The organism is Veillonella sp. 6_1_27 (assembly GCF_000163735.1).
Classification (GTDB): domain Bacteria; phylum Bacillota; class Negativicutes; order Veillonellales; family Veillonellaceae; genus Veillonella; species Veillonella parvula_A.
Genome location: NZ_GG770215.1, coordinates 1 through 57,671, shown reverse-complemented (window position 1 = coordinate 57,671; position 57,671 = coordinate 1). Strand labels below are relative to the sequence as shown.

Genomic DNA, 57,671 nt, shown 5'->3' with positions numbered 1-57,671 from the left:
CCTTAGAGAAAGATATAGCACCATCTGTTCCCTGTTGGTTTATAGTAGAACGAATGTTAAATTGTTTTGGCACTGGTCGTAAATCGACCATTAAGAAGCCAGTCGTATCCATAATACCAATTGTGGTGGTTTTAGCTACTTTCGATACAATTTCACATACGGTTCTATCACTACCTGAGGAATCATAATGCATATGTTTAATAACGCTATGTCCTGGCAGGTTCAAATCATTATTACATAATGCTTTAAATAATGTTCTCATATAATCACAGTCCTTTTATTTATTCAATATCTTGATTATAATCAACATTATTTCATTCGTCAACAAAATGCATTGTTCATATGTTAACAAATAAATATCAAATGAGTTTGAAACTATAAATAAAAAGAGCCTATGACATATATCATAGGCCCCTCACATGGAAGTCTCATAGATTATCTATTTTAGATCTAATTCCTTTAGGTAAGCTTTAAAGCTTTCACCCAATTCTTCGTTGCGCAATGCATACTCAACAGTGGCTTTTAAATAGCCCAATTTATCCCCTGTATCGTAGCGAATACCTTCATATGCTAATGCATACGTATCCGTTTTAGAGGCTGCCAATGCATCAGTTAATTGGACTTCATTACCTACACCAGGCTTAGTAGCTTCTAAGATATTGAAAATATCTGGTGTTAAAATATAACGACCTAATACAGCGAGTCGAGATGGAGCATCCTCTTTCTTAGGTTTTTCCACCAAGTTATCAACGCGATATAAATTATCAGCCAATGCTTCACCAGATACAATACCATAAGAACTAACTTTATCTTCCGGTACAAATTGAGCGCCTAAAATAATACCAGGATGCTCATTATAGCAATCAATCAACTGTTTTAAGCATGGATTTTCTGGATTGTAAACAATATCATCACCAAGTAATACTGCAAATGGCTCATCACCAATAAATGCTTTTGCACACAATACAGCATCACCAAGTCCACGAGGTGCTTTTTGACGAATAAAGTGAACTTTAATGTCCGCCAAATCCTTAATCATAGCCAATGGTTTATTTTTACCTTGACTTTGTAATAACAATTCTAATTCAACACTACTATCAAAATGGTCCTCAATAGCACGTTTATTACGACCTGTAATAATTAGAATTTCTTCAATCCCAGAATCTAAAGCTTCTTTTACAATGTATTGGATAGCAGGTGTATCGACAATAGGAAGCATTTCTTTTGGTTGTGCCTTGGTAGCTGGTAAGAAACGTGTACCAAAACCAGCTGCTGGAATTACAGCTTTTCTAATGCGTTGCATAGTATTCTCCTAACTAAAAGTCTTTACCTACAAATTTAATTTTCCATTGATCATTTTTATTTTTATGTCCATCTTTATATGTTAAGTACATATCGAAGGAGTGTAAATCACGATGCCATGTATAATAGACCGAATCAATATCCCCACTCATCATGTTATTCTTAACACTTACAGAAATATCATCAAGGCGAGTCAATTTATAGGTACCACCATAAATAAGCTCTTTTGGAAGCTCTGTCGTATCAAAACGATAAGGTGAATTATTGTAGGTAATATTTCGTTGATTATAGCTAACCCATACATTAGCACGATTACCAACTTTAGATTGGAATCTAGCCCCCCAATAAGGCATGCTACGGATACTACCATCATAGCCATAGTAGTCACGTTGGTAACCACCTAAGAAGCGCAAATCAGCATTTTTGCCAAGCTTAATAGGATCATGAGAAACTTCTGCATAATATTCTTTATGAGAACCTTTTACAGAACCCTCTTTCCAATAACCAGCATTAATACCACCACGTACAGTAATTGGAGAATTCCCTACATGATATGTATGAGTATCCAAACGAGCTTCACCTATTTTTTCTACCCATACTGTTTCATCATTATATTCATTAGACTCCTTGCTATACCCAACAGAAGCAGTCCCCCAAGGTAAATAATGACGATATCCCACCTGAGGTTTAAAACCAGATTTAGAATACCAACGATAGTCAATATAAGCTTCACCGTTTTTACCGATAGGATATTCTGTACTACCATGTAAGCCAATACCATCATCGTTACTATACGTAGGTTTTGGTATTAAGGAAAAAATACTAAATTTGCCTTCTTTGTCATGACGCAATGAAGTCGTATAAGATGGCAAGGATAATACTTTAAAGTTTTTAATATAAAAGGATGGTTTTTTAATAACGACTTTATCACCAGGATATACCTGAATATCTTGACCCTCCACACGATAATCTGGAGTATGAACAAAAGCCATTGCATGTTTTGTAGTTACCATGCCCTTTTCCATATGGCCTATTTGTCCATCAAAAGTAGCGTTATTGCCTTTTACATAATAGGGATCGCTCCATCCCATGGCTTGGTCCGCCTCAAAGTGACGATCGCTAGTGCGATACGTCATATTTTGACCTGTAATATCTTTTGTTTTACCGCCATCTTCCAAATAGCGATAGCCCCCAACAGTACGATACTCTGTAGTTTTAGTATTACCTTCAATACGTGGAGCCATCAAAGTTTGATTACCTTGAGACACCACAACATCGCCTTGAGCATATACATCACCTGTAGAGCCAGTATAAGACATTTTGTTAGCATCGATACGTGTAGGCAACTGTTCAGCAGGAGTAGCAGATTTCGCTTTTTCACCACGACGTACAACACGGATATTACTATATTCAGGTGTAGATGCTTTAGAAATTTCTCCTGCATAGGATTGACCTACGCTATCCAATGTATCTTGATATACAATAGTTGACTCAGTAGCGGCCCATACAGGTTGTGCTAAACAAACAACACATGCCGCTGCCAGCCATTGTACTTTACGTTTCCTCATGGTTACTAGAACTCCTATTACTTTAAGAATTTGTTAATTATTGATTACGCTTTACAACAACGATAGGTTGAGAAACATTTTCTACAGGTTCTTCTGGCTCCTCAACTGCTGTAGCATCTTCAGCTACAGCTGCATTTTCATCAGTATCATTATTTTCTACATATTCTTCAGATTCACCTGTTGTATTAGGTACAGTTACAGCATCAGCTAATTCATCATCACTATGAGCTAAACCATCACCACCAATAACAAGACCTTGAATTGTTACGGAATCTTGAGGTTGTACATATACAGTAGCACCAGCTGGGTACTCAATATTTTTACCTTTGATGAAAGCGCCCCCTACAAGCCCAACAGGACCGAGTAGAACTGCGCCCGCCACAGATGCACCTGCTGCTTTAACTTCACTACGAGTTTTATCCTTAGCCTCTTTACCTTGTACAGCAGTAAATTCTGTACCATCAATAGCTGGGATTGTATCAAATGTAATATCTAACGCACCATTACGACCAAAGGAACGAGCCTTTTTCAAAGAAGTAATTGTTCCGGAACCTACAGTGCCCGCAGGTACTAATAAGACATTGCCATCCATTACATTTTCTGCAACAGTAAAGGATACAGTATCACCTTCACGACTAGTTTTAGAAGAAACCGCTTCATTTAAAGTCACTTTGAACACTTGGTTACCAGACAATGTGCCTACTTGGTTAGTAAGAGACACATTGCTACCATATACCTTTGTCTTCAAAGAAATAATACGTTTTTGTAAGGAACCACTACCAATGCGACCATTAACGCTACGTTCCATCTTTTCTACACGGTCTACAAGAGATCCTGCGTTAATGCTATTTTGATATGTATATTCCAATGCATCCATTTCTTCGCGCAAAGAAATATTAGTACCACTGCCTTCTACAGAATTGTAGAGGGAGTCAACACGTTTGCTCAATGTTGCGGAATTACCATTGAAACCAGTACCATACACGGTTTCATCAAGTTGATTAATGCGGTCCACAACAGCACCATCTTGTACAGTTCCATATACAGTAGTTTCTAAAACATTTGTTTTTTCAGTTACTGTACCAGGAGCGGCAAATGCAGTGCCTGAAATTAGGGATGCCATTAAAAGTGTAAGTACTTGTTTCTTCATAAATTCCTCCACAATGTATCTAATGTATAACTGTTATACAACAGAATAAGCACGGGCCTAAGACCGTGCTTATTCCCTGAGTCTATCAATTTATATGCTCAGTGGCCATTAAATTTTCAAATCAATAATCGCAGATACACCTACGCCTTGAACACGAGATGCACCAACTGGGTTTGTGCTATCAACAGGAACTAAGCCTTTTACACGAACCATACCATTAAAGCTACCTTCTACTTGAGCAACAGCTTTAACTTCTTCAATGCTAGAAGCAGGCCCAGTAACTTGAGCAGCACCGATATAACCTTTTGTACCAATACTGATAATAGGAACTACTTTAGTTGTATATTCAGTACTCAAGTTATTTTGTTTCAATAATTTATTTAGGAAAGAGTCAATTTGTGGACCAAATTTGTTAACAACAATGCCGATACCACCAATTTTAGCTGCACCACCAAGAATGCTGCTAAGTCCACCAGCTTGAGTTGTCAAGATGCCACCAAATGCAGTTGTAGTTAAACAAATCCCTAGAACAGCTGTAATAATCTTCTTTTTCATAATAAGCCTCCTATAGATACTTATATTTTAACAAATTCTATACATAGATTCTAGTGAAAGTATAAGAACTTACACATAAAGATACTAACATAATATAGATTTTCGATGAATTCTTAATGAATTTTACGCAACTTAATTTAATGCTATCATCAACGATAAATCGTGTCAATATCTAATACGAGCTACATCTAGAAAGCTCAAAAATTGAAATAAAAAGATTAACAAAATGATATAGTTTAATTACTTTTATTAATTATAAATTTAACAAATTCGTGGAACCTGATCTTCGCCTAATAAATCAATCAAACGAACACCTCCAATAGCCGTTTGTAGACCAACCTTACCAATATTTTTATCTATAGTCTTACCAATTAAAACAGCTTCACTGCCCTCTTCAAAGCTATGAAGAATCTTAAGGACTTCGTTCGTAATAGATGGCTCTACAATAAGAACCACTTTCCCTTCATTCGCTAAATATAAAGGGTCATACCCTAATATATTACATACTGACTGTACCTCTTCATGAATTGGTATAGCCGTTTCTTCAACCTTAATGCCTACTTGACTCTGATCAGCGATCTCTTTTAAAACGGTACCTAGGCCACCACGAGTGGGATCTCTCAACAAAGCAACTTGAGTTCCTACTTTATCTAATACTGCTTGAACCATCTTATTTAGTGGTGCACAGTCAGTTGTTAAGGAGTCAGATAAATCTAACCCAAACCGTTGCCCCATAACGGCAATGGAGTGATCTCCAATAGCACCTGACAAAATGATATCTAGCCCTGCTTTCACACGATGTGGACCAATATCTATTCCATCTGGAATCATGCCAATACCAGCAGTATTAATGTAGATTTTATCTACTTCGCCCTTTTTAACGACCTTTGTATCACCTGTAACAATTTGAACATTTGCGGCTTTTGCCATTTCTGACATAGTGCGAAGAATTTCATCTAGCTCTTCAAAGGCCAAACCTTCTTCTAAAATAAGACCACAACTTAAATATTGAGGTATCGCGCCATTCATGGCTAAATCATTCACAGTTCCACAAACAGCCAACTTGCCAATATTACCACCAGGAAAGAACGCAGGTTGCACCACATAAGAATCTGTAGAGAAGGCCATGCGCCCGGCTGTAACAGGAAACTGGGCACCATCGTGTAGGGGCGCCAATAAATCATTTGTAAAATATTTCAAAATAAAACGGTCCGTCAACTCATGACTAAATCGTCCACCATTACCATGGACTAAGCGAACTCGTTCCATATTAATCCTCCCACGTCGATCCACCACTAGAATAACCATATTTATACCATGCAGCACAGCTACCCTCTACAGATACCATACAGGCACCCACCGGATGATCTGCGGTACAGCTTTTACCAAATAACGGACATTCACTCGGTTTAATAAGGCCTTGCAAAACACGTCCACATTGACAGCCTTTAGGATCAAGAGATGGTTTATCCAAGTTAATAGGAAGGACAAGCTCTACATCATAAGCTGCATACTCACCCTTTAATGCTAAACCAGAGTTAGGAATCACACCAATACCACGCCATACATCATCGCATACTTCATATACTTCCTCGATCATAGCTTGGGCTACAGAGTTTCCCTTCTGCATAACTACAGAATGATACGTATTGCCCACCACAATATTACCAGACTCACGTTGCTCTAAAATATTAGCTATGGCAGACAATATTTCTAAGCCATCAAAGCCAGCGATACAAGATGGAATACCGTATTCTTTGGGCAAAAATCGGTATGGTTCTTCACCAATAATAACACTCACATGGCCAGGTAAAATAAATCCATCGATATGACCTTCTTGTTTATCTAATAGTGCACGCAATGCTGGAGGCACTAATTTATGAGATACTAAAAAGAATACATTCTTAAGTCCTGCTGCGTGAACGGCTTTCACAGTAGCACATATAATCGCAATAGTCGTTTCAAAGCCAATAGCTAAGAATACTATTTTCTTTTCTGAATATTTTTTGCTAAGTTCTATTACCTCTAAAGGCGTATAAATAACATGGATATGAGCTCCTTTTGTTTGAGCTTCATTGAGACTACTATAGCTACCTGGAACCTTTAACATATCCCCAAAGGTAGCAATAATAACATCCTCACGTTCTGCATAGGCTAAAGCCTTATCCATATAGGTTTGATCAGTTACACATACTGGACATCCTGGTCCACTAACAAGTTCTATGCCACTTGGCAATAATTGACGAAGACCTTCTCGGAAAATCGATACTGTATGCGTACCACAAACCTCCATAAGCCGCACAGTTTCACCGGGCTTATGAAGCGCATTGATGCGCCTTAACAAAGCATCAGCTGTGTGCTGCTTTTCCTGCAAAGTAAGCTTCTTCAAGTTCTTCTAACTCCTTAAAGGCCTCTAATGTTTTTTGAGCCTCTTCTTCATCAACAATTTGTACAGCAAAACCTGCATGAACTAACAACCAGTCCCCGACCTTTGCATCTGGTACGAGGAGCAAGCTGCAGTCACGGGTAGCACCTGTCAATTCAACGGTACCAATAGCATCATTCACAGCAATCAATTGCGCTGGTACAGCTAAGCACATATTATCTCCTTATCTATATCATTTATAACAAGTTTTATATACATTTACTTCAATAAAACAGCTCCGAAATATATGAATAAAATTAATATTATTGTATCACAGTTACACTCATTATTTAGTGATAGTGTGCACAAACAACTAGAACTTAAACTAGCTATGGCACTCACATAGATTAAACAATATTCAGGACATTACTAAATAAATTTATCTAAGAATAAGAGCTATATGACAATTTATAATTGATTTCCTAACCACAGTTGTCCTAAAGCAAGTCCACCATCATTAGAGGGAACCGCTTCATTCATATATAAATTACCTATATGCCACGTCTTATATATAAATTCTAATAGTTTACGATTTTGAAATACACCACCAGACATAGCCACATCACTAATATTATATCGCTCCATCAAGTCTGCAGCCGTTTCGCATAGTGCTATTGCCATTGTTTTATGAAATGAAGCGGCTAAATGAGCTCGACATTCACCACGAACAACGCCATCCATAATAGATTGAACTGTAGGTGTAAAATCAAGAATATGTCCGTCATAATTGTAAGCAAGTAGTGATCCTTTTTCATCACCACATAGAGTTTCTAAGGAAATGGCAATTTGTGCATCATAACTATGCACCATACCAAGACCTAATAAAGCACCTACAGTATCAAATAATCGCCCACAGCTTGTAGCTTGAATCATGGGCATCGTAGATTGTAATGCTTTATCTAAAATTTCCCATCCCTTTGGAAGTTCTTTCATCCATTCTTGATATACAAAAGGGATATCATCGCCATAATAATTACGAATATACCATAAGGCTTGTCGCCAGGGTTCAGAAACAGCCTTTTCTCCACCAGGCAATGGAGCCGCATGAATATGTGCCAATCTCTGATATTGATTGCCTTTACAAAGGAGAAATTCTCCCCCCCATATAGTCCCATCTGGTCCATAGCCAGTACCATCCATAGCAATTCCTAGTACCAGCCCCCTTAAATTGTGTTCTGCCATAACAGACGCTATATGAGCATGATGATGCTGAACAGGTATTACAGAAAGATGGAAACTTTCACCTATTCTTTCACCTAACCGAGAAGAGAAAAACTGGGGATGACTATCTATAATAATCTTTTCTGGTTGTATAGAAAATAAATTTTTATATCGTTCAATGGTCCATTCTAAGGTTTTATGAGTAGATGCATTCTCTAAATCTCCAATATGGGGTCCTACAAGAACTTCACTACCTTTATTCACAGCAAACGCATTTTTCAAATCACTGCCCATAGCTAATATCGAAGTTTGTTCTAAACCGTCACAATGAATTGGCTCAGGTACATAGCCACGACTGCGACGAATAAATCGAGGTTTATTATTGATGACCACCACCACAGAATCATCAAGAGGAGCATAGATTTCACGATTATGAACGAGGAAATAGTCTGCTACCTCACCTAGTTCATTAAACGCTTGGTCGTCGTTATATAATACGGAATCACCACTTCTGTTACCACTGGTCATAACCCAAGCTGCATCAGAGGGCAATAACACCTCATGCATCGGTGAATAAGGCAACATCACACCCAACATATGATTGTCAGGTGCAACGTGAGGACTTAACCGAACAGAACTATTATGATTTCTTTCTAATAACACAATAGGACGTTCCATCCCCGTTAATACATCTAGTTCTACATCGTTAATATGTACTAACTCAATCGCCATATCTAGAGATCCCACCATTATTGCTAATGGTTTATGCGGTCTATTCTTCCGCTTACGTAATCGTTGTACAGCAGCATCATTTCTAGCATCGCAAACAAGATGATACCCTCCTACACCTTTTATGGCGATAATATTACCTTCATTGATCAATTCCCGCGTAGTATTCCATACATTTACCATATCTACAGCCATGCGATTTGGCTTGTATAAAGTATAACGAGGTCCACAATAAGAGCATGCATTTGGTTCAGCTCTATAACGACGCCCCTCTATATCTTCATATTCAGCCTTACAATCTTTACACATGGGGAACTCATTCATCGTCGTCCGTTCCCGATCATAAGGCAAAGATTTGATTATCGTATACCTTGGTCCGCAATTTGTACAATTGATGAAAGGATATTCCTTTCTACGTTTATCTTGTTGTAACTCTTTAAGGCAATCATTACAAGGCGCAGTATCAGCACTAATAAAGGTACTCACGGATTCACCTAAAGGGGATGCCTGCACAACAAAATCACTTTCATGCATATTAAGTGTAAGATGCTGTACAGTTTGACTAGTAATACGACATAAACGAGGTTGCTCCTCTTGAACAGCATCTAAAAATAACTGCAATTCACCTAAAAAACCTTGAACTTCAACATACACGCCTTGACTATCATTATATACAAAACCTGTTAATCCTAGAGAATGGGCCAACATAGAAACAAGGGGTCGGAATCCGACCCCTTGAACTATACCGGTATAGCGAATTCCCCAGCGTTCTGTAGTTTGATTACTATTTTGTTTCATATAAACTCCTACTATACTCGGAGAATCAAATGTAATTAACCTAATGCAACAGGAATACTGCCATCAATACCAGCTTGTTCTAATTCGGCTTGAATCATGATAGCACATTCAATACGTTTCTTCTGTAAACGACAACCAAATTCATAAGGTGTCTCTAGATCGCCACCTAATGTAATGTTGTTAGCATGACAGCCACCGGAACAGAAGAATTTCGCCCAACATTCAGCACAAATTGGCTTAGAGAATACATGTGTATTGCGGAAATCTTTAGGAATCTCTGTATTTTGTAAACCATCATACACATTACCAAGCACGTATCCATCTTTGCCTACAAATTGATGGCATGGATAAATATCACCATTTGGTACAATCGCCATATATTCATGACCTGCCCCACAACCGCGAAGGCGTTTCGCCATACATGGCCCACGATATAAATCCATGCGGAAGTGGAAGAAGTTAAACTTCTCACCCCAGCCTTCTAACTGGCGTTGTAAATAAATATCTGCTAGTTTTTCATATTCTTTCTCTAAAGCTGGCCAATCTTCTTCACGAAGTACATAGTCCCCTTCTTCACCGACAACAGGCTCCATGGACAAATGCTCAAAGCCAAGATCAGACATTGCCATAACGTCTTTAGTAAAGTCTAAGTTTTTATGTGTATACGTACCACGTACATAGTATTCAAGACCGTGACGCTGTTTTACAGCATTGACAAGATTCTTTGCAATATATTTATAGGATTCAGCACCACTACCCGCTACAGGTCGCATCGCATTATGAACGGATTCACGACCATCCAAAGATAATACAAGACTCATCTTATGCTCATTCACATAATCAATTTTATCTTGTGTTAAAAGCATACCATTCGTGGTCAATGTAAGTTTGAAGATTTTGTTGTGCTTTTCTTGAATAGATTCAATGTATTCAACCGTTTGTTTAACTACATCCCAGTTCAATAATGGCTCGCCACCAAAGAAATCAATCTCACAATGTTGACGAGATCCACTCATTTTAATAAGAAAATCCACAGCCCGTTTTGCTACATCAAAGCTCATTAATTCTCGTTTAACACCGCCGTAATCACCTTGACTAGCAAAGCAATATTTGCATGCTAAGTTACAATCATGAGCAATATTTAAGCATAATGCCTTAACAATAGGTTTCTCACCTACTACAAGTTTAAACTCTTTACTCATCGGCGCAAATAATTGCTCCGCTTTGATGAGCTCATCTAACTCGTCCATAATCTCATCTAGTTCTACTGCATCTTCTTTAGCATCTAACGCAGCATGTACAGCATCGCGATTAGTGCCATCATATATGTCAAGAACTCTATCGATGAGTTCGTCGATAACATGGATAATACCGCTATTCACGTCTAAGCAGTAATAGTTATCCTTCATCCGAAACTTATGGATCATTGGTTTTAATTCTAACATGGTACCTCCAATTAATTTGTATGGTAAAAGCCCTAGTATATAGAACTTTCTAGATAATTGTACCACATTTCCACACTAAACGTTATAAAAAGAGTCATAAAGATATACCATACAATGTATGTCTTTAAAACATAAATAAAAAAGGCCCGCTAAGCGAGCCTCTTCATTATTTTTGTTTGCAAACTTGGTTACCAACTGTGCAGCTTGTTTTACAAGCGGATTGGCAAGATGTTTGACATTCCCCACAACCGCCAGTTTTAGCAGTTTTTTGTAAGGATTCAGTGTTGATAGTACGAATACGTTTAGCCATGATTATCCTCCTCAATACTTATCGAATGATATTTATTTTATCATATTTATAAAAAGCCTGTAAAATACTATTTCGTTATATTTTCGTCTACAACTTCAACTTATTTAGTTTCTACCGCTTCAGTTTCTGTTAATTGAGGATCTGCAACTTTTACTTCTGTTATAGCTTCACCTTTAGTTTTCTTAGGAGCATCTTTGCGCAAGACTTTACGTAATGCCATTGCTACAGGTGTTACAATTACAGCAGCAAAAACGGCTTCTGGAATACCATGTGTAACAGACAAGAATACGACAGAGCCTAATACTTGATCTGGACTAAGATTCATTTTAAGAGCAAACATATCTGCATAGAGTAAGAAGATTAATCCCATAACCATGATTGTATGGAATACGGTCCCCATAAAAGCAGAAACAATAATACGTGGACCTTGCGGTGCTTTCCACAATAATAGATATACCAAATATGCTAATACTGGGAAAAGTATACGTGGTAATACGGAAATAATTGGATTAATAAATAGTGGGGATAAAATATTAGGAGCTGTAATATTTTGCCACAAACTATAGCAACCAAAGATAAAGCCTACAAAGGCTCCCACTTTTGGTCCTTCTACAATAGCACCAATTAGAGTTGGTACGTGTAAAGTTGTTACATTTAGCGGACCTAATGGAATAATACCATATCCAGAAAGGCCTAATGCAATAGTGATACCGGCTAGTAAACCAATAATCGTCAATTCTCGAATCGTAATGCCACTTTTCTTCTCTTTTTTGGCTTCTTTACGTTCAACTTGCTTCAGTTTTTCATTGTCGTGGATTGATACAGTTGAGTTATCATCCAATGGACGTTCAATGTTGTTCATAGATCCTCCTTCGCTCTCATTCCTTACGGATATAAGTCGAAACTAGAAATTAAATACGTTCACGGCATCGTGAAATAATACCACGCTCTACCAATGCACCTATAATCACTGCTACACCTGTCACACCAGCTTCTAATAAAGCTGGAGTTACAAACACTAGTGGATTACCTTGGTACGTTGGAAAAACGGTGGGAACTAAAGATAAAATAAATTCTGGAATATAACCACCATACAAAATATGAGCGTTCATAGCAAGCCATATACCTGCAGTAATAATGATACGCAACAAACGTACACCCTTATATGCTAAATCTCTTGGATACAAATAGAATACAAAGACCAATAAAGAAACTAGTAATAATACAAGTTCAGCAAATAATATATTTACATTCATAGATGATGCATACATAAAATATACCATCGGATCCTGTAAATCTATATATAGGATTGAGCCAATATACAAGAATGGAATCGGTATAGTATAGACAATTATATCTAATGCTTCATCAATCATACCCCATCGATGAGTACGATTGAAAAACTTTGTAGCTAATAAGCCACATAGCTCAATAAGAACTTGAACGATAAAATATACTACAAATAAAAGTAGTACTTTTGCTAATCCATTATCTACATTAAAGCTAAATGGTGTATGAAGAAACGAAAATACCGTCCACCAAGCCCAACTATAAGCATGATAGCCCATGCTTAGCGGTAAATCATCGTTAAACTTAGCATTCTTTAGTCGTCGCACCATAATTGGTATGACTAGCGACAAAACGGGGAACACTAAAATGGGTATTGATAGTGCCCCACTTAATGAAAGTACTGTCGTAATAGCACTTACAAAAAGTGAACAAATTAACGTAAATAACCAAAAACTTTTATTCATTACGGTCTCCCACCAATCGAGTTAAGCCATAAGCTATAATCAAGCTAAATGTGACACTAAAATACATAGCTAATAAAAAGGCTATATCACGACCTACTGTTGGCCATCCCCACAACATGGATAAATCAATACCTAAGAAAATTCCTTTATAGCTGATACCGTGAACGACAACCCAGCTCACTACATAAGCGATACGACTTATAGATTTACCCTCACCAAAGGTACTGCTTTTAAATGATAAATAGGCCCAAGGCATACACAAGGATAACAACAAATACCATACTAGTGCTACTGTCGCACTCGATCCATTATGAATCATATATGCAATAATGGGAATTACCACAATAAATAGATTCAAATAGAAGGAGCGTCTGCAAATATCTATCAAAATGTTCATATAAATCTCCTACGATATGTAATCTCCTTGTATTTTACAATAATCATAGATAAATGTCATCAAAAAAGAAAAACCTCCATATAGGTAAATCAATACCTATATGGAGGTTCCTTTGATTAAGCTACTACAGAATCAGCTGTTACATCAATTGTAGGAACAGTTTCCTTTGGTTCTTCTTTTTTCAACAATGGTGTCATGCTTTCAAGCCCGATCCCCAATGTGAATAGATTATGCAACCAAGCAGTTTGACTTGGTGGCATAAAGCCAAGTACACCGCCACCAACAAGAGCACCATTGAAACCAACGATACCATTGTAATTTGCTTTGATACGTTTCATCAATGCAATAGAAATGCGGCGCAAATCTACAAGAGCTTGTAGATTATCGGAAGAAATAGTAACATTCGCAATCTTTTGAGCAATTGGAGCGCCTTCATTCATAGCGATACCAACATGAGCCTCAGAAATTGCTGGGGAGTCATTGATACCGTCCCCTACCATCATAACAGTATAGCCTTCAGCTTTGGCTTGTTTTACATAACTTGCCTTATCTTCTGGCAATACTTCTGCATGCACTTCATCAATACCAAGTTCATCAGCTACGCGTTGTGCATTACGCTTAGAGTCACCAGTCATCATGACAACCTTTTTAATGCCTAATGCATGCAAATCAGCTATAACTTGTTTTGCCTCTTCACGTACAGGGTCTTTAATGCAAATAACCGCTGCTAATGTACCACCAATAGCGAGGTAAATATGTGAAGATGTATTTGGTAAATTATTGAATTTTTCTTGTTCATCAGCAGGAATCTTTGTTTTTTCATCATCAAAGATATAATGAGCACTACCAATGCGTACACGATAGCGACCAACCTTAGATGCAATACCATGAGCCACAACGTATTCTACGTCAGAGTGCATTTCCTTATGAGGTAATGCATGATCCTTAGCAGCACGTACAATTGCTTTTGCCATGGAATGAGGGAAATGCTCCTCAATACATGCAGCTAATTTCAACATTTCATCTGCATCATGACCGTTAAATGGAATAATTTGTTCAAACTCAGGTTCAGCTTTAGTAAGAGTGCCTGTTTTATCGAACACAATCATATCTGCTTGTGCAATTTGTTCTAGGAACTTACCACCTTTAACAGTGATACCGCGTTTAGATGCTTCTTGCATAGCGGAAAGTACTGCTAATGGAATGGATAATTTAAGAGCACAAGAGAAGTCAACCATTACGAAAGACAATGCTTTCATCACATTACGAGTCAACAAGTATGTTAAACCAGCACCAATAAAGCTTATTGGAACTAATTTATCAGCCATGCGGTATGCTTGTTGTTCCATACCGGATTTCATTTGTTCAGACTCTTCAATGAGGTTAACGATTTTTTCGTAACGAGATGTTTTGGATGTGCTACGTACTTCTACAATAGCTTTACCGTCTTCAACAACAGTACCTGCATATACAGAACTGTCTTGATCGCGACGAACCGCTTCTGGTTCCCCTGTCATGGAGCTTTCATTAACAAGAACAACCCCGTCGATAACGACACCATCCAATGGAATCACTTCGCCTTGACGAATGATAATTTGATCACCAGCTACAACCTCATTAACAGGTTTGCTTACTTCAATATCATCCACCAATACCCATACTTTATCTACGTTCAAGGACATGCTTTGAGCGAGATTCAATACGGATTTACGGTGAGTCCATTCTTCTAAGATATCACCAATACCCAATAGGTACATAACGGCTCCAGCTGTAGGATAATCTTTTTGAAGTAATGCAGCACCAATAGCTACACCATCAAGTACTTCTACAGTTAACTTACGTTGCCACAATGTTTTAATCGCTTTACCGATAAATTTAATCCCATCAAACCATGCCCATGCAGCCGCAATTGGTGCAGGTAACACTGCTTTTTTACCTAAGTAAACTGCTGTGCGGTTAATCATCATTTCACGGTATTTTTTATTTACCAAGCGTGGAGAGTATTCGTTCAAAGCTGGTGCTTCGGACAAATCTAAATCGCGTAGACCAAGTACTGCATCACGCACAGCATCAGAATCACCATTATGTTTAATGGCGATTTGACTGCTACGAGTGTAGAAGGTTACATCTACAATTGCATCATTAAGGAGCAATGTATCCTCTACATAAGCAGCTTCTGCTTCTGTAAAGCGATGCCCAGACACCTTAACGTGTAAGCGATTTCTGAGTTTTCGTACAACAGAAAATTGTAACATAGTTAAATCCTCAATTATTTGTTTTCTTCAAAGATTTCTTCGTTGCGTGCTTCGTTGATTTCTTGAGCTTCTGCCAATACATCAGATGCGGATGCTTGTACTTTTTCAGCTGTTTCTAATACAGTTTCTTTAGCGCGAAGACCAGCTGCTACGATACCAGCATATACTTTTTTAGCGTCTTTAGAAGTTAACACTTTAAGACCTACAGTACCCAATGCAAGACCTGCTGCGAATAAGTTAGCGTTTTTAAGATTTTTTTGATCGATGTTGAACATGATAATATTCCTTTCTACTAAATATGATAAAAAATTTAATTACTATATTTGAAAAGAGGAGCCATTATAGAGACCCCTCATTCAAATTCAGAATTCGTATTAGCTTACTTAGCAGTACGTTTAATGCCTAGTGCTTTATTGGAACCATCACAGCTGCAGTTACCACCGCAACCAGAAGATTTTTTAGAGCCAGACTTGGAGCTACCGCCACCACAGCCACAGCCACCTTTACCAGACATTTGTTTGTAAAATTTATTACCGATATAAGCTAATGCTAATACAACTATGAGTCCTATAACAAGATTATCCATTATTATGCCTCTTTCTCAATATCTACTAAATTATAATATGTGTATTAGTGATAAACAAGATAAAAGCAATATCTAAAGGATATTTCCCTTTTCTCATTATCATTTAACCACGAATATTGATAATTATCAAGTATTATTTTTAAATTACTTATAACAAAATCGCAATTTTTAAATTCATTTTTGTTTAAAGAATCTAAAGGTGGCTAAACTCTCCTATTTAGCGACTCTAGATTAGAAACCTAATGCGCGACCAATGTTATAGAAGATGAAACATGCAATCCATGCAAATGTATTTTCATAGCAGAACATGAATGCAACCCATTTCCAAGAACCTGTTTCACGTTTGATAACAGCTAATGTTGCCAAACAAGGTGGGTAAATTAATACGAACAACATCATTGTTAATGCAATCAATGGTGAGAAGTTTGGATCATTTTGTAAGTAATCAGTCAATGGAGCTGGATTTTTATCATCACCACCTACTGCATATACTGTACCCAATGTAGAAATTACTACCTCTTTAGCCGCTAAACCAGCTACGAGAGATAAGCCCATTTTCCAGTCGAAGCCCAATGGTTCAAGTACTGGGTTGATTGCTTTACCAAAGGATGCTGCATAGGATTGTTCAATTTTTTCAGCAGCTTGTTCTTTATCAAGTTTGTCATTTTCAGCATCTAAGTTAGCACTGTTTTTATACATTGCCCATGCTGCTGGGAACAAGTCTTTATTTTCATCTTTAATATCATTGAATAATTCAGGTGCTTCAGAATCATCCTCTACTGCTACTTCAGGTTCATCTTCTCCTGCTTGCTTAGCAGCATCAGTAGCATCTTGTACAGTAGATTTCATATCTTCAACAATTTTATCAACTGCATCTTTTTGGTCATCTGTAGCAATACCGAATTGAGATAATGTAGCTGCATCTTTTACTTCATACTCTTGAGCAACTTGTTCTTTCACTGCATCATAATCTTTGGAGTATTCTACATCCATTGGATATGCAGTGATGAACCAAATCAAGATGGAAGCAGCCATAATGAAAGTACCGGCTTTAATGATGTACAATTTAGCACGTTCATACATGTGCATCCATGTAGCTTTCAATGTAGGCAAATGATATGGAGGTAATTCCATTACAAATGGTTCTGCTTCACCAGCAAATAAGAACTTACGGAAAATTTTTGCAAAGATAATACCGAAGATGATACCCAAGAAGTATACAGAGAATACAACTAAAGTACTATCCCAACCATTTGGGAAGAACGCATTTGCAAATAAGATATACACTGGCAAACGTGCAGAACAACTCATGAATGGTGTAATCAAAATCGTAACCATTCGATCCTTGTAGTTGTCGAGGATACGGGCACCCATTACGGATGGTACGGAACAACCGAAACCCAATAATAAAGGAATAAAGGATTTACCATGTAAGCCACATGCGCGCATTACACGGTCAATAACGAAGGCTGCACGAGCCATATAACCTGTATCTTCCAAGAAAGAAATGCCAAGGAAGAGTAATAAAATTAATGGTAAGAATGAAAGTACCGCACCTACGCCGGCAATAATACCATCAGATACGAGTGACTGTAATTGGCCCTCTGGAATAGTCTGAACCGCATAAGCTTGTAATGCAGCGAAACCATCCTCGATCCAACCTTGAGGAATACCACCAACGAAGTTAACGAACGCAAACAATAAGTACATAACAACCATGAAGATTGGTAAGCCCCAAATTCGATGCGTTAAGATTTTGTCATAACGGTCAGAGCGTGTTTCCAATTGAGTTGGCGCTTGTGTTAAACATGCATTGTATACTTCTACAGCAAAGCGGTGACGATATTCTTGGAATACAATATCAAGATCAACTTGATCCTTAATTTCTTCACGAATAGCTTCAGCCTTTTGAATAACAGCTTCCGTATTATCAAAGCGCATAACTTTGCCAATAACGTCAGCATCTTTTTCTAACAACTTAACAGCAATCCAACGAAGTGGATATGTAACAGTGCCAGCTTGTTTTAGTTCTTCTACAAGCTCACTAATTTTGCCTTCTAACAAATCACCATAATTAATTGTTACACCAGGAGCTTTTTGAGAAGCAGCTACACTAATTGTTGCTTCTAACAAGTCTTTTGTACCAATATTTGTACGACCTACAGTACTAACAATGGTAGCCCCTGTCATTTCTGCCATTTTTTTTAGGTCGTATTTGATGCCCATTTCTTCAGCAACGTCAGCCATGTTTAGAGCAATAACCATTGGCTTTTCAAGTTCCAATAATTGTGCAGCTAAATATAAGTTACGTTCCAAGTTAGATGCATCAAGAACATTAACAATTACATCTGGGTTATCATTTACGATAACATTACGCGCTACTAACTCATCCAAGGAACGTGCAGTTAAGCTATATGTACCTGGTAAGTCAATAAACAATAACTCATGGCCATCAAATTTCGTATGGCCTTCCTTTTTTTCTACTGTAACGCCGGCATAGTTACCAACGTGTTGCTTCGCCCCTGTGATATTGTTAAACATTGTAGTCTTACCACAGTTTGGGTTACCTGCTAAGGCAATGCGAATTTGCCCATTTTCTGCCATGTGAACCTCCTATTGAACATCTACATCAATCATGCCAGCTTCGCTTGTACGAAGTGCTAATTCAAAGTTTTTTACTTTGATCTCCACCGGATCACCCAAAGGGGCAAACTTCATAACATGGATTTTTGTACCATGTACGAGACCCATGTCGATTAGACGATGCTTAACATTGCCACTGCCATGTAGTGCAACAATAAGACCAGACTCACCTGGCTTCATGTCTTTCAACTTTTTGATAGCCATACGACACCTCCTAATTATTGTACCTAACAACCTCATATTAACCACACAAAATAATAATGCGTATTAATATCTTAAATTATTATATCAAATCAAGCATTAATTTCAACAATTATTATCATTTTTATGGTTATTTTTTATCTCATATCTATATTTTATTATCATATTTAATATGAGATTATCTATATAATTATCTAATAAAATACTGAATACTAGCTGAAATTTAATATTTCATAGCTATATATTTAGATACTGTAATCAATAAACTCTATTAAGATTATCATTTACAAATACTCTCACATTCTCAATTAATAGTTTATAAACAGTTTAAATGTAGCTATTTTAATATTTTCATTTCTCATTTTACTTAGTTATATCAGTATTTTTCCATATATTATCAAAAAAATATACCCAAAATACTATAATATTTATTGAGCCTAGAGTATGTTAAGACTATACATCTTCCAAGTTCAATTCATTTGCCCCTAATATGTGCATACGTTATAATTAATATAATATGTATTATAGAAAGGACGATTCATGAAATCTTTTAAATCTTTAGGTGTTTGTGATGAACTTATCCAAGCCCTACAAAAACAAGGTATAAAGGAGCCTACGCCAATTCAAGAACAATCCATTCCTGTCGTCTTTAAAGGGAATGATGTCATAGCCAAAGCTCAAACCGGCACGGGGAAAACACTAGCATTCTTACTGCCAGTTCTACAACGTGTACATACTGATGTTCATCAAGAACAAGTGCTTATCATTGCGCCTACACGAGAACTAATTAAACAAATTTCCGATGAAGCGAAGGAAATAGGTTCTATTTTAAATGTAGATATCCTCCCTCTTATCGGCGGCAAAACAATCGAGGCACAGTTACAACAGTTAGGCCGCCGACCTCAAGTCATCTTAGGTACACCTGGTCGTCTATTGGATCATGCAAAGCGCGGTTCTCTCCATCTAGACTGTATTCGTCGTGTTGTACTAGATGAAGCAGACCAAATGCTTCACATGGGCTTCTTACCAGATATCGAAAATCTCATCGGCCAAACAGATGCCAATAGACAACTATTACTATTCTCCGCTACAATTCCAGATAAAATCCGAAATCTCGCAAAGGCATATATGTCTAAACCCGTTTCAGTAACGGCAGAAGGAAAACACATCACTCTCGAATCAATTGATCAACGAGTGTATATGATGAATCCTGAAGAAAAAACACAACGGCTCATCAAAATGATTGAAGATGATAATCCGTTTTTAGCTATAGTTTTCTGTAATAAACGGGAAGGTGCCATTCGTTTATCCTACGAATTAACTGCAGCGGGGCTCAATATAGCAGAAATGCACGGTGACTTGACACAAGGTCGTCGCACACAAATTCTGCGAGACTTTGCAAAAGCTAAAACACAAATCTTAGTGGCTACCGATATTGCGGCTCGCGGTATCGACATCGAAGGTATCACACATGTATATAATTACGACGTACCTCGCGATGTAGATTACTACATCCACCGCATTGGCCGTACAGGTCGTGCTGGTAACTCTGGCGTGGCTGTAACCTTTGCGACACCACAAGACGAATCATGGTTACGACGCATCGAACGAGCTATCCAAGCTACACTTACAAAATATACTAAGGATGGTCAGATCAAAACTAAGGGCAATGCTAGCACTGCTCCAAAACGCACAAAATTAGCTAGTAAACCTAAGATTACAAGCACTTACCAATCCACTAAGGCTAAAGCTCACAAAGCACGAGGCCATAAAGGCTCCAATACACGCCAACGCCGTGCTTCTACCTCCCAAACTGGTCGTCGTGGCAAACGCAGATAAAATTCAGCTTAATATCCTAAACTAAATGAAGCAATTTTTCTTCTACAAGAACAGTTTCAAAAAAAGACGCGCACAGCTAAGCTGTACGCGTCTTTTTATTATCACTGTAAAAATAGTTGTTTCTTGGTAATCTTAGATAACTAAAAACTTTACAATAATCTATATTCGATTATATATATTTACCGATAATAAGTTACCTTTTATTGGTTACTTTATTTGTTGGCATAAATGCTCGGTACCCCATCTACATCAGAACATTGGGTCTTACATTGAGATCGATTGCTACAAATCCAGTTTGTTCGACCTCTCACCTCTTGTTTCACAAAGTAACCTACGTTACATCTAGGGCATTTATATTGTTTATCTTCATCAGATACTTCAATATTACCTTCAACACTAGAAGTATCCCCTTCTACTGGCTGAGTATGTTTACACGTAGGATAATTCGTGCACCCTAAAAAGGCACCAAATTTACCATTCCGCTGTTGCAAACGTCCTTTTTTACATTTAGGACATACAGGTAAGGAAGACAAGTCTACGCTTTCACTATCCATAGGGCGCTTACGATTTTGACTCGTTATAGTTCGCACCACATTGGGCATCATTTGATCAGAGCTTACTACTTTATCAAAACCAAGTTTATCAATTAATAATTTTAAAAACTTAATTTGATCCGCTAAGAAGGAATCTAATGTATCCTCTCCTTCGCTCATAAGTGCTAAGCGTTCTTCCCAAACAGCTGTTTCATCAGGATAAAGCAGCTCTTCTGGCAGAGCATCTACTAAGAGATAGCCCGTTTCCGTTGGAGATAAGACTTGCTTCTTCCCTGACGTTTTCATAAAGTCTCGACTGATAAGCTCATCAATAATGTTTGCCCGAGTTGCTTCTGTACCAATACCAGATACAGCCTTTAATTGCTTTTTCAAGTCTTCATTTTTTACGAATTTATGAATTTCCTTCATCGCTTGTAGTAATGTGGACGGCGTAAAACGGGATGGTGGTTTCGTTTGTTTAGACTCTATAGAAGAATCCGTATATAAAACAGTATCGTTCTTTTTAACCGCTGGCAAGTGGTCCGTTTCTTCAATAACCTCTTTTTTAGGGTCTGATTCAGCCCCACGCTCATCGGTTAGATCGGGCTCGTCATTGTCCGTCGTAGATTTAGACTTATGTCGTTTATAAAGCAATTTCCATCCTTCTTCGATAACTACACGACCATTAGCTACAAACTCTTCCTTACTTTGTTCTACTACAATTTTAGTTTGCTCGTAAATATGCTCCCCATAAAATTGCGCAATATAAGCTTGACTGATGAGGAAATAAATATTTCGCTCCTCTTGGGACAAACTATTTATATTGCAAGCCACCGTTGTAGGAATAATAGCATGATGGGCGGTAATTTTCTTTTCATTCCAAGCACGGCTCTTAATAGAACGATCTGCATCGGCAGCCCACTGTGCTAATCTCTCATCACCTGCATTTTGTAGATTGTTGAGGATTGCATTGCGATCATCATATTGATTGGGTGGTAAATATTCACAATCAGAACGTGGATAGGTAGTTAATTTCTTTTCGTATAATTTTTGCGCTGTATCAAGTACAGTCTGCGGATCATAAGAAAAGGCTTTACCTGCCAATACTTGTAAGGATGATAAGGATAAAGGCAATCGTTGTACATCTTTTTTCTTAGACTTTGTAACACCTTTAATAAAACCGTCTGGTCCAGCTTGTAAACATTCTACTAATTCATCAGCAATAGCTTTATTAATGAGTCGTCCATCTGGGTCAAGCCCCTTTTGTTCGTCTGTAGGCTGCCAAGTCGCCCAAAACACCCCATTAGGATGGTTATATAATACCTTTACAGTAAAATAGTCTACTGGTTTAAATGCAGCTAACTCTCGTTCTCTACGTACAACAAGAGCTAACGTTGGCGTCTTTACACGACCAATTGGCAATGTTACCTTATGACCTTTATAACGTTCAGATAATGTATAGGCCCGAGATAAATTCATCCCAATGAGCCAGTCTGCTCGCGCTCTTGCCAATGCAGATTGATATAGATTGTGAAAGTCCTTGTTATCTCTCAAATCATCAAGAGCAGAACGAATAGATTTTTCATCGAGGGCATTTAATAGAATACGTTGCACTGGTTTTGTATTACCTACATAGTACAAAACTTCGTCAACTAAAAGTTGACCTTCTCGATCCGGGTCACCTGCATTGACAATGACATCTGCTTTACTAATAAGGTCTTTTACAATTTCAAACTGTTGACGGCTGCTATCTGTGACAAGCAATTTCCACTCATCAGGCACGATAGGAAGATCTTGAGGGCGCCAACGGATATATTTATCATCGTAATCTCCTGGCTCAGCCTGATGCAATACATGACCTACTACCCAAGTCACCACATCATCCCCTTGGATAAAATAACCATTCCGTTTTTGGATATTCTTATTTTCTGGTAAGCATTTACTGATTTCGCGAGCCATGGATGGCTTTTCTGCAATAAATAACCGCATGGATCCCCTCCTTAACCTGAAGATAACGGCTAACCCCAAGCCGTTCTATGAAATCTCATTATACTACAATTTAGTGGTCATAACTAGAAAAATCATGTATAATTTTTACGATATATAGACTGTGAAAGTAAAACCTAAAGATTTATCTGCTTTCACAACACATTAATAGAGGTGAATCATGACATTTTTAGAAGAAGTACAACGTCGCCGTACGTTTGCTATCATATCTCACCCGGATGCGGGTAAAACAACATTAACGGAAAAATTACTATTATATGGTGGTGCCATTCACTTAGCCGGGTCCGTAAAGTCTCGTAAAACTGCAAAACACGCCGTATCCGACTGGATGGAAATTGAGAAACAACGTGGTATCTCTGTAACGAGCTCCGTGTTGCAATTTGACTACGACGGTTGCCGCGTAAACATCCTCGACACCCCTGGTCACCAAGACTTCTCAGAAGATACATACCGTACATTGATGGCTGCCGACAGTGCAGTCATGCTTATCGACGTAGCAAAAGGCGTAGAGGCCCAAACAAAGAAACTATTTGCTGTATCAAAAGAACGCGGTATTCCTATCTTTACATTTGTTAACAAAATTGACCATTTCGGTCGCAGTCCATTCGATCTAATGGAAGAAATCGAAAATGTTCTCGGCATCCGTACGTGCCCTATGAACTGGCCTATCGGTATCAACGGCGAATACAAAGGCGTCTACGATAGAGAGCACGAAACTATCGAACTCTTTGCAAAAGACGAAACTCATGGTCAAGAAAAACTTGCATCCGAAAAAGGTGCTTTAACGGATCCGCGCATGAAAGAGCTATTAGGTGACGATGTATACCAAGCATTGCTCGACGATATTGAGTTGCTAGACGTTGCTGGCGATCCATTCGATTTCGATAAAGTTCGTGCTGGTGAATTGACCCCTATGTTTTTTGGTTCTGCTATGACGAACTTCGGGGTAAAACCATTCTTAGAAAAATTCTTGGAACTAGCTCCATCCCCTGCTCCACGACAAGCGATAGAGGAAATGGTACAACCCACTAGCGAAGACTTCTCTGCTCTAGTATTTAAAATCCAAGCAAATATGGACCCGAACCACCATGACCGTATCGTATTTATGCGTATCTGCTCAGGTAAATTCGAAAAAGGTATGTCCGTATTACACCGCCAATCTAATAAAACAATCCGTCTATCTCAGCCTCAACAATTCTTGGCTACGGAACGTACCATCGTAGAAGATGCGTACCCAGGCGATATTATCGGTGTTTTTGATGCAGGTACTATGGGGGTAGGCGATACACTTTGTGCACAAAAACACAAAGTAACTTTCGGTGACTTCCCTGTATTCCCTCCGGAATTCTTTGCCCGCGTATCCCCAAAGGATACTATGAAACGTAAACAGTTCCAAAAAGGTATGACTCAATTGGCTCAAGAAGGGGCTGTTCAAATCTTTGAACAACCAGGCGCTCTTGATTCCTTCGTAGTCGGTGCCGTAGGTATGCTTCAATTTGAAGTTCTTGAGTACCGCCTCAAAAATGAATATGGTGTAGATTTATTAAATCATACTTTGCCATATGGTGTTGCTCGTTGGATTGACGGCGAAGTTGATATTGCATCCTTGAAAGGTATAGACAATGCGATGATTGTAAAAGATAATCGCGATCGCACCGTAGTTCTTATCTCTAACGAATGGCAAATGGGTTGGGTTCAAGAGCGTAATCCGGATGTAACATTCTTAACGGCCCCTAAATTACACCATGAGCTATAACGCCTAATTAACTTATTGCTAGGTCTATACATTTTAGTTATATCTTAACATGCATTTATAGAGCGAATTTATCACCATATATAATTTAGAGTCTTACTAAATCAACATAAAAATATTAAGTTTTAGAACTGGAGTATATTTTATATGATTATAAATATAAAAAATATATTCCAGTTTATTTTTTTATAACAAGAAGGAAAATCACAGATTTAAGTCGAATACATATAGTATGATTATGTACATAAGTAATATATATTATTACTTTTCTATATTTATATGTATAATCATAAAATTAGTTTTATTAATATTATTGTTTTTTGTGTTGTTATGAGTGTTTAAAGATAAAAATATAAACTTTTTATACGTTATATATTCTATAGTATTTTTTGACCATTCATGATACCATAAAACTCAGATTTATTTTTTATTTTAAAGGAGTGATTTTATGCCACTTATTGACTTAGCCTTAGTCAACAATGTATGGACCTTAAAACTGTCCATGATTCAAACTGTAGGTCTTGCCGTAATTACCTTATTCATCGGTACTTGGATCAATAAGCATTCCAAGTTCTTACAACGTATGTGTATGCCTGCACCAGCGGTAGGTGCTCTTCCATTTGCATTTTTAACTGCTATTTTATCTTATTATAAGATCTTAAACATTACCTTTGAAGGTTCCTTACAAACATTTTTAATGCTTGCCTTCTTTACCACGATTGGTTTAATGGCATCTTTAAAAGTCCTCAAAAAGGGCGGTATCTTCATTATTTTCTTCTTCTTAGCTTGTGCAGTGTGGATTGTAGTACAAAATACTGCAGGTATTATGATTGCCAAAGCATTAGGGATTGAGCCGATTATCGGCATCATGGCAGGTTCTGTATCTATGATTGGCGGCCTTGGTACAGCTGGTGCCTTTGGTCCATATTACGAGCAATTACTTGGTATCCCTGGTACCGCTTCCGCAGCAGTTGCAGCTGCAACATTCGGCATGGTAGCTGGTACAATCCTCGGCGCGCCTGTAGGTGAACGCATTATTAAAATGCATAAAGTTAAAACACCTTATGAAAATCCTGAGTTAATGGAGGATGAAGGCATCGATATAATTGAAGATCACGTTGAGAGCGGTGGCAAACAATTCAACGCTCAAGATCTTTTAACAATCTGTATGTGGATTGGCCTTGCATTAGGTATCGGTACCATCGTAAGTGCTGGATTATCTGTTCTTACTCCACTACCTGCATATATTGGCGCTATGATTTGTGCAGCAGTAATTCGTAACTTTGGTGATTTTACTAAAGCATACAAAATCAACGATGCAGCTCTTGATGCAGTATCTAATGTAGCATTATCCTTATTCGTAACAATGGCTATCAACAGCTTGAAATTAGTTCAATTAATTGATCTTGCTTTACCACTCATTACAATCTTAGTTGTACAAATGGCACTTATCTGTGTATTTGCATACCTTATTTACTTCCTCTTTGGTCGCAACTACGATGCAGTTATGCTTGGTGCCGGAGCTATCGGTTTCGGACTGGGTGCTACACCAAACGCATTAGTTAACATGTTATCCTTAGCAAGTAAACACGGCCCATCTCCTCGTGCTTGGCTCGTAGTTTCCTTAGTAGGTGCATTCTTAATTGACTTTGCAAATGCTTTCCTCATTACAACCATGGCTGGTATTCTTTACTAACTAAAAAGGACCCATTCGGGTCCTTTTTTTCATGAAAAAGAGCTTACTGGAATGATATTTTATCAGTCCAATAAGCTCTTTATGTATTATACTATTTGATTAATGCTGCCCACGCGTTGGCTACATCGGCAAAGTCTTGAAGGGTAAAGGTCTCACCTCTTCGTTGACCATCAATATTTGCTTTTGCTAATAACTCTTCAATTCTATCCCTTGTTAAGCCCGTTGTTTTCATCGTATTAGAGAATGTTTTACGGCGTTGCGCAAAACCTGCTTTCACAACGCGAAAAAATAGTTTCTCATCAATCACATCTACAGGTGGTTTATCACGCAATACGCAACGGATAACAGAACTTGTCACCGCTGGAGCTGGCAAGAAAGATTTAGGCGGTACATCAAGAACAATATCTGGTTCCGTATAATACTGAACAGCAACAGATAATGCGCCATAGTCCTTTGTACCGGGCTTTGCTATCATCCGTAAGGCCACCTCTTTTTGCACCATCACAACTAGACGTTCAATAGGTAGTTTACTTTCCAACAAAGACATAATAATAGGTGTTGTAATATAGTATGGCAAATTGGCAACCACTTTAAATGGTTTATGATTCATAATCGTTAGCACATCAAGCTTTAACACATCACCATGAATGATACGTACATTGTCATAAGATGCCAATGTCGTATCTAGTACCTCTAATAAGCGACGATCTAGCTCGATAGCCGTTACATCTGCCCCACTTTGAGCTAAACCTTGTGTCAACGTACCAATGCCAGGACCAACCTCTAGGACAGGTTCCCCTACGGTTAATTCCGCAGCATGTACGATTTCATCAACTATGCCTCGCTTAATAAGAAAATTTTGCCCTAGCTTTTTGCTCATTTTAATATCAAAGCGCTTACATATATAATGCACAACCTCTGGGCTTGCAATTACTGATTCTAACATCTTAACTCCTATTTTAACAATTTACCGCCTCTTCATAAGCATCTCGAGTTATACCATAATGATTTAAACGGTACAAAAATTGTTTACCATTACCGTATCCAATACCTAATTTAGCACCAATAACCGCTCGACGAGCCGCACTATCAGGCATACCAGACAATCCGTGACGCACTAAGTCCACCATAGTAAATTCGTTGGATGATTTTAGAGACTCTACGTGTAATGTAGATAAAGCCTTTCTGATTGACTCAGGAGAGGCTTGTTCTATGCCAATATCATCATTTGCAAACGCTTCGTCACGAGACACAAAAGCATGTTGTGCATTAGGAAATTTTTTAGTTAAAACGCGTCGGATTCGCTCCCCTGCTGTATCAGGATCCGTTAATATAATAATGCCACGTTTCTCATAGGCAACGCGAATCATATCGATAACACCTCTTCTAAGGGTAAATCCTTCTGTAGCAATGCAATCAGCCTCTACAGCTTGAGCGATACGCTGAATATCAGATTTTCCTTCTACCACAATGACTTGTTTTAACATATATCCCCCTTTTATTCTATTAATACATTGTAGCATATATATAACATTGCTTAAATACTTATAATCGAGTAGTATTAATAGTGTAATATATAAAAGGAGGCCAATCATGACCTTACAACAATTAAAGTATGTCACTACAATTGCCAATATAGGCAGCATTAGTGAGGCAGCAAAGAGATTATTTGTGTCTCAACCGAGCCTCACCAAGGCTATTAAAGAACTAGAGAAAGAAATGGGCATTACCATTTTCGATCGTACTAATAAAGGAATTACCGTATCTAAAGAAGGGGAACGCTTCCTCGGCTATGCGCGCCAAGTGTTAGAACAAGCAGCCCTTTTAGAGGAGCAATATAAGAGCCAAAGCGGCGGTAAGAAACAATTTTCTGTGTCTACTCAACATTACTCCTTTGCAGTCAATGCCTTTGTAGAGCTTTTAAAAGGCGCTGAAATCGATCAATATGATGTATCCTTACGAGAAACACAAACCTATGAAATTATCGATGACGTAGCTCATATGAAGAGTGAAATTGGTTTGCTCTATTATAATGATTTCAACCGTCCTGTATTAGAAAAATTAATTCACACTAACGAATTAACCTTTACTGAATTATTTACGGCCCATCCTCATATCTTTATTGGTAAAACGCATCCACTAGCCCATAAAGAGGTAGTCTCTATGGACGAATTAGAGGAATATCCATATATTTCCTTTGAGCAAGGCGATCACAACTCCTTCTACTTCTCTGAAGAAATCTTCAGTACCGTGGTGCGCCCAAAACATATCCGTGTTCGCGATAGAGCATCTTTATTTAGCCTATTACTTGGCCTTGATGGATACACTGTATCTAGTGGTGTAATCGATAAAGAGGTAAATGGTGAAAATATCATTTCCGTTCCACTTGCCGAAGAAGGTTTAATGCACATTGGCTACATTACTAATAATAAAATGCAACGCAGCCGTTTAGGTCAAGAATATATCCACGCTCTAGAACAATACGTTAGTAATTACGGTAGACATATTCAATTACCAGAAAACAAAAAATAATTATATATCATATTATTTATAGAGCGATACAACACTATTGTTCAATTTAGATGTATCAGATAATCCATAAAGAAGGCACTCTCTATTTTAGAGAGTGCCTTCTTGGGTATAACTTAAAGCATAAAATCACTCATAGACATAACTTTAAACTATATACAACTCAAATATATTGATATTTTTATATATAATCATACTTAGCTATAATTAACCTATCAAAATTATCGGTTTAATCGTTTATATAAGGAGGATTATTATGTCCAAACATACAGCACCATTCCACTTTGATATCGTAGGTTCCTTCCTACGCCCAGCAGAATTAAAAGAAGCACGTGAAGCTTTTAATAAGGGAAATATTACTCGAGAAGAATTAACAGCCGTTGAAGATCGTCTTATTACAGACCTCATTCAAAAACAGAAAGCAGCTGGCCTACCAGTGATTACAGATGGCGAATTCCGTCGTGCCTATTGGCATCTAGACTTCATGTGGGGCTTTAACGGCGTAAAAGAAATTGAACTGGAACACGGTTACAAATTCGTCGGTCAAGAAACAGCGCCAGGTTCCCTCGCCCTTACTGGCAAAATTACGGGAACAAACCACCCATTCGTTGAACATTTCAAATTTGTAAAACAATTTGAAGACGAAAATACTACGGCGCGTCAAACGATTCCTGCTCCCTCTCAGTTTTTGGCAGAGTTATTCCGTGAAGACAATGGCATTACAACGCGCTCCTTCTATCCAGATTTAGAAGAATTGATTCAAGATATTGCTGCCGCCTATCGCCAAGTAATTAAAGACCTTTACGATGCAGGTTGCCGCAATATTCAATTTGATGATTGTACTTGGGGTATGTGTTGTGACCATGCTTACTGGACAGGTCGTCAAAAGGATAAAAGTGTAACCATTGAAGGTGAAACCGCTAAATATTTACGTTTGAATAACTTAGCTCTTGAAGGTCGCCCTCACGACTTAGCATTTACTACACATGTATGTCGTGGTAACTATAACTCTACATGGGCCGCTAGTGGTGGGTACGAACCTATTGCCCCTATCCTATTTGCCAAGGAAAATGTAGACGCTTATTACCTAGAATTTGATGATGATCGCTCTGGAGGTTTTGAGCCATTGCGTGAAGTTTCTCCTAATAAAAAAGTTGTATTAGGTCTTATCACATCTAAACGCCCAGAGTTAGAAGATAAAGAAATCATCAAAGAACGTATCAAAGAAGCTACAAAATATATTCCACTTGAAAGACTTTGTTTATCTCCTCAATGTGGCTTTGCTTCTTGTGAAATCGGCAATCAATTGACCGAAGAAGAACAATGGGCTAAACTCGCATTAGTCAAAGAAATAGCTCATGAAGTTTGGGGTGATTAAATGAATGAACATACTATATATTTAGGCGGTGGTTGCTTCTGGGGCCTTCAAGGGTATATCAAAAAGATCTCCGGTGTCCTTTCTACCGAAGTAGGTTATGCCAATGGTCCTACAGAAAATCCAAGTTATGAAGATGTATGCCACAATAGCGGGCACGTAGAAGCTCTCAAGGTCATTTACGATGCTGATATACTATCTTTAGATCACTTAATTCAATATTTTCTACGTGCTATTGATCCCTTTAGTGTCAATAAACAAGGTGGTGACGTAGGCATTCAATATCGTACGGGTATTTATTATACTGATCCAACCGATAAAGCCGTTATTGAAAGTACCTTAGCACGTGCTCAAGCCTTTGAAGGTAAACCATTTGCTATTGAAGTATTGCCTTTAGAGAATTACTACTCTGCTGAGGAATACCATCAAGATTACTTAGACAAAAATCCTAATGGCTATTGTCACATTCCATTGGGGTTATCTGATGAACCACTCATCGATGATAATACATATGCTAAACCTTCCCAGGAAGATTTAGAGGCATTAACGCCACAAGAGTTTGAAGTAACTCAAAACTCTGCTACAGATGCGCCTTTCAGCCATGAACTAACAGATGAGTTCAAAGCAGGTCTCTACGTAGATATTACAACTGGAGAACCCCTTTTTGTATCAGCCCATAAATTCGATTCTCATTGTGGCTGGCCTAGCTTTACTAAACCAATAGCTAAAGATGTTATCAAGTATTACCAAGATAACTCACATGGTATGAATCGCATAGAAGTTCGTAGCCGCATCGGTAATGCTCATTTAGGTCATGTATTTGAAGATGGTCCTAATGGCTCTCTTCGCTACTGTATCAATGGATCATCTTTACGATTTATCCCTAAAGATGAATTAAAAGGTACAAAGTACGAATATCTAATTCCATATATTGAAGACTAAAAAAGGACGCCTTAATCATAAGGCGTCCTTCTACTATATCTATTATAATTGAATATTACTGAGCTAAGTAGGTCCAATAAAAAGAGGATATATCTTATAGATATACCCTCTAAATCATCATATTAGTCCAAAACGTACACTGTAACGTCTTGGCGACCAAAGTCCATAGCCTCCCCATAAGAGTCCATTACAAGGTCGATTTTGTTACCTACTATAGCACCACCTGTATCGGCAGCAATAGCTTCACCGTAACCAGGAATAAATAAACGTGTACCCAATGGAATAACATCTGGGTCTACTGCGGCAATGCCACGTACTGCAGGTAGACCCGTAGCGGTAATACCAGCACCATCACCATCGCCAGCAAGATAAGCAGATGCTTCCATTACGATAGCGCGAGATGCACGTCCTGCTACATTACGAGATGTAGTCACCTCACGAGTGCCCTCTTTAATAATTGTAGGTACCATTGCACGTTGTGTTACTTTAGATACATCATTAGTTTTAATAACTGTACCATTACTATATAGTGTTTCACGTTGTACTCGTTCTAAGCCAGGTTGACCAACTTGAACAACCTCTTCTTCGCCCTTAGCCATAGTATCATCTTTTTGACGAACCACTTCAACAGCAACCTCTTGATCTACTGTAGATAGAGAGCGGCTTGTTACTTGAGCAATTGTTATACGTGTACCACTTAAAACAGATCCATTTTCATCGCCCACTACTACATAGTTAGGTGCTTTGAAACCAAGCTCATTAGCAACACCTTGAGCAGTTGTTTCTGTAGTGAATACAGCTCTTGTTTTACCATTTACAGTTACATAAACTGGAATAGCACGAACAACCGTTAAGGTTGTTCCATTTTGAACTGTAGATGAACTAGAAATAACTTTATCGTTTGGATTTAACTTAACCCCGGCATCGCGTACAATGCCTTCGTTAGAATTTAAATGCGTTCTAACAGTGTGTGCTGCACCATCTACCATAACGGTAACGGTTTTATCATTATAAGAAAAACCGGTCATGGTTACAGCTGTTACAATCAATCCGGCAACAACAGACGAAATATATCGCTTGTGTGTCTTATGAATTCTCATGTTGTAATCCCTCCTGTAATGGTATTATTCTACTACAGATAGATACAACCTGTCAAACGCCGTAAGTTAACAATAAGGCAAAATCCTTTATAAATACTGAATTTATAACAGTTTGTATTTTGTATTTTTTAATGAAAGTCCACTGTATGCGTACATATCGATATTTTTAAATACTATACAATATATTCCGAATTGTGTACATATATACAACACTAATACCACATATAGTATATACAGATTTTTTATTACTAAATTTGTATTTTTATGTGTTTTTCAATTGTTACCAACATTTTCTAGAACACTCAAAACTTCACTTTGTCCTCATTTTTAAATGTATAAGAAAGTAAAAAAGCCCATATAATGGGCTTTTTATATGTTATGTAATTGTATTAAAATTCATTACCTAATATATTAAGATTTCTTCATCATCTATTCATTTTTAACATTGGTTGTAACCGTTCAATGACCGTCATTGACTCTCTGTGTTCATGCTCAATAGCAGCTTTCATTAGTTCCTCTTGAGCAGATATAGGATTCTCTCGATCATTGATTTTATGATACGAACCATCTGCTCTCATAAAATGAGCTTTTAATGTATCATCTAAATATAAATCTAAAATACTTTTTACCCGTTCTTTATGGCGTTTATCTTCAATAGGAATCATAAGCTCTACACGTTCATTCAAATTTCGAGGCATCCAATCTGCACTAGATAGGTACAGACTTTCATTCCCTCCATTACGGAAGTAGAACAAACGATGATGTTCAAGAAAACGCCCCACAATAGAGCGTACTGTGATATTATCACTAACACCGGCAATGCCAGGACGAAGCGTACAAATACCACGCACGATAAGATCGATACGAACTCCAGCAGAAGAAGCTTCATACAACTTAGCAATGACCTTTTTATCGAGCAGAGAATTCATCTTACCAATGATATAGGCTTCTTCCCCATTCTTAGCAAACTCGATTTCACGGTCAATAAGTTCCATAATTTTTTCACGTAAATTTAAAGGCGCTACAATAAACTTATTCCAAATCGGTGGGTCAGAATATCCAGAAATCAAGTTAAAGAAACGTGACGCATCATCACCATACTCATCATTACAAGTAAATATACCACAATCAGTATACATGCGAGCTGTTTTACCATTATAGTTTCCCGTTGCTAGATGGACATACCGCCTAATACCATCGGTTTCCCGGCGTACCACCATAGTAATTTTAGAGTGTGTCTTAAGACCTTTTAAACCATAAATAACATGACATCCCGCTTTTTCGAGTCGACGAGCCATATGAATATTGTTTTCTTCATCAAACCGCGCCTTAACCTCCATAAGGACGGTTACTTGTTTCCCATTATCTGCCGCTTTTATTAAGGACGCAATAATCGGAGAATCCCCACTAACGCGATATAATGTTTGTTTAATAGCCAATACATCAGGATCTATAGCTGCTTGTGCAATAAATTGCTCAACCACTGCAAAAGATTCAAAGGGATGATGAACAAAAAGATCTTGCTTCCCAATAATAGAAAATAAGCTATCACCTTCATGATCAACTAATTCACTAGGAATCTTAGGATCAAACGGTTCATATCGGAGCTTATCATAACCAGGATAGTTACAGAAATCAAAGTACATACGGCAATCCAAATGTCCATCAATCCGATATACGTCCTTTTGCTCTAATTCTACACTTGTAAGGACAAAGTCTAATAAGTGATCCTTTATCTCTCCACAAACTTCAAGACGTACCGCATCACCACGACGGCGACGCCGCAAGGATGCCTCTACTTCAGATAGCAAATCTGTTGCTTCTTCCTCATCTATTTCAAGGTCTGCATCACGAGTAATACGGAAAACCATATAATCTTCAATACCATAACCTTGGAAAAATTGATTTGCATAATAAGTAATGACATCTTCTAGATAAACAAATCGATGTTCCTTATTGCCACGGCTTGGAACTTCAATGATTCGATCTAATACAGATGGTATTGGCAAGATAGCAATCTTGTAATCCTTAGTCCCATCCTCTTGTATTTGAAAGATACGTACAATTGCATTAATGGTATGATTTGTTAAAAATGGAAATGGGTGCCCCGAGTCAACAGCCAATGGTGTTACTACGGGGTATATATGTTCCTCAAAATAATGGCGTAGCCAGGCTTTTGTTTTTACATCTAGTGTATCAGGATGGGTAAAGAAAAAGCCATGAGCCTCTAGTTCAGTCAGTACATTATTTAAATACGTGCTTTGCATGGAAACAAGACGTTGTACAGATTCATCAATCGCCTTTAATTGTGCTTTTGCATCCATATGAGCCGCATCATATTTAACAATGCCATTCACAACTTGATGGCGTAAGCCAGCCACTCGAATCATAAAAAACTCATCTAAATTAGAACTAGCAATAGCAATAAAACGCAACCGCTCCAACAGCGGAGTATTTGGATCTATGGACTCTAATAGTACACGCTGATTAAATTTTAGCCAAGATAATTCACGGTTAAAATAATATTTAGCATTACTGAACATGGCGGTCACCTCCTCTTACAAGCATGAGTTCCATACCAAATACTTCTGTAAAATACTCGGAATCGCGACTAAATGTCCACCATTCTAGAGAAATGTCTTCATTAGTGCGGCAGAATACATACAATACATTATCCCGTTCTTCTAAGGTAATATCCGATATTTTTTGATTGCTACCTGCATCAAGCGCACAAGCCACACGAATGATAGCTACTAACTTTGTAACTTGAATCTTTTGTAATTCCGTCAAGGAATTAAAATATGTATCATCATCAGACGGAGTTCCCTTATAATGATAAAACACAACATTTGCTACCACTTGTTTTTCTTCTTCTGAAAGCCCAAAAATATCTGTGCCCATCACAATATGATACGCATGCTCTCCATGGTTTCGTAAATTAACAAACTTGCCTACAGAACATAATATAGCTGCAATGCGGCATAAATAACCCCACCGCTCCGGTAAACCTTTATGGCGTAATGTTTTACAGAATAAAGAGCTGAATCTTTCTACCTCAGCATCATGAATGCTGTCAGTATGATATCTAGCGGCAACAGCACGAGCTAATTGAGCATTTTGCTCACGCAATTGATACATAAAAGGATTATTTTCCGCCTCAACTCCATAAAACCAGCTTATTCCTTGCGAGAAGGAGAAGCTACTAAAAATCAACGATTTAGGCTCTATAGCCGTTATAATTTCATTAAATAAAATCATAGTAGGCATCAAAATATTGGCCTTATATTCAGGTAGTCTATATCGATTGATCAACTTAGTGGCCGTTACACCATCAAAGGATTTGATGAACCCCTTAAAACGTTCTGGTTCAATGGTAATAATATCATCCTTATTACTGCCATCTCCCATGAGGCGCGCCATATATTGAGCTTCATCGCCTGATAAAATGACACTATTAATATTGAAAGTTTTAAGCTCTTCCCGCAATGGGCCTATCATGCGATGTAAATACTCGGTAATAGCCATTGGAAACGATGTAGAGGAACGTTGGTTGCGATTAAAAGATTCCATAACACGTAATGACCCGCTATGCATATTGCGCTGAAATAATAAGCTTTCACCACGCCAAACGGTTAAACCTACACCACCAGAAGTAATATCAAGGAATAATGTTGCCTTTGTAGGATCCGTCAAGCGGTACTGATTAGTCATCTTGTAGTATAGTAAGGCATATTTGTAATACACCTCTTTAGGCATGTCGATAACCTCAACACGCATACCTGTTTGAATATAAATTTGGTCGAGAATACTACGACGATTAGCGGCTTCACGTATTACAGTGGTGCCATATAATCTAGAGCGACTCACACCGTAATCAGCCATTAATTGTTTATATCCCTTTAAGATATGACAAATTTCCTCAATTGTTTCAAAACTCAAACGAGAGGTTTGGAATAATTCTTCCCCAAAGGTTACCTCCCTAGCTGCATAATCTATAACGCGTACATCATCGATGCCCTTGTATTCTAAAATAGTAATACTCATGCTACTGGAGCCTACATGTAGCACTGCATATCGTAACGCTTTTGGTAATGCCATTATGCCTCCTTACGAGCTTCCTTCCACTCTATTTCTAATGTTTTCTTAAATTCTTTTTTGAAAGATTTTCCTAATTTCTCTACAGCCGCTTTTGTTACACTTATATCGCGACCGTTCAAATAGGTTACTACTAATAGTACACTAGTATATTTTAGATTCACGGATAAATGGCGAATAAATTGTTCATGACTTTCATCAAGAGCTTCAGCCAAGGCTAGAATAATAGATATTTTTTGTCCCAACAAACGCTGTTCTTGATCTAACAATTTACCGTATAAGAAGTTTTTATACTCTTTTGGCGTCAAACCATGAGAGTTCATAACAAGGAACGCGCTAAAAGCTTGTTCAATATGGGAAAGCCCATATAAATTACTATTGACAAGCATATAACAACCATGTCGGGCATGACTATAATAATTAATCCGTTTACCAATATCATGTAATAAGCTAGCCGCAATCAAACAACGTCTTGTATTTTTATCAGCTCTATGAAGTGGTTCTAATTCATCATACAGTTTAATAGCTAAATCTGTAATATATTTAGCATGAACTAACTCATGTTTAGTCATACCTAATAATACATTCTCTGCAGAATGTACTAAAATATCATCAATAATAGAGTTACCACCTAAGTAGTGCGCTCCATAATAGTCATAAAATAAACCTTCTCGCAAACCACAACCACCAACAACAAGTGTTTTAGTATTTACGTAGTTAAATAATTCTTCTACGATAGTGAGGCCGGCAATAATGATATCAGCGCGCTCCGATGATAAACCACTAATTTTTTTGCGTTCCTCTAGAGTTTTGCCTTTTACTTCTTCCAAAATTTCATGGAATCTATGATATGGAATTTCATAATTATGTAGCTTTGTAATAGGATAAGATAACTTGCGTTGATCCATTTTAGCAATATTACGAGCAGTGCCGCCGATACCAAGGAGCGGTAATTTCACATTGCGAAGCCATGTATGTTCCTTAATCGTTTTCTTTACAACTTTCGCCAGTTTATCAAGTTCTTTAGGAGTATATTCATCCCCCTTCTGATAGGTGCCTGTTAAGGTAAGGGCCCCTATCGGCAAGCTCACCGATTTTGTAATATGACGATTTCGTACAAGGGTTATCTCGGTACTGGCACCACCTAAATCAAAAATAATAAAATCCTTAAGTCCAATGGTATTGATAACGCCAAGAAACCCCAGGCGAGCCTCTTCTTCACCAGCAATACATTCTAAATCCAAACCCGTTCGTTCTTTTACAGATTTAATAAAAGCATCCCCATTTTTAGCCAAACGTACTGCTGCGGTAGCAACAGCTTTAATCGTATTTGCCTCCATTGCATCAGCCATATGTACAAAACCTTTTAGAGCACGCAAAGAGCGTTCCATAGCTTCTTTGGTCAGTTCGTGAGTTCCCCACATATTCTCACTGAGACGTACACTTTCTTTCTCTTGATATATCAGTCGATAACTACCAGTCTTAGAAATTTCATATATGACAAAACGAACTGAGTTCGAGCCTAAATCTATAAATGCAATACGTTTCATGTTGCTATCCTCATCTTACTTCTGTTCAGTATGAATATACTTTAGTATACCATAGAAAAACGCGATTCTCACCGATAAGGGAGAACCGCGTTTTATAATTTATAATTTATAATTCTAATTTACTTTTATCGTGTATTCTAATACTTTAGCACAGAAAATCTTAGTGATTAGAATCCAACAAATATTTATTCGCTAAAAATCTTATTAACTAGTTTCTATATTTACTCGATGCCAAATACTCGTTTACCATTATTGAACGTAATTTCACAAAACTCATCTACATCGAGCCCTTTAAGGCTTGCAATTTCTTCTGCCACAAACTGAGTTTTACTTGGATCATTACGACGGCCTCTAAATGGTGGTGGTGTCAAATACGGTGAATCGGTTTCAATGAGGATTCGTTCTAATGGCACTTGTCTTGCCACTTCCTTAAGATTTGTAGACTTAGGAAATACTACAGGACCTGCAAAGGAAATATAAAAGCCCATTTTAATGGCTTCTTTTGCCATCTCCCAACTACCAGAATAGCAATGGAAAATGCCCCAGTTATCCTTCCCTTCATTGCGCAAGATATTCATAATATCACCATGTGCATCGCGGTCATGGATAATAATCGGGAGATCTACTTCACGAGCAAGCTCTAACTGACGAATAAATACGCGTTTTTGTGTTTCACGGTCAGAAAAATCATAGTAATAATCTAGTCCAATTTCACCAATAGCACGTACCTTATCATTGTTAAGAGCTTGTTCCTTATAAAACGCGTAGTCTTCTTCTGTAAAGTCCTTTGATTCATGGGGATGAGTCCCTACAGCAGCATATAATTGATCGTACTGTTTAGCCAAAGCTAAACCAGACTCAACGGTACCTCTGTCAACACCAGGAATCATAATATATTCTACACCTGTATCAAAGCAGGCTTGTAACATCTCATTACGATCATTATCAAAGCGCCCATCATTCACATGAGCATGTGTATCAAAAAGTTTCATTATTTAACCACACTTCCTGCCGGTAATGATTCGATATTTGTTACCTCTAAATGTTCTTCCCAATCAGAGGCGGACAAAATCATACCATAAGACTCGATGCCCATCATCTTTTTAGGAGCCAAGTTAGACAAATAAATTACCTTTTTACCAACCATAGCCTCCGGTTCATAATATTGGGAAATACCACTTAATACTGTTCGTTCTTCAATACCGATATCCAATACAAATTTCAACAACTTCTTGGACTTAGGCACTTTTTCACAGCTTATAACTTTAGCTACACGAAGATCGAGTTTCTCAAAGTCATCATAGGTAATATTTTCTTTTAATGGTGGAATATTAGATGTATCTACAGCTTCTTCAACTTCTTCTGTAACAACAACATCTACCATTTCAGGAACTTCAAAACGTGGATAGATAGGTTCACCTTTTACAACTTTAGTACCTGTTGCCAATAATCCCCAAGTTTTAGCATCTTCCAATGTAGCAGCTTCAAAACCTGTAAGCCCTAATTGTTCCCAGATTTTTGGAGCTCCTACAGGAATTACAGGGCTTACCAAGATGGCAATGATACGCAATGCCTCTGCCAAGTGATACATAGCAGATTGCAAGCGCACTTTATCATGAGCATCTTCAGATTTAGCCAATACCCAAGGCATTGTTTCATCAATGTATTTATTCATGCGACCAATAAAGGACCATACAGTTTTGATAGCTTTATTAAGCTCCATATTTTCCATCGCCGCTTCAAAATCTTTTGCAGTTTGAACGGCTAATGTAGATACATCACGATCCAAATCATCCATATCATCGCATTTTGTAATCACACCACCATGGTATTTTTCAATCATCGCAATAGTACGGTTTAATAAGTTACCTAAATCATTAGATAAATCTGCATTAATTTTTGTAACGAAGTTAGGTAACGTAAAGTTGCCGTCATTACCTAACGTAATCTCGCTTAATAAGTAATAACGCAAAGAATCTGCACCATATGTATCAATCAATGGGATTGGATCGATTACGTTCCCCAAGGATTTACTCATCTTTGTACCATCTACAATCATCCAACCGTGTCCAAATACCTTTTTTGGTAATGGCAACTCAAGGCTCATGAGCATCATAGGCCAAATAATAGTATGGAAACGTACGATTTCCTTACCTACTAAATGGAGATCTGCAGGCCAGTATTTTTTATATAGTTCACCATCACCATCAAATGGAGAGAGTGCACTAATATAGTTCACTAATGCATCGAACCAAACATAGACTACATGTTTAGGATCAAATGGAACCTTGATTCCCCAATCAAAGGATGTACGAGACACCGCCAAGTCTTCTAGACCTTGCTTTACAAATTGAATCATCTCATTACGCCGAGATTCAGGCTGAATAAAGTCAGGATTCTCTTCAATAAACTTAAGCCATTGATCCGTATATTTACCGAGTTTGAAGAAATAACTTTCCTCTTTAACACGCTCTACAGGGCGACCGCAATCCGGACAAGTATGATTAGGTCCTAGCTTCTGCTCTGTCCAAAAAGTTTCGTCTGGTGTACAATACCAGCCTTCATATTCGGCTTTGTAAATATCGCCCTTCTCATAAGCTTTTGTAAATAACGCTTGAACAACCTTTTCATGACGTTCATCGGTAGTCCGAATAAAGTCATCATTGGAAATATGCATTTTTTCCCACAATGCTTTGAAACCATTTACAATATTTGTAGTATATTCAAAAGGCGTAATGCCTTGTGCTTCTGCAGCGCGTTGAATTTTTTGGCCATGTTCATCAGAACCGGTCAAGAAACGTACATCATAACCAGCCAATCGCTTAAAACGAGCAATCGTATCTGCTACAGATGTACAATATGTATGACCAATGTGCAACTTAGCACTTGGATAATAAATAGGTGTCGTAATATAATACGTTTTCTTTGTGTCTCCCATGATGAGCCTCCTTCTAACCTTCGAATGGGAAGGTTTAACGTTCTACAATATTATATACATCCCGGCGGGAAACGTTAAAACGCTTTGCCACCTGGCGAATAGCTTCTTTTTTAGGTACCCCTGTATCTACAAGGGCTTGCACAGCATCTTCATAAGATACTGGTTCATCCAACACTTCACTAGTATCGGACTCCACTGTGTCAGCACCGCCTACGATGAGGACGAATTCACCTTTATAGGTGAGCTGTTCTAAATCCTTCACAAGGCTTTCCAAATCGGTGCGTACAAAGGTTTCAAACTTCTTCGTCAATTCCCTTGCCACCACAATGGAACGATTGCCAAAAGCTTCATACATATCTTCTAACACCTCTTGCAATCGATGTGGTGCTTCATAAAACAGCAAGGTTCCCATCACTTGTGAAAGTCGTTGTAATTCTTCAACCCGATGTTTACCCCGTTTAGGTAAGAACCCTGCAAAGGTAAAGGATTTAGTATCTAAACCTGATGCAATAAGCGCTGTTAACGCTGCATTAGCACCGGGCAAAGGTACTACAGTTATGCCTTCTTCAATAGCCTTTGTTACAAGGTCTGCCCCTGGATCAGAAATAGCAGGCATACCCGCATCACTAACGCAAGCAATCGACTGACCTTCTAACAAAAGCTCCAAAATATAAGCACCTTTTTCCTCCTTATTATGTTCATGATAAGAAATCAAAGGCTTTTTAATATCAAAATGTTTTAACAATATGCCCGTATGACGCGTATCCTCAGCCGCAATAGCATCTACCTCACCCAAAATACGAACAGATCGATACGTCATATCTTCTAAATTACCAATCGGTGTAGGCACCAAGTATAAGGTGCCCCATTCATTATCGTTCATACCAAGAGGACACCTCCTTCGTGTACACATTCGTTTTTTTGTAAACGATGAGTGGTGGCTCAAGTACAAGACCTGCCTGACCTTGAAAAATAGACTCTATCAAAACTAATTTTGCTGGTTTATCTAGCATACCATGAACAAACCGAATTCGTTTTGCTTGAAAGTTAAACCTTTCTAGTTCATGTAATACATATTGCAAGCGACTAGCACTATAAATCATCCAAAAACGACCTTTATATTTAATAAAGGACTGTACCGCTTTCAGAACATCACATAAAGTTGTATGTCCATCATGAAGTGCTAAATTACGCTCTTCAGATGTAGGCTTTGCACCGCTTTCACAATCATAAAAAGGGGGATTAACAATAACACCATCAAAAGGCTTATCTTGTATATCGCGATATGTCATATGTCGATAATCGCCACATAATATATTTACCACATCTTGTTTACGATTATGTTCTACGCTACGCTTAGCCAACTCAACGAGAGTTTCATTAATTTCTATACCTGTAATATGACCTGCCCCTAATGACGTACCTATAAGCGGCATAACCCCTGACCCCGTTCCAAGATCAACATAGGTATGACGACCATTAAAACGACAAAAATGAATGAGTGCTATGGCGTCAAAGGAAAAGCGAAACATATCAGAACGCTGATAAATCTGTAAGCCATCGATAATTAAATCATCAAGTCGTTCTTGATCATTCATCAGGCAATGCCACCTCGGACCATTTCAAATCGATAGTACGGCCCGCTTCGAGCTGTACCTTTACAGTATGCTTATGATGATTTACCTTTAAAACTTTACCAATACCTTCATCGGTAACAACCTCCTTACCAATGCCAGGAGGTGCTATATCTTGAGGAGATTGAGGGCGTTCCTTCTTCACATATAGGTCGCCACCTTTTTTATATAAATCATCTTCGTAGTTAAGGCAACACATCAATCGACCACATACACCAGAAATCTTCGTAGGATTTAAGCTCAAATTTTGATCCTTTGCCATGCGAATCGATACAGGCGTAAAGTCACCTAAGAAATTTGAACAACACAAAGGTCGACCACAAGCACCGATACCATTTAGTACTTTAGCCTCATCACGGACACCTACTTGGCGTAACTCGATGCGCGTTCTAAATATAGTTGCCAAATCTTTAACGAGCTCACGGAAGTCAATACGGCCATCTGCAGTAAAGAAGAATATAATCTTATTCATATCAAATGTGTATTCCACATTGATAAGTTTCATCGGTAACTTGCGTTTTTCAATTTTTTCGAGACAAATTTCAAAGGCTTTTTCTTCGCGCTCTTTATTCTTCTCGATTTGTTTCAAATCCTTAGACGTCGCCTGTCTAATAACAGGCTTCACAGGGGCAACAACAGAATCTTCATAGACCTCTTTAGGTCCAATCACAACTGTGCCGTATTCTACACCACGTGCTGTTTCAACGATAACTCCATCCCCAACGGATAGTTCTAATTGTTCAGGCTGAAAATAATAAATCTTTCCCGCCTTTTTAAAGCGTACGCCAACTATGGTTAGCATTTAATCCTCCTCCCGAGCATCATGAAGGGCGATACTAAGACCGTCCACCACGAGAGCGGTTTTTATATGTAAGCGCAAAGCCCGTTCTGCTTGCAATGTTTCAGTAACAACCTCTGACAATGCTTGCATGGACCAGCGCGGTAATAATCGTAATAATTGAGTTTTGTACATAGGTACTTGTAATTGCGTGTCTTGAGCCCCCATTTTAAGAGCCATCATATCTCTACTTACAAGGCGTAGCCAGCGCATCAATTCCGTTAGGCTTTCACGAGATAAGCTTTCACAAGCTAAGGAAATCATAGTAAACCATCGCGTTTCAAAAGCTAATATATCCATCACCTTAACGGCTAACTCTAGCATTTCAATGCAATCTTGTGTCGCCAGTTTTTCCACCAATTGTGGATTACCATGACCAGCTAACAAAGCCTGTTCTATATCACCGGTAATTCCACGCGCTACAAAAGCGGTGCGAATCGTATCTACATCAACACTGTTAAAACCAACGCCCATACATCTAGAAATGATGGTAGGCAATACGGTGTTAATCTTGTTCGTAATAATGATGAAGTACACCTGTTCGGGCGGTTCCTCAATGGTTTTTAGCATAGCATTTGCCATGACTGCATTGGCTGTGTGAAAGTCCTCCACAATGACAACGCGGTTCCCATTGCCCGCCACAGACAGATGATCTTGTAATAATGAATACCACTGCTCTACCTTTAAGGTTGTTTTCATAGGGCGAATCCAAAAGGCATCACCCTTATCCATATAGATAGGTAATCCTTCGGCTTCGATACGTTTTTCCGTATCCCCATTTGCTAAACGGGCTTCCTTAACCTCTGCTAAATAAGATTCCCCCTTAGGTTGAGAGAATACTTGACGTCCTAGTAATAAAGACGCTAGGCCTATGGCCATATCTAGCTTGCCAAGACCAGATTCGCCATAAAACAAGAGACTATGAGGTAATGCATTACGACTTACAAGTTCAGATAGGTGTGCCTTAATCGAATCTTGACCAATTATAGAATCAAAATATGTCATAGCGCCTCCTATCAATACATGCTCAATATTAATATTATATAGGAAAAAGGCGACTTTTAAAAGAGTCGCCTTTTTCTAAGGTAGTAGATTTTCTACTACACTATATACATCATTATGAATTTCTTCAATAGTACGCAATGTATACTGACTAGACTTAGCTTTATCAGCACAAGGTATGCGGTGCCATTGATAACGCTTTACTAATTCTTCATACGCACCGTGAACGGCTACTAAATATGCATGATTCCCTTCGTGAATATCACCAGTATTGCCTCCTGTTTTACCAGTGCGCTCCGCCATAAGGGCTTCGCTCACTTCAAGGGGCATATCCAAAAGGCATACCGCATCAGGTTTAGGCAAGCCAAATTTTTGGAACTCAAAATCTTCAAGCCAATCTAAAAATGCAGTACGTTCCTTCGGATCATCGTATTTTACCATTTGGTGCACCATGTTAGACGTTGTATAACGATCTGCAATGATGATACCCCCATTTTTGTAAAACTGTTCCCAGTCAGTTCTGAAGGAAGCAAATCGATCGATAGCGTACATAGAGCTTGCCACATAAGGATTTACATCATGTACATCCTTACCAAATTCACCAGCTAAATACATTTTAATAGGCATAGCGGCGCCGCTATCATAGTTTGGAAAGCTCACAGACTTAACGGCATGCCCTTCTTTGGTCAAGCGCTCTACTAAGAGTTTAGTTTGTGTAGCCTTACCGCTGCCGTCTCCACCTTCTAATATGATTAAAGTCCCCATAATTACTCCTGTAACACCCAAATTGTTTCCAATGTCATATCATCAGACCCATTAGGTACATAACCTAGAGCCTTGTGATTCTCTATATATTGTAACACAGAGGCACTAATCTCTTCACCTACTGCTACACAGGGAATACCTGGTGGATAATAAGCAATTGTCTCCCCTGCAATGCGATGAAGTGCTTCTTTTAAAGGTACTTGCTCACGATTTGCATACATAGCATTACGAGGGGTTATGCGCACAATAGGCGCTGGCAGCAGCGCAGAATCTTTACTAATGTCTTGCAATTGCTCTTCCTCTGTTTTATTAAATTCTTTAAATGCACGTAACACCTTTTCACTTACAGCTTGTACAGCCTTAATAAGAGCAGTTACAGACTCGTTTGTATCACCTATGGTAATGAGCACTAGCACATGATGAGCTTGTACTAACTCCACCTCAATATGATATTCTCGTAACATCCGTTCAAAAGCAACGCCTGTGAGCCCTAATTCTTTAGCATCAATCAGCACCTTAGTACAATCATAATTTATTACCCGCTCTTGAATATCTGTATATTCCATAGTAGCAATACCAGAAATTTTATTGAGTTCCTCACGTAAGTACATACTCAACTCTAGTGCACGACTTACTAAATCATTACCTGCTGTGGCTAATTGATGGCGCGCCATATCTAAGGAAGCAAGGAAAATATAGTTTGGACTCGTACTTTGTAGCATTTGATGCATTTGCGTAATACGCCGCTTATCAATTTTTTTACCTTGCCCTAATAGCCAAGATGTTTGTGTCAAAGAGCCAACAGATTTATGTGTACTTTGAGCCACCAAATCTGCTCCAGCCTCTATAGCCTCTATAGGTAAACTTTCAGAGAACGGCAAATGAGGCCCATGAGCTTCATCAACAAGTACAATAAGTCCCCGCTTATGAGCCTCTTGTATGATATTAACAATATCTATGCCCACGCCATAATAGTTTGGATAAACTAAAAGAATCGCCTTTGCCTCTGGATGTGCATCCATTGATTTGATAGCATTTTCTAATGATACACCTAGTGGAATTCCCCAGCGTTCATCAAAATCACAGTCCATATATACTGGTTTGGCTCCTGAGAGGACAAGCCCACTAATAACGGAACGATGTGCTTCTCGAGGAATGATAATGATTTCATCAGGCCCTACAGTCCCCATAATCATGGCTTCAATCAAAGCTGTAGTACCATTAATAGAAAACCAACAAAAATCAGCTCCATATAATTCGGCTGTTAAGTCTTGCGCTTCTTTTAATTCCCGTTCAGGTTCATGTAAATCATCTAAAGCGTACATAACACCTAAGTCATAGGGTAACGCTGGCCCCATCCAATTCTTTAACAGTTGAGGTGCTTCAACGCCTATCTTATGACCTGGCGTATGAAAGGGCACAAAATGTTGTTCTTTATATGATTCTAAAGCCTCTACAAAAGGCATTTTTTCTTGATTACTCATATGTACCTCGTAAAAAGGGCATGAATCTCAATGAGACTCATGCCCTTATGCATGTATTTATCGCTGTGGACGACGTTTAGGATTGAATTGATTCATGCCTTTATCAATACCTACCTCTAAAGTACCTAATACAGCTTTTACCGTATCCTTAATACCTTTTTGCACCTTCTCTTGCGACTCTTCACTAAATGGTGCTAAAACGTGATCAATGACAGTCCATTGTGGCAATGGACGTCCAATTCCTACGCGGAATCGAGGAAAATTTTCTGTTCCTATATGGGAAATTAAGGATTTAATCCCATTATGTCCACCCGAACTACCGTTTGGTCGAATACGCAACTTACCTATAGGTAAATCCATGTCATCATAAATACAATACACATCAGATGGATCAATTTTGTAGTACCGCATTAACGGTCCTACAGACTCACCACTTAGATTCATAAATGTTTGCGGCTTTACAAGTAATACTTTCTCACCATCTACGGTAATACTGCATACCTCAGCACGTTGCTCCTCTCTCCAAGGCGTGTGAGGGACACTATCGGCAATGGCATCAATAACCATAAATCCAATATTATGTTTTGTCTTTTCGTATTGCTTGCCGGGGTTACCGAGGCCTACTACTAATTTCAAAAATCACCTATTATTTATCAAATAAATTACTTACAGACACTTCATGGAAGATACGCATAATTGCTTCACCCAACAATGGAGCTACGGATAATTGCGTAATATTTGGTAAGTTGCAATTTTCCGGCAATGGAATAGTATTAGTAACGATAAGTTCCTTAATATTGGAATTTGCAATTCGTTCACTTGCCGGATCTGTCAACACTGCATGTGTAACAGCGGCGGTAACGGATTTAGCACCGAATTCTTCCAATGCTTTAGCACCTTCAACCAAGGATCCAGCCGTATCTACGATATCATCGATAATAATACAGTTTTTACCTGCCACATCACCGATGAGATTCATAACTTTAGCCACACCTGGTTCAGGGCGTTTTTTCTCAATGATTGCAATCGGTGCACCAATGCGGTCAGCCAAATCACGAGCTCTTGTAACACCGCCAAGGTCAGGAGATACAACGATAACATCTTCCATATTTTTTTCATTAATATATTTAGCCAAAATAGATGCGCCAAACAAATGATCTACAGGCACATCAAAGAAACCTTGAATTTGGCCTGCATGTAAATCAATTGTTACAAGACGTGTAATACCTGCCGTTTGCATCAAATTAGCTACTAACTTAGCTGTAATCGGCTCACGACCGCGAGTCTTACGGTCTTGGCGAGCATAGCCATAGTAAGGAACTACTGCAGTGATATGACGTGCAGAAGCGCGTTTTAACGCGTCAGCCATAACCATGAGTTCCATTAAATTATCATTTACAGGATAGCTAGTTGGTTGAATGATAAATACATCTTTGCCACGTACGCTTTCATCAATCATTATTTGTACTTCGCCATTGTTAAAACGACCTACAAATGCTTCACCTAAAGGCAACCCTAAATAATCACAAATTTCCTTTGCCAATGCAGGATTTGCATTACCTGTGAAAATCTTGAGTTTTTTGCCGTCTTCAAATGCCATTTTGTTACCCTTTCATTTGCTCCTATACTGGTTACTTATCCATAATCTATACATTACAGATACACACTATTGCCTTTTTATTGTATACTATTTTGACCTAATTGTGTTAAAAAATATGAGATTTTTTTTATTTCTTTTTGAAAGTATCCTCTGTTACCCAATTTTCTTTCACAATTTGCTTGCTGCGACCTACAGCCAAGGCCTTATCTGGTACGTTCTTAGTAATAGTTGAGCCCGCACCTACATAGCTATAATTACCTATTGTTACAGGAGCAACTAAGTTACTATTACAACCAACAAATGCGCCATCACCAACAGTTGTACGATGCTTAACTTTCCCATCATAATTTACGGTAATAGTGCCACAGCCAATATTAACACCAGCCCCTACATCACTATCACCGATATAGGAGAGATGTGGGAACTTAGTACCTTCCCCAACATTAGAGTTTTTAACTTCTACAAAGTTACCTACATGAACCTTGTTACCTAAAACTGTATTTGGACGCAAATGGACATATGGACCTACATCTACACCGTCTTTTACTTCACAGTCATGACCATAAGTAAAGTGGATAATCGTATCATTGCCGACTTTTACATTCGTCAAACGAGTGTGTGGTCCAATTTCACAACGCTCACCAATCACGGTATCACCTTCAAGAATTGTACCAGGATGCAAAATTGTATCTGCACCTACTGTTACTTCAGGAGCCACATAGGTATTTTCAGGATCAATAATTGTTACGCCAGCAGTCATTAACTCAACATTTTTACGATGTTTTAATATAGCTTCAGCCTCTGCTAATTGCAAACGTGAGTTTACACCTAAAGATTCTTCAAAATCCTTAGTCATGTATGCACTTACCTTGTCGCCACCATTTACGAGAATACCAACTACATCAGTAATATACAATTCACCTTGGGCATTATCATCAGATAATTGATCTAAGCAAGGCCATAATTTTTTACTATCAAAAGCGTACATACCTGTATTTACTTCTTGAACCGCTAATTCTTCAGGTTTACCATCTTTCTGTTCTACGATACGAACTACAGAACCCGCTTCATTACGAATGATACGTCCATAACCAGTTGGATCCGGCATATGAGCAGTTAAGATTGTAGCTGCTGCACCGGAATTTTTATGTTCTTTTAAAAGTGCTTCTAAACTTTCTTTTGTAACCAGGGGAGTATCACCGCATAACAATAAGATTGTACCATCATAATCACCAAGTACTGGTTGAGCCATCTTAACTGCATGACCTGTACCATTTTGTTCTTCTTGACGAACAAATTCAGCACGCTCTCCCAAGTAATTTTGTACTGCATCGCCACCAAAACCAACGATAACAACATCGCGATTGGTACCAATGGATTGAACCGTTTCAAGAACGCGTTCTACCATCGCCTTACCGCCGACCTTGTGTAACACTTTTGGCAATTTAGACTTCATACGCGTGCCCTTACCAGCAGCTAAAATAAGGCTTGCAATATTCATAGTAATCTCCTATCTGTTATCTCTTATATCTCTAAACCATTTTAAATATTATTTACGTCATTATTTAGCCCATAGGTCAATACTCAATATAAACCATTATATCAGCCTATAATCTTCCTAATATTAATGATTTACTCTGCATCTAACACAGGCTCTATACTAATTTTCTTTGTATTTTCATCGATACCATAAAAAGTAAATAGTGATTCATAATCATTGATCAACTTCGGACTTGGTTCAGCTGTAGCTACAAGAACACCTGTGCCAACAACGACCCCACTCATTTCAAGAACTAATTCTTTAAGCCCCTTAGCGGTACCGCCAGCTTTCATAAAGTCATCGATAATTAACACCTTCGCATTTGGAGGAATTGCCCGTTTAGTTAGTGTCATAGTTTGAATGCGCCCGGAGGAGCCTGTTACATAATTGATGCTAATAGCAGAACCTTCTGTTACCTTACTATCACGTCTAGCAATAACAAGTGGTTTATTAAAAGCTCTCGCTACCATTACAGCCAAAGGGATTCCCTTTGTTTCTACAGTCAAAATATAGTCTGGTTCACGGTCCACGAAACGAGTCATAATAATCTCACCCAGACGTGTCATTACGTGCCAATCATATAAGATATCAGACATATAAATAAAACCACCGGGAATGATGCGATCTGGCTCCATTAAACGAGCTTGCACATCGCGTAAAATATCGTTCGCTTGTGTTCCCTTACGATGCGGAATAAATCGTACCCCACCAGCTACACCGGCCACCGTTTCTAAGGTCCCCAGTTGAAAGTGTTCCATAGACTGCCTTACACATGTTAAATCTTCACTAACCGTTGATTTAGCCATGCCAAAAAAGTCGCAAAAATAATTTAAAGGAATCAATTTTTGTGGTGAATCAACTAACAGTTTTGTCATTGCCACCATTCGTTCTACACGCCGTACTTTATCCATAGGATTATCCTTTACCATTCATCATATAACTATTGAGTATACTCATCAATTTAACATCATGAGTCATCATCATATATCTATATTATACCATAATTTCCGAATATTCGAGGTTTTGAATACATTATAATTCGGTAAAAGAAAAACTCTCTAGCATTTTATACAAGAATATGATTTTAGTCTATAAACCTATCATATAGTTATATAAAGCTAGAGAGTCATCATTATAAAATATAAACCTTTACAGATTGACGTCCAAACTGCAATGCTTCTGCACGAGAATCAAAAGCTAAATCAATGCGATGCCCTTTGATAGCACCACCTACATCGTCAGCTACAGCGTAGCCATAACCTTCAATATATAATCGCGTTCCCAAGGGGATTAATTTAGGGTCTACAGACACAAGTCCCTTCCGTAGACGACTACCTGTAGCTGTATATTTTCCGTTGCCAGGATCTTGAGATGAATAGCCACTAGCCTCCATCGTTAAAACTTTAGAGTATTTATTAGGCACTCCATTATGATTGCGTTCTGTGCCATGGCCACCATAACGAGTCTCCATCTTTTCCAAAGCATTCATCGTAGCTGGACCAACACGACCATCTACAGGGAGCCCTTTAGATTTTTGAAACTTTCGAACAGCTTGTTCTGTATTATGACCGTAAATGCCATCTATAGAATCATGTAAAAAACCTTGATGCTTTAACATAGTTTGCACCTTACTAACATGATGTCCTCGTTGCCCACGATCAATAGTTTTTGCTAATGATACAGAGGATATCATTACAATCATACAAACAAGCGTACATGCAATAATTATTTTTTTTATCATATACACCTCACCTTACATTAAGTAGTATACTATACAGTTTTAAATAATCTATAAACCATAAAGGTTCAATTAATATCAATAATTCATATATTAAATTATAGTTATAGTATAGTTTTAAGGGTGTATTACATATATATCATAAAATTATAAGATACCAATGAAAATCTCCATTATATCCTGCAAGAATATTCGCTTAGATTACTTTTAAAGTCGGAAATTCTCTTCAGTCTACAATGGAGATTTAATAGTTTTATTTAATTTTAGCAGTTATGGTATACACCAATATGACATTCTTTCCGATTTGCACCAACAAGTCTTAAGAAGATGTAGCCGAATAATGCAGAGATTAATGAGCCAAGTATAACGCCACCTTTTGCCATTTCTTGAGCGTGACCGGGTTCAAATGCCAAGATAGATACGAAGATACTCATTGTAAAGCCTATACCACATACAATCGCAGTACCATATACATGCTTCCAATTAGCTTCTGTCGGCATTGGTACAAGGCCACATTTCACCATCGCAAATACTGCACCAAAAATACCTATTTGTTTCCCTATAATAAGGCCTAATGCAACACCAAGCACTACAGGATGCGTTAAGTCATTAACAGATACATTACGTAAATCTACACCAGCATTAAAGAATGCAAATATTGGTACAACTAAAAAACTAACCCAATTGGACAATAAATGTTCCCAATGTTGCATTGGGCGAACATACTTACGGCCTCGTTTGCCTTTTGAAGGAATTGTCATAGCTAAGATTACACCAGCCATAGTTGCATGTAAACCAGATTTTAATACACAATACCAAAGGATAAACCCTAGAATGATATATGGTAAAGGTCGTACATATCCTTGCTTATTACAATAGATTAAAGCAGCTACAACTACGACAGCTGCACCTAAATACATCATGTGAATACTTGACGCATAGAAGATTGCAATTACGATGATAGCAATCAAATCATCTATAACGGCAAGAGCTGTTAGAAATACTTTCATTGAATTCGGTACTCTAGAGCCTAATGCAGATATAATACCGATGGAAAATGCAATATCCGTAGCAGTTGGTATTGCCCAACCATGTATATATTCAGAATGAAAACCTGCAATTAAGTAGTAGATAAAAGCGGGCGTTAGAACACCAAATAATGCGGCAATGCCTGGCATCACACGCTTAGCATTAGTATTAAGCTCACCTGATACTAATTCACGCTTAACTTCGAGACCTACAAAAAGGAAGAAGATTGCCATCAATGCATCATTAACCCATTCTAAAATTGTTAGATTACCTATATGGTGATTAACGATTTGAAAGTATTGTTCAGATGATGGAGAGTTCGCTAAAATTAAAGCGAGTACTGTTGCTCCTAGGAGTACAGATGTAGCTGCACCTGGAGAACGTAAGAAAACAAAAATGCGTTCCATTTGAATCCTTTCTATACTTACAAAAGATTATTTTATTAAATTTTACCACGCATCTTGCGTATTTGATAAGCTAAAATTAGGACAATCGCACCTAGCAAGCCTGCCGTGATTGATCCTATAAAGATACCTACCTTAGCCATTTCTTGTGTTATACCTGGTGGGAAAGCCAGTGTAGCAACAAAAAGGCTCATAGTAAAGCCAATACCACACAAAATAGCTGTCCCATAAATTTCAGGCCACGTCGTTTTTGTAGGCATCTTAATTGCCTTAGATTGAACCAAAATGTAGACGGCAGAGAATATACCTAATTGTTTTCCTAAGATTAAACCGAATGAAACACCTATGATTACAGGATGGAATAAATTATCTATGGAAAAATCAGCAAAGGATACACCAGCATTTAAAAAACTAAATAATGGTATAATTAAGAAGTTTACCCAATTGCGTAAAGCATGGGCCCATTCTTCCATAGGATATACTACCTTATCTATAACTTTACCTTTAAAAGGAATTGTCATAGCCAGTACAACACCAGCAATGGTAGCATGCACACCAGATTTTAAAACTAAATACCAAAGAACTAATCCTAGAACACAATACGGAAGTGGTCTTAAATAGCCTTGCTTATTAGTATAAATCAGTAAACCAGTTACAGCCGCAGCAGCTATTAAATCCATAAAATTAACGCCTGCCCCATAAAAGAGAGCAATAACGACTATGGCAATCAAGTCGTCAATAATAGCTAATGCAGCTAGAAAGGCTTTCATCGCTGTAGATACCTTATTACCAAGCATTGTAATAACGCCTATAGCAAAAGCGATATCTGTAGCGGTAGGAATCCCCCAACCATGTCTATATTCTGGCATATATCCAGCCGCAAAATAATACACAATAGCTGGCGTAATAACACCTGCAAATGCGGCTAATACGGGAAGCACACGTTTCGCCTTCGTATCAAGCTCCCCAGAAATCATTTCCTTCTTGATCTCTATACCAACATAAAGGAAAAAAAGAGCCATTAAGGCATCATTTACCCACTCCAGTATAGTCATTGGACCAAGGTGTATTTGCATGACTGCAAAATACTGTGCTGCAATCGGTGAGTTCGCCACAAGAACGCCTAAAATAGCAGCGGACAGCAAGGATATCCCACCAGCAGACTCTGACTGGAAAAATGCTTTTATAAAATTCATAATAACTACCACTTTCTGAGTCATAAATAATAATACGTATTTTTATGTATATAAAAACAACTATATTTATTATTATATCATTTCAGTTCGAAAATAATCAATATTGTTTACTTTCTTTAAGTAAAGAGATAAAAAATACAATAAGTGATACAGTTAAACAAATAGCAGCAATCGTATTCATAACAGGATTTTGCCAAAGTGGTAGAAGCAATCCTATAAGAACAGATATACTACAAAATAATGGTGTACGCCAAATATGCTTTTCCTCTACCGATACTTTAGATAGAATTACATCTGATTTTTTATACTTTCTAATAATAGTCATCATAAGTCCAGTCACGATACCAATAATGAGAACAATATCCCATATAGCCCACAATATCTTCAGAGCCATCGTATTATGATTATGAATATGTAGGTTAATCATAGTCGTCATACCTGTAAAATACCATGGAACTGCTTTAGTAGAAAATCTATCATTACTAGAATCGACATACAAGTTAGCATATACAGGCTGTCCAAGAAACATAGCTGGATCATCATCATTTTCTGCACCTAAATAAAATGCATAATGGTAATTGTTAAACTTAGATGGATAATCCATAGAAATAACTTGTCGATCTGGATATACTTTCATTATACGAGAAATTGCTTCTGATGGTTGCAATATTTCAGATTGTCCAATCGAAAGTTCCTGTTTAGCATTATGAAGTACATCGGCATTATAGTTATCATTTGCAATAAAAAAGCCCCCAATCCATACACCTGTTATACATAATATAAATCCCCAGACCGTTGCAACTATTGAGAATTCACGATGTAATACACCTATTTTCATTTTCTTAGATAAAACAGAGGCTTTAGAATAACTTTTACGAAATGGACCATATAAAAAAATCCCTGAAATAATAGTGAGACTACATAAAAATGATAAGAATGTTACAATATATATGCCAATTTTACCTAAATCTAATCGTGTATGTAATTGATGAAGAGTATGTAACATACTACGAATCCAAGGATGTACAGGAGGCTCATTATGTGAAGTAATCAGTTCTTTAGATATAGGATTATATAAAACATAATCCCCACCCATTCCCATGCGAGCTGGAGGTGCTACCGTAGCCGTAGATTCAATAATACGATACCGTAAAATATGTGTAGCCCCCATAGCAGGGGATATATTCAAAATATCTTTTGATGGATATTTCTGTTTAACAAGTAGTGCCCCCTGATCAGCATACTTAAATATAGATTCTTCATGTTCATTCATCGACATTATAGCTGATGAATGATGTATTGTTCCACCTTGAGCCCATGCATTTAACTCAGTTCGAAACATGAGTACTAATCCTGTAATACAAAACATTAAGAAGAAAATTAAGGAAATGATAGATAACCATTTATGAACTTTATATACTTTTGACATACGAATTCCTCCTTTTCTATTATTTTATACATCTAGATTGAAAGTAATTCAATACATTTACTACTATAGGTATAATCATAGATATATCTATGATTACTTGAATGTATATGTAAATATATGATACAATATTTACATCGTGCGGGCGTAGTTCATCGGTAGAATGCGAGCTTCCCAAGCTTGAGAGGAGGGTTCGATTCCCTTCGCCCGCTCCATATAATTTGTGATGTAATGTATATCACAAATTATATGCAAAATATTATAATATATATACTTTTTGTATTGTTTTTTAAGGAGATATCCATGAAATTAAGTGCAAGAAATCAATTAAAAGGTACTATCGTTGAGATCCAAGAAGGCGCTGTAAATGCAATCGTAAAAATCAACGTAGGTAATAATAATATTGTTACTGCTGACATTACTATTCAATCCGTTAAAGAATTAGGCTTAGCAGTTGGCAAAGAAGTTGTCGCTGTTATCAAATCCACTAGCGTAATGGTTGGTGTAGAATAATAAAGAATTAGAGCTGCTTAGGCAGCTCTTTTTTTGTATATATATTAAATTCCTAATAAGTTGTTATTAATATATAGGCTCTATGATTTTGTGATCATGGGGCTTGTTATTTACATAAATATGGAGTTGCTCAACTAGTTTACGGTTCGATACCATTGGTGCTGCGCACCGCGGTATCGATTAGATAAAGTTTATTTACATATATTTAAAGTAGCTCAACTGCTTTACGGTTCGGTAACATTGGCACGTTGTGCCTCGTTACCGTATGGATTAGTTAGATACTACCATTAGCCGCGGCTTCCTATCAATCCTCACTGTGGATTTCCCTTCTCTGCTTCGCAGCTCGGTAAATCTTACGTTCGGAAGCACTCATATGGTTCGGCTGCGTCGCTTAGCTCTAAGACCTCTTCGGTTGCCCTACTTGCTTCCTCACTGTGGATTTTCCTTCTCTGCTTCGCAGCTCGGTAAATCTTACGTTCGGAAGAAAGCGATGCAGTGAATCTGTCGTCGTTTCACTCCTCCATCTTCTACTGCCCTGCTTTTCCCAGGGCCGTCTTACACGGACACGTACATAGATACAACCTCTACAACCTTGGCTGGAGGCTGCTCTAGTAGGGTTAGCTAGTCGAAGACTAGCAAAAAGAAAAAGGCCTACCTTTAGGTAGACCTTTTTCTTTTAGTCAATCAGCGGCTTCCTATCCTCCCAGGCCGTCTCCAGCCAAGTACTTTCGGCGTTTATGAGCTTAACTACTGTGTTCGAGATGGGAACAGGTGGATCCTCATAGCCATCGCCACTGAATCTGTCAGAGTTTGTACTCTGAAAACCACATAGAAGTTATATATATTTGTTGCACATTTCTGCTTAA

General features: G+C 38.0%; 49 protein-coding genes, 1 tRNA gene and 1 rRNA gene (1 of these 51 running past the window's edge). 8 read left to right on the top strand and 43 right to left on the bottom strand.

Translation table 11 applies throughout. The features are described 5' to 3' along the window. The 19 genes from HMPREF0874_RS00250 to HMPREF0874_RS00165 all read right to left on the bottom strand — a co-directional run. A protein-coding gene (locus tag HMPREF0874_RS00250; RefSeq protein ID WP_008600605.1) for a hypothetical protein crosses the window boundary here: on the bottom strand, positions 1-262 show its beginning. The gene continues 305 nt to the left of window position 1, outside the view; 262 of the gene's 567 nt are visible here — the first part of the coding sequence; it begins with the start codon at positions 260-262; its stop codon lies off the left edge, out of view. A gap of 177 nt (positions 263-439) precedes the next feature. Continuing rightward, positions 440-1,303: a UTP--glucose-1-phosphate uridylyltransferase GalU gene (gene galU / locus HMPREF0874_RS00245; RefSeq protein ID WP_004693334.1), complete on the bottom strand. Its 864-nt coding sequence runs from the start codon at positions 1,301-1,303 to the stop codon at positions 440-442. 13 nt (positions 1,304-1,316) lie between these two features. After that, on the bottom strand, positions 1,317-2,870 hold the full coding sequence (locus tag HMPREF0874_RS00240) for an organic solvent tolerance protein OstA (RefSeq protein ID WP_008600604.1): 1,554 nt from the start codon (positions 2,868-2,870) through the stop codon (positions 1,317-1,319). A gap of 37 nt (positions 2,871-2,907) precedes the next feature. Next, complete coding sequence (locus tag HMPREF0874_RS00235) at positions 2,908-4,020, bottom strand: hypothetical protein (RefSeq protein ID WP_004693331.1); 1,113 nt, start codon at positions 4,018-4,020, stop codon at positions 2,908-2,910. Positions 4,021-4,128: 108 nt separating this feature from the next. Further along, positions 4,129-4,575, bottom strand: coding sequence for a hypothetical protein (locus HMPREF0874_RS00230; protein ID WP_004693328.1), 447 nt, complete (start codon positions 4,573-4,575; stop codon positions 4,129-4,131). Positions 4,576-4,836: 261 nt separating this feature from the next. Continuing rightward, entirely contained in the window at positions 4,837-5,844 is a 1,008-nt protein-coding gene (hypE, locus tag HMPREF0874_RS00225) for a hydrogenase expression/formation protein HypE (RefSeq protein WP_008600602.1), read from the bottom strand. 1 nt (position 5,845) lies between these two features. Beyond that, entirely contained in the window at positions 5,846-6,964 is a 1,119-nt protein-coding gene (hypD, locus tag HMPREF0874_RS00220) for a hydrogenase formation protein HypD (RefSeq protein ID WP_008600600.1), read from the bottom strand. Continuing rightward, positions 6,924-7,175, bottom strand: a complete 252-nt coding sequence (locus tag HMPREF0874_RS00215; protein ID WP_004693324.1) for a HypC/HybG/HupF family hydrogenase formation chaperone — start codon at positions 7,173-7,175, stop codon at positions 6,924-6,926. The genes hypD and HMPREF0874_RS00215 overlap by 41 nt, the downstream gene beginning before the upstream one ends. Positions 7,176-7,408: 233 nt before the next feature. Then, positions 7,409-9,688, bottom strand: coding sequence for a carbamoyltransferase HypF (gene hypF / locus HMPREF0874_RS00210; RefSeq protein ID WP_008600598.1), 2,280 nt, complete (start codon positions 9,686-9,688; stop codon positions 7,409-7,411). 35 nt (positions 9,689-9,723) lie between these two features. Continuing rightward, entirely contained in the window at positions 9,724-11,133 is a 1,410-nt protein-coding gene (gene scfB / locus HMPREF0874_RS00205) for a thioether cross-link-forming SCIFF peptide maturase (RefSeq protein ID WP_039964878.1), read from the bottom strand. Positions 11,134-11,299: 166 nt separating this feature from the next. Then, entirely contained in the window at positions 11,300-11,443 is a 144-nt protein-coding gene (gene scfA / locus HMPREF0874_RS09885) for a six-cysteine ranthipeptide SCIFF (RefSeq protein WP_004693318.1), read from the bottom strand. Positions 11,444-11,543: 100 nt separating this feature from the next. Next, positions 11,544-12,305 (bottom strand): ECF transporter S component, encoded by a 762-nt coding sequence (locus tag HMPREF0874_RS00200; RefSeq protein ID WP_039964875.1) that lies wholly within the window; start codon positions 12,303-12,305, stop codon positions 11,544-11,546. Positions 12,306-12,354: 49 nt separating this feature from the next. Next, positions 12,355-13,197 (bottom strand): hypothetical protein, encoded by an 843-nt coding sequence (locus HMPREF0874_RS00195; RefSeq protein ID WP_008600577.1) that lies wholly within the window; start codon positions 13,195-13,197, stop codon positions 12,355-12,357. Continuing rightward, positions 13,190-13,594 (bottom strand): hypothetical protein, encoded by a 405-nt coding sequence (locus HMPREF0874_RS00190; protein WP_008600576.1) that lies wholly within the window; start codon positions 13,592-13,594, stop codon positions 13,190-13,192. Before HMPREF0874_RS00190 ends, HMPREF0874_RS00195 begins: the two co-directional genes overlap by 8 nt. A gap of 116 nt (positions 13,595-13,710) precedes the next feature. Continuing rightward, positions 13,711-15,849, bottom strand: a complete 2,139-nt coding sequence (locus HMPREF0874_RS00185; RefSeq protein ID WP_008600575.1) for a heavy metal translocating P-type ATPase — start codon at positions 15,847-15,849, stop codon at positions 13,711-13,713. A 14-nt stretch (positions 15,850-15,863) separates the two neighbouring features. Continuing rightward, a complete protein-coding gene (locus HMPREF0874_RS00180) occupies positions 15,864-16,124 on the bottom strand; it encodes a DUF6110 family protein (protein ID WP_004697111.1) in 261 nt (86 codons plus the stop codon). A gap of 104 nt (positions 16,125-16,228) precedes the next feature. Next, positions 16,229-16,435, bottom strand: coding sequence for a FeoB-associated Cys-rich membrane protein (locus tag HMPREF0874_RS00175; protein ID WP_004697259.1), 207 nt, complete (start codon positions 16,433-16,435; stop codon positions 16,229-16,231). A gap of 231 nt (positions 16,436-16,666) precedes the next feature. Then, on the bottom strand, positions 16,667-19,039 hold the full coding sequence (gene feoB / locus HMPREF0874_RS00170) for a ferrous iron transport protein B (protein ID WP_008600563.1): 2,373 nt from the start codon (positions 19,037-19,039) through the stop codon (positions 16,667-16,669). A 9-nt stretch (positions 19,040-19,048) separates the two neighbouring features. Then, on the bottom strand, positions 19,049-19,282 hold the full coding sequence (locus HMPREF0874_RS00165) for a FeoA family protein (RefSeq protein ID WP_021147945.1): 234 nt from the start codon (positions 19,280-19,282) through the stop codon (positions 19,049-19,051). A 537-nt stretch (positions 19,283-19,819) separates the two neighbouring features. On the opposite strand from HMPREF0874_RS00165, the gene HMPREF0874_RS00160 reads away from it, so the two are divergent. Beyond that, positions 19,820-21,118: a DEAD/DEAH box helicase gene (locus HMPREF0874_RS00160; RefSeq protein ID WP_008600559.1), complete on the top strand. Its 1,299-nt coding sequence runs from the start codon at positions 19,820-19,822 to the stop codon at positions 21,116-21,118. Between the two features lie 212 nt (positions 21,119-21,330). Here HMPREF0874_RS00160 and HMPREF0874_RS00155 read toward each other — a convergent pair whose 3' ends face one another. Further along, the gene (locus tag HMPREF0874_RS00155) at positions 21,331-23,640 is read right to left on the bottom strand and encodes a DNA topoisomerase 3 (protein ID WP_008600558.1); all 2,310 of its coding nucleotides are present in this window, start codon (positions 23,638-23,640) and stop codon (positions 21,331-21,333) included. Positions 23,641-23,818: 178 nt separating this feature from the next. Between HMPREF0874_RS00155 and HMPREF0874_RS00150 the strand changes: the two genes are divergently transcribed. Beyond that, entirely contained in the window at positions 23,819-25,414 is a 1,596-nt protein-coding gene (locus tag HMPREF0874_RS00150; RefSeq protein WP_008600556.1) for a peptide chain release factor 3, read from the top strand. Positions 25,415-25,859: 445 nt separating this feature from the next. Next, positions 25,860-27,107, top strand: coding sequence for a sodium/glutamate symporter (locus tag HMPREF0874_RS00145; RefSeq protein ID WP_008600554.1), 1,248 nt, complete (start codon positions 25,860-25,862; stop codon positions 27,105-27,107). 91 nt (positions 27,108-27,198) lie between these two features. Here HMPREF0874_RS00145 and rsmA read toward each other — a convergent pair whose 3' ends face one another. Next, entirely contained in the window at positions 27,199-28,053 is an 855-nt protein-coding gene (gene rsmA, locus HMPREF0874_RS00140) for a 16S rRNA (adenine(1518)-N(6)/adenine(1519)-N(6))-dimethyltransferase RsmA (protein ID WP_039964871.1), read from the bottom strand. A 13-nt stretch (positions 28,054-28,066) separates the two neighbouring features. Then, entirely contained in the window at positions 28,067-28,594 is a 528-nt protein-coding gene (rnmV, locus tag HMPREF0874_RS00135) for a ribonuclease M5 (RefSeq protein WP_039964869.1), read from the bottom strand. 106 nt (positions 28,595-28,700) lie between these two features. Between rnmV and HMPREF0874_RS00130 the strand changes: the two genes are divergently transcribed. The 3 genes from HMPREF0874_RS00130 (at position 28,701) to msrB (ending at position 31,953) form a co-directional block, all read left to right on the top strand. Continuing rightward, the gene (locus HMPREF0874_RS00130) at positions 28,701-29,639 is read left to right on the top strand and encodes a LysR family transcriptional regulator (protein ID WP_004697127.1); all 939 of its coding nucleotides are present in this window, start codon (positions 28,701-28,703) and stop codon (positions 29,637-29,639) included. A gap of 253 nt (positions 29,640-29,892) precedes the next feature. Next, positions 29,893-31,014 carry a 5-methyltetrahydropteroyltriglutamate--homocysteine S-methyltransferase gene (locus tag HMPREF0874_RS00125; RefSeq protein ID WP_004693284.1) on the top strand — a complete coding sequence of 374 codons (1,122 nt, stop codon included), beginning with the start codon at positions 29,893-29,895 and terminating at the stop codon, positions 31,012-31,014. Next, positions 31,015-31,953 (top strand): peptide-methionine (R)-S-oxide reductase MsrB, encoded by a 939-nt coding sequence (gene msrB / locus HMPREF0874_RS00120; protein ID WP_004697196.1) that lies wholly within the window; start codon positions 31,015-31,017, stop codon positions 31,951-31,953. A 122-nt stretch (positions 31,954-32,075) separates the two neighbouring features. Here the strand turns inward: msrB and HMPREF0874_RS00115 are convergent, their stop codons facing one another. The 20 genes from HMPREF0874_RS00115 to HMPREF0874_RS00020 all read right to left on the bottom strand — a co-directional run bounded on the left by HMPREF0874_RS00115 (position 32,076) and on the right by HMPREF0874_RS00020 (position 56,295). Then, the gene (locus HMPREF0874_RS00115) at positions 32,076-33,053 is read right to left on the bottom strand and encodes a 3D domain-containing protein (protein WP_004693280.1); all 978 of its coding nucleotides are present in this window, start codon (positions 33,051-33,053) and stop codon (positions 32,076-32,078) included. 425 nt (positions 33,054-33,478) lie between these two features. Next, positions 33,479-35,596 carry a polyphosphate kinase 1 gene (gene ppk1 / locus HMPREF0874_RS00110; protein WP_008600549.1) on the bottom strand — a complete coding sequence of 706 codons (2,118 nt, stop codon included), beginning with the start codon at positions 35,594-35,596 and terminating at the stop codon, positions 33,479-33,481. Beyond that, entirely contained in the window at positions 35,586-37,151 is a 1,566-nt protein-coding gene (locus tag HMPREF0874_RS00105; RefSeq protein WP_008600545.1) for a Ppx/GppA phosphatase family protein, read from the bottom strand. The genes ppk1 and HMPREF0874_RS00105 overlap by 11 nt, the downstream gene beginning before the upstream one ends. Further along, the gene (gene ppx / locus HMPREF0874_RS00100) at positions 37,151-38,698 is read right to left on the bottom strand and encodes an exopolyphosphatase (protein WP_008600542.1); all 1,548 of its coding nucleotides are present in this window, start codon (positions 38,696-38,698) and stop codon (positions 37,151-37,153) included. The genes HMPREF0874_RS00105 and ppx overlap by 1 nt, the downstream gene beginning before the upstream one ends. 221 nt (positions 38,699-38,919) lie before the next feature. After that, entirely contained in the window at positions 38,920-39,690 is a 771-nt protein-coding gene (locus HMPREF0874_RS00095; protein WP_008600541.1) for a TatD family hydrolase, read from the bottom strand. Next, entirely contained in the window at positions 39,690-41,636 is a 1,947-nt protein-coding gene (gene metG / locus HMPREF0874_RS00090) for a methionine--tRNA ligase (RefSeq protein ID WP_008600539.1), read from the bottom strand. The genes HMPREF0874_RS00095 and metG overlap by 1 nt, the downstream gene beginning before the upstream one ends. Positions 41,637-41,670: 34 nt before the next feature. After that, positions 41,671-42,519 carry a 16S rRNA (cytidine(1402)-2'-O)-methyltransferase gene (rsmI, locus tag HMPREF0874_RS00085; RefSeq protein WP_008600537.1) on the bottom strand — a complete coding sequence of 283 codons (849 nt, stop codon included), beginning with the start codon at positions 42,517-42,519 and terminating at the stop codon, positions 41,671-41,673. Continuing rightward, positions 42,509-43,234: a tRNA1(Val) (adenine(37)-N6)-methyltransferase gene (locus HMPREF0874_RS00080; RefSeq protein ID WP_008600534.1), complete on the bottom strand. Its 726-nt coding sequence runs from the start codon at positions 43,232-43,234 to the stop codon at positions 42,509-42,511. Before HMPREF0874_RS00080 ends, rsmI begins: the two co-directional genes overlap by 11 nt. After that, on the bottom strand, positions 43,227-44,072 hold the full coding sequence (locus HMPREF0874_RS00075) for a stage 0 sporulation family protein (protein WP_008600533.1): 846 nt from the start codon (positions 44,070-44,072) through the stop codon (positions 43,227-43,229). The genes HMPREF0874_RS00080 and HMPREF0874_RS00075 overlap by 8 nt, the downstream gene beginning before the upstream one ends. Further along, positions 44,073-45,113 carry a DNA polymerase III subunit delta' gene (locus tag HMPREF0874_RS00070; RefSeq protein ID WP_008600532.1) on the bottom strand — a complete coding sequence of 347 codons (1,041 nt, stop codon included), beginning with the start codon at positions 45,111-45,113 and terminating at the stop codon, positions 44,073-44,075. Positions 45,114-45,188: 75 nt separating this feature from the next. Next, on the bottom strand, positions 45,189-45,875 hold the full coding sequence (locus HMPREF0874_RS00065; protein ID WP_008600529.1) for a thymidylate kinase: 687 nt from the start codon (positions 45,873-45,875) through the stop codon (positions 45,189-45,191). Between the two features lie 2 nt (positions 45,876-45,877). Further along, positions 45,878-47,359 carry an aminotransferase class I/II-fold pyridoxal phosphate-dependent enzyme gene (locus tag HMPREF0874_RS00060; protein ID WP_008600527.1) on the bottom strand — a complete coding sequence of 494 codons (1,482 nt, stop codon included), beginning with the start codon at positions 47,357-47,359 and terminating at the stop codon, positions 45,878-45,880. 57 nt (positions 47,360-47,416) lie between these two features. Further along, the gene (pth, locus tag HMPREF0874_RS00055; protein ID WP_008600525.1) at positions 47,417-47,995 is read right to left on the bottom strand and encodes an aminoacyl-tRNA hydrolase; all 579 of its coding nucleotides are present in this window, start codon (positions 47,993-47,995) and stop codon (positions 47,417-47,419) included. 10 nt (positions 47,996-48,005) lie between these two features. Continuing rightward, entirely contained in the window at positions 48,006-48,959 is a 954-nt protein-coding gene (locus HMPREF0874_RS00050; RefSeq protein WP_004693255.1) for a ribose-phosphate pyrophosphokinase, read from the bottom strand. 127 nt (positions 48,960-49,086) lie between these two features. Then, on the bottom strand, positions 49,087-50,460 hold the full coding sequence (gene glmU, locus HMPREF0874_RS00045) for a bifunctional UDP-N-acetylglucosamine diphosphorylase/glucosamine-1-phosphate N-acetyltransferase GlmU (protein ID WP_008600518.1): 1,374 nt from the start codon (positions 50,458-50,460) through the stop codon (positions 49,087-49,089). 131 nt (positions 50,461-50,591) lie between these two features. Continuing rightward, complete coding sequence (gene purR, locus HMPREF0874_RS00040) at positions 50,592-51,410, bottom strand: pur operon repressor (protein WP_008600517.1); 819 nt, start codon at positions 51,408-51,410, stop codon at positions 50,592-50,594. Between the two features lie 221 nt (positions 51,411-51,631). After that, complete coding sequence (locus HMPREF0874_RS00035; protein WP_039964865.1) at positions 51,632-52,240, bottom strand: peptidoglycan-binding protein; 609 nt, start codon at positions 52,238-52,240, stop codon at positions 51,632-51,634. A 260-nt stretch (positions 52,241-52,500) separates the two neighbouring features. Continuing rightward, entirely contained in the window at positions 52,501-53,673 is a 1,173-nt protein-coding gene (gene nhaA, locus HMPREF0874_RS00030; RefSeq protein WP_008600515.1) for a Na+/H+ antiporter NhaA, read from the bottom strand. A 35-nt stretch (positions 53,674-53,708) separates the two neighbouring features. Beyond that, positions 53,709-54,866 carry a Na+/H+ antiporter NhaA gene (gene nhaA, locus HMPREF0874_RS00025; protein WP_004693243.1) on the bottom strand — a complete coding sequence of 386 codons (1,158 nt, stop codon included), beginning with the start codon at positions 54,864-54,866 and terminating at the stop codon, positions 53,709-53,711. Positions 54,867-54,963: 97 nt separating this feature from the next. After that, positions 54,964-56,295, bottom strand: coding sequence for a PepSY domain-containing protein (locus HMPREF0874_RS00020; RefSeq protein WP_008600513.1), 1,332 nt, complete (start codon positions 56,293-56,295; stop codon positions 54,964-54,966). 138 nt (positions 56,296-56,433) lie between these two features. Between HMPREF0874_RS00020 and HMPREF0874_RS00015 the strand changes: the two genes are divergently transcribed. Next, positions 56,434-56,507 (top strand) — tRNA-Gly (locus HMPREF0874_RS00015). Between the two features lie 88 nt (positions 56,508-56,595). Then, a complete protein-coding gene (locus HMPREF0874_RS00010) occupies positions 56,596-56,805 on the top strand; it encodes a molybdopterin-binding protein (protein WP_004693239.1) in 210 nt (69 codons plus the stop codon). A gap of 682 nt (positions 56,806-57,487) precedes the next feature. Here HMPREF0874_RS00010 and rrf read toward each other — a convergent pair. Continuing rightward, a 5S ribosomal RNA gene (rrf, locus tag HMPREF0874_RS00005) occupies positions 57,488-57,604 on the bottom strand. Between the last annotated feature and the right edge of the window lie 67 nt (positions 57,605-57,671).

Coding starts and splice junctions, on each gene's coding strand:
- galU (WP_004693334.1), bottom strand. CDS start 1,303: ATGCAACGCATTAGAAAAGCTGTAATTCCAGCAGCTGGTTTTGGTACA.
- HMPREF0874_RS00240 (WP_008600604.1), bottom strand. CDS start 2,870: ATGAGGAAACGTAAAGTACAATGGCTGGCAGCGGCATGTGTTGTTTGT.
- HMPREF0874_RS00235 (WP_004693331.1), bottom strand. CDS start 4,020: ATGAAGAAACAAGTACTTACACTTTTAATGGCATCCCTAATTTCAGGC.
- HMPREF0874_RS00230 (WP_004693328.1), bottom strand. CDS start 4,575: ATGAAAAAGAAGATTATTACAGCTGTTCTAGGGATTTGTTTAACTACA.
- hypE (WP_008600602.1), bottom strand. CDS start 5,844: ATGGAACGAGTTCGCTTAGTCCATGGTAATGGTGGACGATTTAGTCAT.
- HMPREF0874_RS00215 (WP_004693324.1), bottom strand. CDS start 7,175: ATGTGCTTAGCTGTACCAGCGCAATTGATTGCTGTGAATGATGCTATT.
- hypF (WP_008600598.1), bottom strand. CDS start 9,688: ATGAAACAAAATAGTAATCAAACTACAGAACGCTGGGGAATTCGCTAT.
- scfB (WP_039964878.1), bottom strand. CDS start 11,133: ATGTTAGAATTAAAACCAATGATCCATAAGTTTCGGATGAAGGATAAC.
- scfA (WP_004693318.1), bottom strand. CDS start 11,443: ATGGCTAAACGTATTCGTACTATCAACACTGAATCCTTACAAAAAACT.
- HMPREF0874_RS00200 (WP_039964875.1), bottom strand. CDS start 12,305: ATGAACAACATTGAACGTCCATTGGATGATAACTCAACTGTATCAATC.
- HMPREF0874_RS00195 (WP_008600577.1), bottom strand. CDS start 13,197: ATGAATAAAAGTTTTTGGTTATTTACGTTAATTTGTTCACTTTTTGTA.
- HMPREF0874_RS00190 (WP_008600576.1), bottom strand. CDS start 13,594: ATGAACATTTTGATAGATATTTGCAGACGCTCCTTCTATTTGAATCTA.
- HMPREF0874_RS00185 (WP_008600575.1), bottom strand. CDS start 15,849: ATGTTACAATTTTCTGTTGTACGAAAACTCAGAAATCGCTTACACGTT.
- HMPREF0874_RS00180 (WP_004697111.1), bottom strand. CDS start 16,124: ATGTTCAACATCGATCAAAAAAATCTTAAAAACGCTAACTTATTCGCA.
- HMPREF0874_RS00175 (WP_004697259.1), bottom strand. CDS start 16,435: ATGGATAATCTTGTTATAGGACTCATAGTTGTATTAGCATTAGCTTAT.
- feoB (WP_008600563.1), bottom strand. CDS start 19,039: ATGGCAGAAAATGGGCAAATTCGCATTGCCTTAGCAGGTAACCCAAAC.
- HMPREF0874_RS00165 (WP_021147945.1), bottom strand. CDS start 19,282: ATGGCTATCAAAAAGTTGAAAGACATGAAGCCAGGTGAGTCTGGTCTT.
- HMPREF0874_RS00160 (WP_008600559.1), top strand. CDS start 19,820: ATGAAATCTTTTAAATCTTTAGGTGTTTGTGATGAACTTATCCAAGCC.
- HMPREF0874_RS00155 (WP_008600558.1), bottom strand. CDS start 23,640: ATGCGGTTATTTATTGCAGAAAAGCCATCCATGGCTCGCGAAATCAGT.
- HMPREF0874_RS00150 (WP_008600556.1), top strand. CDS start 23,819: ATGACATTTTTAGAAGAAGTACAACGTCGCCGTACGTTTGCTATCATA.
- HMPREF0874_RS00145 (WP_008600554.1), top strand. CDS start 25,860: ATGCCACTTATTGACTTAGCCTTAGTCAACAATGTATGGACCTTAAAA.
- rsmA (WP_039964871.1), bottom strand. CDS start 28,053: ATGTTAGAATCAGTAATTGCAAGCCCAGAGGTTGTGCATTATATATGT.
- rnmV (WP_039964869.1), bottom strand. CDS start 28,594: ATGTTAAAACAAGTCATTGTGGTAGAAGGAAAATCTGATATTCAGCGT.
- HMPREF0874_RS00130 (WP_004697127.1), top strand. CDS start 28,701: ATGACCTTACAACAATTAAAGTATGTCACTACAATTGCCAATATAGGC.
- HMPREF0874_RS00125 (WP_004693284.1), top strand. CDS start 29,893: ATGTCCAAACATACAGCACCATTCCACTTTGATATCGTAGGTTCCTTC.
- msrB (WP_004697196.1), top strand. CDS start 31,015: ATGAATGAACATACTATATATTTAGGCGGTGGTTGCTTCTGGGGCCTT.
- HMPREF0874_RS00115 (WP_004693280.1), bottom strand. CDS start 33,053: ATGAGAATTCATAAGACACACAAGCGATATATTTCGTCTGTTGTTGCC.
- ppk1 (WP_008600549.1), bottom strand. CDS start 35,596: ATGTTCAGTAATGCTAAATATTATTTTAACCGTGAATTATCTTGGCTA.
- HMPREF0874_RS00105 (WP_008600545.1), bottom strand. CDS start 37,151: ATGGCATTACCAAAAGCGTTACGATATGCAGTGCTACATGTAGGCTCC.
- ppx (WP_008600542.1), bottom strand. CDS start 38,698: ATGAAACGTATTGCATTTATAGATTTAGGCTCGAACTCAGTTCGTTTT.
- HMPREF0874_RS00095 (WP_008600541.1), bottom strand. CDS start 39,690: ATGAAACTTTTTGATACACATGCTCATGTGAATGATGGGCGCTTTGAT.
- metG (WP_008600539.1), bottom strand. CDS start 41,636: ATGGGAGACACAAAGAAAACGTATTATATTACGACACCTATTTATTAT.
- rsmI (WP_008600537.1), bottom strand. CDS start 42,519: ATGAACGATAATGAATGGGGCACCTTATACTTGGTGCCTACACCGATT.
- HMPREF0874_RS00080 (WP_008600534.1), bottom strand. CDS start 43,234: ATGAATGATCAAGAACGACTTGATGATTTAATTATCGATGGCTTACAG.
- HMPREF0874_RS00075 (WP_008600533.1), bottom strand. CDS start 44,072: ATGCTAACCATAGTTGGCGTACGCTTTAAAAAGGCGGGAAAGATTTAT.
- HMPREF0874_RS00070 (WP_008600532.1), bottom strand. CDS start 45,113: ATGACATATTTTGATTCTATAATTGGTCAAGATTCGATTAAGGCACAC.
- HMPREF0874_RS00065 (WP_008600529.1), bottom strand. CDS start 45,875: ATGGGGACTTTAATCATATTAGAAGGTGGAGACGGCAGCGGTAAGGCT.
- HMPREF0874_RS00060 (WP_008600527.1), bottom strand. CDS start 47,359: ATGAGTAATCAAGAAAAAATGCCTTTTGTAGAGGCTTTAGAATCATAT.
- HMPREF0874_RS00050 (WP_004693255.1), bottom strand. CDS start 48,959: ATGGCATTTGAAGACGGCAAAAAACTCAAGATTTTCACAGGTAATGCA.
- glmU (WP_008600518.1), bottom strand. CDS start 50,460: ATGAATATTGCAAGCCTTATTTTAGCTGCTGGTAAGGGCACGCGTATG.
- purR (WP_008600517.1), bottom strand. CDS start 51,410: ATGGATAAAGTACGGCGTGTAGAACGAATGGTGGCAATGACAAAACTG.
- HMPREF0874_RS00035 (WP_039964865.1), bottom strand. CDS start 52,240: ATGATAAAAAAAATAATTATTGCATGTACGCTTGTTTGTATGATTGTA.
- nhaA (WP_008600515.1), bottom strand. CDS start 53,673: ATGGAACGCATTTTTGTTTTCTTACGTTCTCCAGGTGCAGCTACATCT.
- nhaA (WP_004693243.1), bottom strand. CDS start 54,866: ATGAATTTTATAAAAGCATTTTTCCAGTCAGAGTCTGCTGGTGGGATA.
- HMPREF0874_RS00020 (WP_008600513.1), bottom strand. CDS start 56,295: ATGTCAAAAGTATATAAAGTTCATAAATGGTTATCTATCATTTCCTTA.
- HMPREF0874_RS00010 (WP_004693239.1), top strand. CDS start 56,596: ATGAAATTAAGTGCAAGAAATCAATTAAAAGGTACTATCGTTGAGATC.